Annotated in this window: 59 protein-coding genes and 2 pseudogenes (1 of these 61 only partly in view); 29 read left to right on the top strand and 32 right to left on the bottom strand. The window is 58.7% G+C overall.

All coding sequences use genetic code 11. The annotated features are described in order from the left end of the window. Positions 1-144: the 3' portion of an AAA family ATPase gene (locus tag CJU81_RS07435; RefSeq protein WP_095036094.1), read on the top strand. It extends 1,020 nt beyond the left edge of the window; only the last 144 of its 1,164 coding nucleotides appear in the window; its start codon lies off the left edge, out of view; it ends in the stop codon at positions 142-144. A gap of 51 nt (positions 145-195) precedes the next feature. Here the strand turns inward: CJU81_RS07435 and CJU81_RS07430 are convergent, their stop codons facing one another. From CJU81_RS07430 to CJU81_RS07420, 3 genes are all read right to left on the bottom strand, one after another. Further along, a complete protein-coding gene (locus CJU81_RS07430; protein WP_095027597.1) occupies positions 196-978 on the bottom strand; it encodes a MetQ/NlpA family ABC transporter substrate-binding protein in 783 nt (260 codons plus the stop codon). A gap of 97 nt (positions 979-1,075) precedes the next feature. Then, positions 1,076-2,014: a sigma 54-interacting transcriptional regulator gene (locus tag CJU81_RS07425; protein ID WP_095036093.1), complete on the bottom strand. Its 939-nt coding sequence runs from the start codon at positions 2,012-2,014 to the stop codon at positions 1,076-1,078. A 49-nt stretch (positions 2,015-2,063) separates the two neighbouring features. Then, on the bottom strand, positions 2,064-2,645 hold the full coding sequence (locus tag CJU81_RS07420; protein ID WP_016782642.1) for an alpha/beta hydrolase: 582 nt from the start codon (positions 2,643-2,645) through the stop codon (positions 2,064-2,066). Between the two features lie 120 nt (positions 2,646-2,765). Between CJU81_RS07420 and CJU81_RS07415 the strand changes: the two genes are divergently transcribed. Then, positions 2,766-3,245, top strand: coding sequence for an Mpo1 family 2-hydroxy fatty acid dioxygenase (locus CJU81_RS07415; protein ID WP_095036092.1), 480 nt, complete (start codon positions 2,766-2,768; stop codon positions 3,243-3,245). Between the two features lie 108 nt (positions 3,246-3,353). Here the strand turns inward: CJU81_RS07415 and CJU81_RS07410 are convergent, their stop codons facing one another. Together CJU81_RS07410 and CJU81_RS07405 are read right to left on the bottom strand one after the other, a co-directional pair. Further along, positions 3,354-3,998 carry an HAD family hydrolase gene (locus CJU81_RS07410; protein ID WP_095036091.1) on the bottom strand — a complete coding sequence of 215 codons (645 nt, stop codon included), beginning with the start codon at positions 3,996-3,998 and terminating at the stop codon, positions 3,354-3,356. 23 nt (positions 3,999-4,021) lie between these two features. Continuing rightward, positions 4,022-4,570, bottom strand: coding sequence for a gamma carbonic anhydrase family protein (locus CJU81_RS07405; protein ID WP_095036090.1), 549 nt, complete (start codon positions 4,568-4,570; stop codon positions 4,022-4,024). Positions 4,571-4,672: 102 nt separating this feature from the next. Between CJU81_RS07405 and prlC the strand changes: the two genes are divergently transcribed. Beyond that, positions 4,673-6,724, top strand: coding sequence for an oligopeptidase A (prlC, locus tag CJU81_RS07400; RefSeq protein WP_095036197.1), 2,052 nt, complete (start codon positions 4,673-4,675; stop codon positions 6,722-6,724). Then, positions 6,721-6,999 carry a YheV family putative zinc ribbon protein gene (locus tag CJU81_RS07395; protein WP_095027602.1) on the top strand — a complete coding sequence of 93 codons (279 nt, stop codon included), beginning with the start codon at positions 6,721-6,723 and terminating at the stop codon, positions 6,997-6,999. Before prlC ends, CJU81_RS07395 begins: the two co-directional genes overlap by 4 nt. Before the next feature lie 60 nt (positions 7,000-7,059). Here the strand turns inward: CJU81_RS07395 and CJU81_RS07390 are convergent, their stop codons facing one another. The 5 genes from CJU81_RS07390 to oscA all read right to left on the bottom strand — a co-directional run bounded on the left by CJU81_RS07390 (position 7,060) and on the right by oscA (position 11,100). Next, positions 7,060-8,040, bottom strand: a complete 981-nt coding sequence (locus CJU81_RS07390; protein WP_095036089.1) for a sulfate/molybdate ABC transporter ATP-binding protein — start codon at positions 8,038-8,040, stop codon at positions 7,060-7,062. Positions 8,041-8,043: 3 nt separating this feature from the next. After that, complete coding sequence (gene cysW / locus CJU81_RS07385; RefSeq protein ID WP_095027604.1) at positions 8,044-8,916, bottom strand: sulfate ABC transporter permease subunit CysW; 873 nt, start codon at positions 8,914-8,916, stop codon at positions 8,044-8,046. A 13-nt stretch (positions 8,917-8,929) separates the two neighbouring features. Next, on the bottom strand, positions 8,930-9,748 hold the full coding sequence (cysT, locus tag CJU81_RS07380; protein ID WP_095017851.1) for a sulfate ABC transporter permease subunit CysT: 819 nt from the start codon (positions 9,746-9,748) through the stop codon (positions 8,930-8,932). A gap of 90 nt (positions 9,749-9,838) precedes the next feature. Next, positions 9,839-10,852 carry a sulfate ABC transporter substrate-binding protein gene (locus CJU81_RS07375; protein ID WP_095036088.1) on the bottom strand — a complete coding sequence of 338 codons (1,014 nt, stop codon included), beginning with the start codon at positions 10,850-10,852 and terminating at the stop codon, positions 9,839-9,841. A gap of 65 nt (positions 10,853-10,917) precedes the next feature. Further along, positions 10,918-11,100, bottom strand: coding sequence for a sulfur starvation response protein OscA (gene oscA / locus CJU81_RS07370; protein ID WP_016782652.1), 183 nt, complete (start codon positions 11,098-11,100; stop codon positions 10,918-10,920). Positions 11,101-11,432: 332 nt separating this feature from the next. On the opposite strand from oscA, the gene CJU81_RS07365 reads away from it, so the two are divergent. After that, positions 11,433-11,681, top strand: a complete 249-nt coding sequence (locus CJU81_RS07365) for a TIGR02647 family protein (RefSeq protein ID WP_094999754.1) — start codon at positions 11,433-11,435, stop codon at positions 11,679-11,681. 36 nt (positions 11,682-11,717) lie between these two features. Continuing rightward, positions 11,718-12,959: pseudogene (locus tag CJU81_RS07360) on the top strand (class I adenylate cyclase); the annotation flags it as partial. Positions 12,960-12,982: 23 nt separating this feature from the next. On the opposite strand, the gene rnk reads toward CJU81_RS07360, so the two are convergent. The 3 genes from rnk to cyaY form a co-directional block, all read right to left on the bottom strand. After that, positions 12,983-13,396: a nucleoside diphosphate kinase regulator gene (rnk, locus tag CJU81_RS07355; RefSeq protein ID WP_095036086.1), complete on the bottom strand. Its 414-nt coding sequence runs from the start codon at positions 13,394-13,396 to the stop codon at positions 12,983-12,985. A gap of 170 nt (positions 13,397-13,566) precedes the next feature. Beyond that, positions 13,567-13,779, bottom strand: coding sequence for a DUF1289 domain-containing protein (locus CJU81_RS07350; protein ID WP_176464598.1), 213 nt, complete (start codon positions 13,777-13,779; stop codon positions 13,567-13,569). Next, a complete protein-coding gene (cyaY, locus tag CJU81_RS07345; protein WP_095036085.1) occupies positions 13,776-14,108 on the bottom strand; it encodes an iron donor protein CyaY in 333 nt (110 codons plus the stop codon). The genes CJU81_RS07350 and cyaY overlap by 4 nt, the downstream gene beginning before the upstream one ends. Positions 14,109-14,311: 203 nt before the next feature. On the opposite strand from cyaY, the gene lptM reads away from it, so the two are divergent. Genes lptM through CJU81_RS07315 form a run of 6 tightly spaced genes read left to right on the top strand, consistent with a single transcriptional unit; the run spans position 14,312 to position 18,875 of the window. After that, complete coding sequence (gene lptM / locus CJU81_RS07340) at positions 14,312-14,467, top strand: LPS translocon maturation chaperone LptM (protein ID WP_019828266.1); 156 nt, start codon at positions 14,312-14,314, stop codon at positions 14,465-14,467. A 9-nt stretch (positions 14,468-14,476) separates the two neighbouring features. Then, positions 14,477-15,724 carry a diaminopimelate decarboxylase gene (gene lysA / locus CJU81_RS07335; RefSeq protein WP_095036084.1) on the top strand — a complete coding sequence of 416 codons (1,248 nt, stop codon included), beginning with the start codon at positions 14,477-14,479 and terminating at the stop codon, positions 15,722-15,724. 4 nt (positions 15,725-15,728) lie between these two features. Continuing rightward, positions 15,729-16,559, top strand: coding sequence for a diaminopimelate epimerase (gene dapF / locus CJU81_RS07330; RefSeq protein ID WP_095027610.1), 831 nt, complete (start codon positions 15,729-15,731; stop codon positions 16,557-16,559). Positions 16,560-16,572: 13 nt separating this feature from the next. Then, positions 16,573-17,289, top strand: coding sequence for a DUF484 family protein (locus tag CJU81_RS07325; RefSeq protein ID WP_095027611.1), 717 nt, complete (start codon positions 16,573-16,575; stop codon positions 17,287-17,289). Beyond that, positions 17,290-18,186: a tyrosine recombinase XerC gene (gene xerC / locus CJU81_RS07320; protein WP_095036083.1), complete on the top strand. Its 897-nt coding sequence runs from the start codon at positions 17,290-17,292 to the stop codon at positions 18,184-18,186. Then, entirely contained in the window at positions 18,183-18,875 is a 693-nt protein-coding gene (locus CJU81_RS07315) for an HAD family hydrolase (protein WP_095036082.1), read from the top strand. Before xerC ends, CJU81_RS07315 begins: the two co-directional genes overlap by 4 nt. Before the next feature lie 200 nt (positions 18,876-19,075). Here CJU81_RS07315 and sutA read toward each other — a convergent pair whose 3' ends face one another. The 3 genes from sutA to glnK all read right to left on the bottom strand — a co-directional run bounded on the left by sutA (position 19,076) and on the right by glnK (position 21,594). Next, positions 19,076-19,402: a transcriptional regulator SutA gene (gene sutA, locus CJU81_RS07310; protein WP_095027614.1), complete on the bottom strand. Its 327-nt coding sequence runs from the start codon at positions 19,400-19,402 to the stop codon at positions 19,076-19,078. Between the two features lie 481 nt (positions 19,403-19,883). Beyond that, positions 19,884-21,221 (bottom strand): ammonium transporter, encoded by a 1,338-nt coding sequence (locus CJU81_RS07305; protein ID WP_095036081.1) that lies wholly within the window; start codon positions 21,219-21,221, stop codon positions 19,884-19,886. Between the two features lie 34 nt (positions 21,222-21,255). Further along, positions 21,256-21,594: a P-II family nitrogen regulator gene (gene glnK / locus CJU81_RS07300; RefSeq protein ID WP_002555808.1), complete on the bottom strand. Its 339-nt coding sequence runs from the start codon at positions 21,592-21,594 to the stop codon at positions 21,256-21,258. Positions 21,595-22,010: 416 nt separating this feature from the next. Between glnK and CJU81_RS07295 the strand changes: the two genes are divergently transcribed. Beyond that, positions 22,011-22,271, top strand: a complete 261-nt coding sequence (locus CJU81_RS07295) for an accessory factor UbiK family protein (RefSeq protein ID WP_095036080.1) — start codon at positions 22,011-22,013, stop codon at positions 22,269-22,271. Between the two features lie 46 nt (positions 22,272-22,317). Beyond that, a complete protein-coding gene (locus CJU81_RS07290) occupies positions 22,318-22,746 on the top strand; it encodes a bleomycin resistance protein (protein ID WP_095036079.1) in 429 nt (142 codons plus the stop codon). Position 22,747: 1 nt separating this feature from the next. Here the strand turns inward: CJU81_RS07290 and CJU81_RS07285 are convergent, their stop codons facing one another. Then, positions 22,748-23,053, bottom strand: coding sequence for a HigA family addiction module antitoxin (locus CJU81_RS07285; protein WP_095036078.1), 306 nt, complete (start codon positions 23,051-23,053; stop codon positions 22,748-22,750). 7 nt (positions 23,054-23,060) lie between these two features. Next, positions 23,061-23,339, bottom strand: coding sequence for a type II toxin-antitoxin system RelE/ParE family toxin (locus CJU81_RS07280; protein ID WP_095036077.1), 279 nt, complete (start codon positions 23,337-23,339; stop codon positions 23,061-23,063). 175 nt (positions 23,340-23,514) lie between these two features. On the opposite strand from CJU81_RS07280, the gene CJU81_RS07275 reads away from it, so the two are divergent. Further along, positions 23,515-25,008 (top strand): YifB family Mg chelatase-like AAA ATPase, encoded by a 1,494-nt coding sequence (locus CJU81_RS07275; protein ID WP_095036076.1) that lies wholly within the window; start codon positions 23,515-23,517, stop codon positions 25,006-25,008. Positions 25,009-25,017: 9 nt separating this feature from the next. Here CJU81_RS07275 and CJU81_RS07270 read toward each other — a convergent pair whose 3' ends face one another. Further along, positions 25,018-25,938 (bottom strand): LysR substrate-binding domain-containing protein, encoded by a 921-nt coding sequence (locus CJU81_RS07270; protein WP_095036075.1) that lies wholly within the window; start codon positions 25,936-25,938, stop codon positions 25,018-25,020. A 152-nt stretch (positions 25,939-26,090) separates the two neighbouring features. On the opposite strand from CJU81_RS07270, the gene CJU81_RS07265 reads away from it, so the two are divergent. Further along, positions 26,091-27,497: a NorM family multidrug efflux MATE transporter gene (locus CJU81_RS07265; protein ID WP_095036074.1), complete on the top strand. Its 1,407-nt coding sequence runs from the start codon at positions 26,091-26,093 to the stop codon at positions 27,495-27,497. Between the two features lie 2 nt (positions 27,498-27,499). Here the strand turns inward: CJU81_RS07265 and CJU81_RS07260 are convergent, their stop codons facing one another. After that, complete coding sequence (locus CJU81_RS07260; protein WP_095036073.1) at positions 27,500-29,167, bottom strand: putative bifunctional diguanylate cyclase/phosphodiesterase; 1,668 nt, start codon at positions 29,165-29,167, stop codon at positions 27,500-27,502. A gap of 261 nt (positions 29,168-29,428) precedes the next feature. Here CJU81_RS07260 and rep point away from each other — a divergent pair, with 261 nt between their 5' ends. Together rep and CJU81_RS07250 are read left to right on the top strand one after the other, a co-directional pair. Then, a complete protein-coding gene (gene rep / locus CJU81_RS07255) occupies positions 29,429-31,438 on the top strand; it encodes a DNA helicase Rep (protein ID WP_095027627.1) in 2,010 nt (669 codons plus the stop codon). Positions 31,439-31,494: 56 nt separating this feature from the next. Next, positions 31,495-32,067, top strand: a complete 573-nt coding sequence (locus CJU81_RS07250; protein ID WP_016782674.1) for a xanthine phosphoribosyltransferase — start codon at positions 31,495-31,497, stop codon at positions 32,065-32,067. A 128-nt stretch (positions 32,068-32,195) separates the two neighbouring features. On the opposite strand, the gene CJU81_RS07245 is transcribed toward CJU81_RS07250, so the two are convergent. The 6 genes from CJU81_RS07245 to dadA form a co-directional block, all read right to left on the bottom strand. Continuing rightward, positions 32,196-34,118: an acetyl-CoA hydrolase/transferase C-terminal domain-containing protein gene (locus CJU81_RS07245; RefSeq protein WP_095036072.1), complete on the bottom strand. Its 1,923-nt coding sequence runs from the start codon at positions 34,116-34,118 to the stop codon at positions 32,196-32,198. Between the two features lie 115 nt (positions 34,119-34,233). After that, the gene (locus CJU81_RS07240; RefSeq protein ID WP_029611629.1) at positions 34,234-34,647 is read right to left on the bottom strand and encodes a c-type cytochrome; all 414 of its coding nucleotides are present in this window, start codon (positions 34,645-34,647) and stop codon (positions 34,234-34,236) included. A gap of 180 nt (positions 34,648-34,827) precedes the next feature. Continuing rightward, positions 34,828-35,376, bottom strand: coding sequence for a cupin domain-containing protein (locus CJU81_RS07235; protein WP_016782677.1), 549 nt, complete (start codon positions 35,374-35,376; stop codon positions 34,828-34,830). Positions 35,377-35,501: 125 nt separating this feature from the next. Next, complete coding sequence (gene alr / locus CJU81_RS07230) at positions 35,502-36,575, bottom strand: alanine racemase (protein WP_095036071.1); 1,074 nt, start codon at positions 36,573-36,575, stop codon at positions 35,502-35,504. Between the two features lie 100 nt (positions 36,576-36,675). Next, the gene (locus CJU81_RS07225; protein WP_095036070.1) at positions 36,676-37,029 is read right to left on the bottom strand and encodes a RidA family protein; all 354 of its coding nucleotides are present in this window, start codon (positions 37,027-37,029) and stop codon (positions 36,676-36,678) included. Next, positions 37,001-38,302 carry a D-amino acid dehydrogenase gene (dadA, locus tag CJU81_RS07220; RefSeq protein WP_029611630.1) on the bottom strand — a complete coding sequence of 434 codons (1,302 nt, stop codon included), beginning with the start codon at positions 38,300-38,302 and terminating at the stop codon, positions 37,001-37,003. The genes CJU81_RS07225 and dadA overlap by 29 nt, the downstream gene beginning before the upstream one ends. 156 nt (positions 38,303-38,458) lie before the next feature. Here dadA and CJU81_RS07215 point away from each other — a divergent pair, with 156 nt between their 5' ends. Further along, entirely contained in the window at positions 38,459-38,947 is a 489-nt protein-coding gene (locus CJU81_RS07215) for an Lrp/AsnC ligand binding domain-containing protein (RefSeq protein ID WP_016782681.1), read from the top strand. 49 nt (positions 38,948-38,996) lie between these two features. Here the strand turns inward: CJU81_RS07215 and CJU81_RS07210 are convergent, their stop codons facing one another. Further along, complete coding sequence (locus CJU81_RS07210) at positions 38,997-39,350, bottom strand: YkgJ family cysteine cluster protein (protein WP_048363845.1); 354 nt, start codon at positions 39,348-39,350, stop codon at positions 38,997-38,999. A gap of 147 nt (positions 39,351-39,497) precedes the next feature. Here CJU81_RS07210 and CJU81_RS07205 point away from each other — a divergent pair, with 147 nt between their 5' ends. Further along, entirely contained in the window at positions 39,498-40,799 is a 1,302-nt protein-coding gene (locus tag CJU81_RS07205) for an NAD(P)/FAD-dependent oxidoreductase (protein ID WP_095036069.1), read from the top strand. Between the two features lie 110 nt (positions 40,800-40,909). Here the strand turns inward: CJU81_RS07205 and CJU81_RS07200 are convergent, their stop codons facing one another. Continuing rightward, positions 40,910-41,143 (bottom strand): DUF1127 domain-containing protein, encoded by a 234-nt coding sequence (locus tag CJU81_RS07200; RefSeq protein WP_095036068.1) that lies wholly within the window; start codon positions 41,141-41,143, stop codon positions 40,910-40,912. A 169-nt stretch (positions 41,144-41,312) separates the two neighbouring features. Here CJU81_RS07200 and CJU81_RS07195 point away from each other — a divergent pair, with 169 nt between their 5' ends. Together CJU81_RS07195 and CJU81_RS07190 are read left to right on the top strand one after the other, a co-directional pair. Continuing rightward, a complete protein-coding gene (locus CJU81_RS07195; RefSeq protein ID WP_095036067.1) occupies positions 41,313-42,734 on the top strand; it encodes an aminotransferase-like domain-containing protein in 1,422 nt (473 codons plus the stop codon). Between the two features lie 34 nt (positions 42,735-42,768). Next, a complete protein-coding gene (locus tag CJU81_RS07190) occupies positions 42,769-44,319 on the top strand; it encodes a phospholipase D family protein (RefSeq protein ID WP_095036066.1) in 1,551 nt (516 codons plus the stop codon). Positions 44,320-44,446: 127 nt separating this feature from the next. Here CJU81_RS07190 and CJU81_RS07185 read toward each other — a convergent pair whose 3' ends face one another. Further along, a complete protein-coding gene (locus tag CJU81_RS07185; protein WP_095027635.1) occupies positions 44,447-45,940 on the bottom strand; it encodes an aldehyde dehydrogenase in 1,494 nt (497 codons plus the stop codon). A gap of 169 nt (positions 45,941-46,109) precedes the next feature. Between CJU81_RS07185 and CJU81_RS07180 the strand changes: the two genes are divergently transcribed. Continuing rightward, complete coding sequence (locus tag CJU81_RS07180) at positions 46,110-46,472, top strand: cupin domain-containing protein (protein ID WP_095036065.1); 363 nt, start codon at positions 46,110-46,112, stop codon at positions 46,470-46,472. A gap of 209 nt (positions 46,473-46,681) precedes the next feature. Further along, positions 46,682-46,975 carry an I78 family peptidase inhibitor gene (locus CJU81_RS07175; RefSeq protein ID WP_095036064.1) on the top strand — a complete coding sequence of 98 codons (294 nt, stop codon included), beginning with the start codon at positions 46,682-46,684 and terminating at the stop codon, positions 46,973-46,975. Between the two features lie 70 nt (positions 46,976-47,045). Here CJU81_RS07175 and rpmG read toward each other — a convergent pair whose 3' ends face one another. Continuing rightward, positions 47,046-47,201 carry a 50S ribosomal protein L33 gene (gene rpmG / locus CJU81_RS07170; RefSeq protein WP_003437824.1) on the bottom strand — a complete coding sequence of 52 codons (156 nt, stop codon included), beginning with the start codon at positions 47,199-47,201 and terminating at the stop codon, positions 47,046-47,048. An 11-nt stretch (positions 47,202-47,212) separates the two neighbouring features. Beyond that, positions 47,213-47,446, bottom strand: coding sequence for a 50S ribosomal protein L28 (rpmB, locus tag CJU81_RS07165; RefSeq protein WP_019410280.1), 234 nt, complete (start codon positions 47,444-47,446; stop codon positions 47,213-47,215). Positions 47,447-47,948: 502 nt separating this feature from the next. Here rpmB and CJU81_RS07160 point away from each other — a divergent pair. Continuing rightward, a complete protein-coding gene (locus CJU81_RS07160; protein ID WP_095036063.1) occupies positions 47,949-49,535 on the top strand; it encodes an ABC transporter substrate-binding protein in 1,587 nt (528 codons plus the stop codon). A gap of 3 nt (positions 49,536-49,538) precedes the next feature. Here CJU81_RS07160 and radC read toward each other — a convergent pair whose 3' ends face one another. Continuing rightward, positions 49,539-50,213, bottom strand: a complete 675-nt coding sequence (gene radC, locus CJU81_RS07155) for a RadC family protein (protein ID WP_095036062.1) — start codon at positions 50,211-50,213, stop codon at positions 49,539-49,541. 122 nt (positions 50,214-50,335) lie between these two features. Here radC and coaBC point away from each other — a divergent pair, with 122 nt between their 5' ends. The 4 genes and pseudogenes from coaBC (at position 50,336) to argB (ending at position 54,413) form a co-directional block, all read left to right on the top strand. Continuing rightward, a complete protein-coding gene (coaBC, locus tag CJU81_RS07150) occupies positions 50,336-51,544 on the top strand; it encodes a bifunctional phosphopantothenoylcysteine decarboxylase/phosphopantothenate--cysteine ligase CoaBC (protein ID WP_095036061.1) in 1,209 nt (402 codons plus the stop codon). A gap of 5 nt (positions 51,545-51,549) precedes the next feature. Beyond that, positions 51,550-52,005, top strand: coding sequence for a dUTP diphosphatase (gene dut / locus CJU81_RS07145; RefSeq protein WP_016782694.1), 456 nt, complete (start codon positions 51,550-51,552; stop codon positions 52,003-52,005). 100 nt (positions 52,006-52,105) lie between these two features. Continuing rightward, positions 52,106-53,482, top strand: a pseudogene (locus tag CJU81_RS07140) (phosphomannomutase/phosphoglucomutase); the annotation flags it as partial. Between the two features lie 25 nt (positions 53,483-53,507). Then, a complete protein-coding gene (gene argB, locus CJU81_RS07135; RefSeq protein ID WP_095036059.1) occupies positions 53,508-54,413 on the top strand; it encodes an acetylglutamate kinase in 906 nt (301 codons plus the stop codon). Positions 54,414-54,597 lie beyond the last annotated feature (184 nt).

Here is a 54,597-nt window from a genome sequence, read left to right as displayed (position 1 = left end):
GTATCCCATGCCCGGCGCCTGATCGCCGCCTTGCAACAAGACCCTGAGTGCAACTGCATCGTGCTGGAAAAAAACCTTGGCCAGACTGAAGTGGTAGGCCAACGAATGCTCGATCAGCCCGCCTGGCATTGGCCAGACAAATAAAAACGCCGACGCTGTGCAAGCCGTCGGCGTTTTCAGTGGGTTGGCGCGTTATCAGAACGCTGGCAGCACCGCGCCTTTGTATTTCTGCTCAATAAAGGCTTTTACTTCAGGGCTGGTCAGGGCCTTGGCCAGCTTCTGGATGGCCGGGCTGTCTTTGTTGTCAGGACGGGCTACCAGGAAGTTCACGTATGGCGAATCAGCACCTTCGATGATCAGCGCGTCGGTGGCCGGGTTCAGGCCTGCTTCCAGCGCGTAGTTGGTGTTGATCATGTCCAGGTCAACCTGGTCCAGCACCCGTGGCAGCAGTGCTGACTCAAGCTCTTTGAACTTGAAGTTGTGCGGGTTCTTGGCAATGTCTTTTGGCGTCGACACAGCGTTGGTCGGGTCTTTAAGTTCGATCAGACCGGCCTTTTGCAGCAGGATCAGGGCACGGCCGCTATTGCTGCCTTCGTTCGGGATGGCGATGGTTGCGCCGTCTTTAAGCTCGGACAGGTTTTTGACTTTCTTCGAGTAGCCACCGAACGGTTCAACGTGAACGCCGGTCACGGTCACCAGATTGGTGCCTTTGCCTTTGTTGAAGCTTTCGAGGTAAGGCAGGGTCTGGAAATAGTTGGCGTCCAGGTGTTTTTCGGCCACTTGCACGTTAGGTTGCACGTAGTCGGTGAAGACTTTGATTTCCAGATCCACGCCTTCTTTGGCGAGGGTTGGTTTGATCAGCTCAAGGATTTCAGCGTGAGGCACCGGCGTTGCGGCAACCACCAGTTTTTCGCCAGCCTGGGCCAGGCCTGCAGTCAAAGCAGCCGCCAATGCGGTAAACAACAGAACCTTTTTCATGCGATACCCTTATGTGTGTGACCGTTCGGATGACGGTTTTCCTGGAAGACGAAGCGGACAATACCGAGATTCTTTATTCCCGAACAATAATATTTATTCAGCTTCTTATGCCATTTTGTTCACTTGAGTTTTTTGTGGGAGCGGGCAACAACTGCCTGATTGCCGCCAACTCCTGTACCGTAGCGCCTTTTATAAACAACTCGATCTGGCTCAGGGCGTCAGGCAGGTTCAAGTGCTCGGGCTGGATCTCTTCGCCGGTGCTGACCAGTAACGCAAAATGAATCACGTTCTCCAGTTCGCGGGTATTGCCCGGCCAGCTGTGGCGCTCCAGTACCCGCTGTGCACTGTCGCTGATAAAGGGCACGGGCAGGTTCAGGCGCTGGCTGTAAATGCCTAAAAAGTATTCGGCCAACGACAGGATATCCCCGGGCCTTTCGCGTAGCGCGGGCAAGTCCAGCCGCCCTTCGCTGAGGTAGTGATACAAGCGCTCATGGAATTTGCCTGCGCTCACGGCCTGCGCCAGATCGATGCTGGTGGCCGCCACCAGGCGCACGTCCACCGGGCTCGGTTGATGGGCGCCCACGCGGGTGACTTCGTGGGTTTCCAGAGCCGCCAGCAGCTTGGTCTGGATGGCCCACGGCAAGTCGCCGATTTCGTCCAGATACAGGGTGCCGCCATTGGCCGAACCAAACCACCCGGCGCGGCTGCTGGCCGAGCTGCTGTGGGCACCGGCGGCATAGCCGAACAACTCGGCGTCGGCATAAGTGGGGCTGATGGCACCGCAATTGACTGACACAAACAGCCCGGAACGGTCACTGGCGCGGTGAATATGCCGTGCCAGCAGCTCTTTGCCGCTGCCGGTTTCACCCCGAATCAGCACGGGCAAGGCGCGTGGCGCGAGCAGTTCCAGATCGTTGCGCAACTGGCGCGAGCGGGGGTCGACAAACACCAGCGCTTTGGCGCGAATGCTCAGCGGGCTTTTTTCCGCGTCGGGAAAGGTCAGCAGCGGCTGACCAAAGGTTTCATGCAGGCTCATGGCAGGCTCCCGCCCGCCGCCTGAGGGTGGGCGCGGGCGTTACAGGAATTCACGCGCGACGCAGGGCGCCGTGCTCGATGCGGGTTTGCAGGCGGTATAAAAAGGCGAAGCCTTGCTCCCAGCGCTGGTGTCCAGATTTCACGTTGATATGCCCGGCGCCACTGATGATGCCGATCTCGGCGCCCCATTGACGGGCAAATTCCATCGCCCGTGGCGCGCTGACCGCACCGTCGTTATCCGAGCTGACGATGTGGCTTGGAAAAGGCAATGGCCGGGTCGGGATCGGCGCAAAGTTGCGCAACGCAGGCGCACAGGCCGGGCGCTCGACGTCTGCCGGGGCCACCAGCAGCGCACCGCGTACTTGGCTTAACAGGCTTTCTGGCGCACGCTCGGCCCAATGGGCTACGGTAATGCAACCCAGGCTGTGGGCAATCAGGATCACGGGTGTGCTGTCGGCAGCAATGGCTTCGGCCAGGGCGGCGATCCAGTCCTCGCGGCGTGGCGTCAGCCAGTCAGCCTGCTCCACCCGAGTACTGTTCGGTAAGCTGTTTTGCCAGTGGGTTTGCCAATGATCGTCGGACGAACCTTGCCAGCCCGGCACTATCAAATAGCGAATCGAATCGTTGCCCATGGGTGTGCGCCTCCAGCGGTATGTGTGTTACCGAGTCAGTATAGGGACGGTTTTTAGATTCGCTAAGGAATAAGAAGCTATTTGTTTATAACTAAAAACAATACTTGAGGGTTCTGCACCATGAAAAGCCTGGTCGACCATTTGAGCCAATATGCGGCCTATCACCGTGACCCGCAGAATATCGCCACGCATTTCGTGGGCATCCCGCTGATAGTGATCGCGGTGGCCACGCTGCTATCGCGCCCGCAATGGATGGGCATTTCACCAGCGATACTGGTGATGCTGGCCAGCGCCGTGTTTTATCTGCGCCTTGAGTTGCGTCTGGGGCTGTTGATGACGCTGCTGCTGGCGTTGAGTGTATGGCTGGGGCACACACTGGCGGGGTTGAGCACGGCGGCCTGGCTGGCATGGGGCATTGGGCTGTTTGTGGTGGGCTGGGTGTTCCAGTTTGTGGGGCATTACTTCGAGGGGCGCAAGCCGGCGTTTATCGATGACGTGGCCGGGCTGATCGTGGGGCCGCTGTTTGTGGTGGTGGAGCTGGGGTTTTTGCTGGGCTGGCGCGAGGACTTGCGCCGGGCGATCGAACTGCGCAGAGCATAGGTAGTCGCTGCCGAAGGCTGCGAAGGGGGGCGCAGCCCGCCGTTTCCCTGAGATCCATGCAGATCCCCTCGCAGCCTTCGTACCTCGTCAGCGACTACCCGTCCGGGGTTACTTGAACGCCTGATGCAGCTGCGCCAAAGTCTCAAAGTGGTACTTGGGCGCGAACGAGTTCAGTTCTTCAAAACTTCCGAAACCATACCCCACCGCCGCAGCGTCCATGCCGTTGTCACGCGCACCGATCAGATCGTGCTTGCGGTCACCGATCATCAGGGTGTGTGCCGGGTCCAGCCCTTGCTCGCTGACCAGATGGGCAATCAGCTCAACCTTGTTGGTGCGGGTACCATCCAGCTCGCTACCGTAGATCACCTTGAAGTGCCTGGCGAAATCAAAGTGACGGGCAATTTCACGGGCATAAACATGCGGCTTTGACGTGGCAATAAACAGTTGGCGACCCTGAGCCACCAGCTCTTCGAGCAGCGGCGCCACGCCTTCGAACACTTCGTTCTCGTACAGCCCGGTCACGGCAAAGCGCTCACGGTAAAAGCCCATCGCCTCCCACGCCTTTGCCTCGTCGAAGCCATAACTGGCCATGAACTGTTGCAGCAGCGGCGGACCAATAAAGTGCTCAAGCTTGCTCAGGTCAGGCTCATCAATGCCCATCTTGCTCAGGCCGAACTGGATCGAGCGGGTGATCCCTTCCCGTGGGTCGGTCAGGGTGCCATCAAGGTCGAACAATACGTTCTGGTAATGCATGCAGGGCTCCAAAAAAGGGGGGCTTAAACGGGCTGGTCGTAGCCTTCAGCCAGATGCTGATCTTTAAGTTTTACGTAGTTGCCGGCGCTGTAGGTGAAGAAGGCCTGCTCTTTTTCGCTCAGCTCGCGCACCTGTTTAACCGGGCTGCCCACATACAGGAAGCCGCTGACCAGGCGTTTGCCCGGCGGCACCAGGCTGCCCGCGCCGACGATCACGTCGTCTTCAATCACGGCGCCGTCCATCACGATGCTGCCCATGCCGATCAGGATGCGGCTGCCTACATTACAGCCGTGCAGCATGACTTTGTGGGCGATGGTCACGTCATCGCCGATCAGCAACGGGAACCCATCAGGGTTAAAGGGGCCCGCGTGGGTGATGTGCAGCACGCAACCGTCCTGCACGCTGGTGCGCGCACCAATGCGGATGCGGTGCATATCGCCGCGAATCACGGTCAGTGGCCAGACAGAACTGTCGGCGCCGATCTCGACGTCGCCGATCACCACTGCCGAGCGGTCGACAAAGGCGCGCTCGCCCAAGGTCGGTGTGTGCTGCTGGAATGGACGAATGGACACAAATAGCTTCCTTCTTTAGCCGTAATAGGGCGTTGCAATGCTGCGGTCAGCGTCGATTGTAATTAAGATGGCCCAATGTTTCTTCCAGCCAAGGTGCCAAACGTGAGCGAGAACAACCCTCTTTTGCAGCCCTACGACCTGCCGCCGTTCTCGGCGATCCGTCCTGAGCACGTACAGCCGGCCATCGAGCAGATCCTCGCCGACAACCGCGCCGGCATACAAACCATCCTCAAGGACCAGGGCCAGAACCCTACATGGGCCGGTCTTGTGTTGGCGATGGACGAACTGAACGACCGCCTTGGTGCAGCCTGGAGCCCGGTCAGCCACCTCAATGCCGTGTGCAACAGCGCAGAGCTGCGTGAAGCCTACGAGGCCTGCCTGCCAGCCTTGAGCGCCTACTCCACCGAGATGGGCCAGAACCGCGAACTGTTCCAAGCCTTCGAAGCCCTGGCCCACAGCCCGCAAGTGGCTGATTTCGATCAGGCACAAACAACCATTCTCGAACACTCGCTGCGTGACTTCCGCCTCTCGGGGATCGACCTGCCCGAAGCCGAGCAAAAGCGTTACGCCGAAGTACAAAGCAAGCTTTCCGAACTGGGCAGCAAGTTCTCCAACCAGTTGCTGGACGCTACCCAGGCCTGGACCAAGCACATCACCGACGAGGCCGCGCTGGCGGGCCTGACCGACTCAGCCAAGGCGCAAATGGCCGCCGCTGCACAGGCCAAGGGCTTGGACGGCTGGCTGATCAGCCTGGAGTTCCCGAGCTACTTCCCGGTGATGACCTACGCGCAAGACCGCGCCCTGCGCGAAGAAGTCTACGCCGCCTACTGCACGCGTGCCTCGGACCAGGGCCCGAATGCCGGCAAGTTCGACAACGGCCCGGTGATGGAAGAAATTCTCGACCTGCGCCAGGAGCTGGCCAAGCTGCTGGGTTTTGCCAGCTTCGCCGAGCTGAGCCTGGCCACCAAAATGGCCGAAACGCCGGATCAGGTGCTGACCTTCCTGCGCGATCTGGCCAAGCGCAGCAAGCCGTTCGCTGCCCGTGACCTTGAGCAACTGCAAGCCTACGCCAGCGAGCAAGGCACCCCTGAGCTGAAAAGCTGGGATACAGGCTTCTTTGGCGAAAAACTGCGCGAGCAGCGTTACAGCGTGTCGCAAGAAGCACTGCGCGCCTACTTCCCGATCGACAAGGTGCTGGGCGGCCTGTTCGCCATTGTGCAAAAGCTGTACGGGATCGAAATCGCCGAAATCAAAGGCTTCGACACCTGGCACCCGGATGTTCGCCTGTTCGAGATCAAGGAAAACGGCCAGCACATCGGGCGCTTCTTCTTTGACCTTTATGCCCGCGCCAACAAGCGTGGCGGCGCGTGGATGGACGGCGCCCGTGATCGTCGCCGCACCGCGGCCGGCAAATTGCAGAGCCCGGTGGCCAACCTAGTGTGCAACTTCACTCCGGCCGTTGCGGGCAAGCCTGCACTGCTGACCCACGATGAAGTGACCACCCTGTTCCACGAATTCGGCCACGGTTTGCACCACATGCTGACCGAGATCGAGCACGCGGGCGTGTCGGGCATCAACGGTGTGGCCTGGGATGCGGTCGAGCTGCCGAGCCAGTTCATGGAAAACTGGTGCTGGGAGCCTGAAGGTCTGGCGCTGATTTCCAGCCACTACGAAACCGGCGAAGCACTGCCAAAAGACCTGCTGGATAAAATGCTCGCGGCGAAGAACTTCCAGTCCGGGCTGATGATGGTTCGCCAGTTGGAGTTCTCCCTGTTCGACTTCGAACTGCACGCCACCCATGGTGACGGTCGCAGTGTGGCGCAGGTGCTTGACGGTATCCGCGACGAAGTTTCGGTCATGCGTCCGCCTGCCTACAATCGCTTCCCGAACAGCTTTGCGCATATCTTCGCGGGCGGTTACGCGGCGGGTTACTACAGCTACAAATGGGCGGAAGTGCTGTCGGCCGATGCGTTCTCGCGCTTTGAAGAAGAAGGCGTGTTCAACCCGCACACCGGCAAGGCGTTCCGCCAGGCGATCCTGGCCCGTGGCGGCTCGAAGGCACCGATGGAGCTGTTCAAGGACTTCCGTGGTCGTGAGCCATCGATTGACGCCCTGTTGCGTCACAGCGGCCTGACCGAGGAATCGGCAGCATGAGTGATGCACCTGTGAACGTGACCAAAAAACGCTTTATCGCCGGGGCTGTCTGCCCGGCGTGCAGCGAGCCTGACAAGTTGATGATGTGGAACGAAGACGAAGTGCCGCACCGCGAATGCGTGGCCTGCGGTTATTCGGATACGTTGAATGAACAGGGGTTGTCGGTGCCCAAGGAATTGGGTACACGGGTCAATACGTCAGCACTGAAAAAAGCACCGGATCCCAAGGTGCAGGCGGTGCAGTTTTTTCCGAATCCGAAGCTGAAAAAGCCCTAGAGCAAGAGCCCCTCACCCTGGCCCTCTCCCGGAGGGAGAGGGTTGGGGTGAGGGCGCTTTTCAGGCTTTCTGCCACACCTTCGGCTTGAAGAACAATGTCTCGCCGCGCGCCAGATCGGTCAGGCTGTCGTGGTCCTTGACCACTTCAACTTCGATCAACTCGCTTTGCCCTTCAACTTTCAATGTCACCCGGGTGGTCGCGCCCAATGGGCGGATGTCGCGTACCTGCGCGGCATGGTGGTCTTCGATCTCATGACGCGACAACGACACTTCATGGGGACGGAACAGCACATGCTGGTCTTCGCCGATATGCAGGCGGTTGGAATCCCCGAGGAAGTGGTACACAAAGTCGCTGGCCGGGTTTTCATACACTTCGCCCGGTGAGCCGATCTGCTCGATCACGCCCTTGTTCATCACCACGATACGGTCAGCGACTTCCATCGCTTCTTCCTGGTCGTGGGTCACGAACACGGAGGTCAGGTTGATGTCTTCGTGCAGGCGCGCCAACCAGCGGCGCAGCTCTTTACGCACCTTGGCATCCAGTGCACCGAAAGGCTCGTCGAGCAACAGTACCTTGGGCTCTACCGCCAAGGCACGGGCCAGTGCAATACGCTGACGCTGACCGCCGGAAAGCTGCTCAGGGTAGCGATCCGACAGCCAGTCCAGCTGCACCATGTTCAGCAGTTCGTGGACTTTTTCAGCAATGCGGGTTTCGCTCGGACGTTCTTTTTTCGGCTTCATGCGCAGGCCGAAAGCGACGTTGTCGAACACCGTCATGTGGCGGAACAGGGCGTAATGCTGGAACACAAAACCGACGTTGCGATCACGCACATCGTGCCCCGAGACGTCCTCACCGTGGAACACGATGTTGCCTTCGTCCGGTGTTTCGAGGCCGGCGATGATGCGCAGCAAGGTGGTCTTGCCGCAGCCCGACGGGCCGAGCAGAGCCACCAGCTCGCCGCTGTGGATATCCAGATTGATACTGTTCAGCGCCTTGAAGGCGTTGAAGTTCTTGCTGACATTACGGACTTCGATCGACATGGTTTATTCCTCCGCGGCGCTGGCGCGCAGGCGGTTAATACGGGATTCGCTCCACTGCTTAAGCAGCAGGATGAAGAGCGCCATAATCAGCAACAGGGTCGCCACAGCGAAGGCGGCAACGTGGTTGTATTCGTTGTAGAGGATCTCGACGTGCAACGGCAGGGTGTTGGTCACCCCGCGAATGTGCCCGGAAACCACCGACACCGCACCGAACTCACCCATCGCCCGCGCAGTACACAGCACCACGCCGTAGATCAGGCCCCATTTGATATTGGGTACGGTCACGTGCCAGAACATTTGCCAGCCGTTGGCGCCCAACAGGCGTGCGGCCTCTTCTTCCTGGGTGCCCTGCTCCTGCATCAGCGGGATCAGTTCACGGGCCACAAAGGGCACGGTCACGAAGATGGTGGCCAGCACGATGCCCGGCAACGCGAAGACGATCTGGATATCGTGATCCTGCAGCCACGGGCCGAAGAAACCCTGGGCGCCAAACATCAGCACATAGACCAGACCGGCGATGACCGGCGAGACCGAAAACGGCAGGTCGATCAGGGTGACCAGGATGCTCTTGCCGCGAAAGCTGTATTTGCTCACGCACCAGGCCGCGCTGACACCGAACACCACGTTCAGTGGCACCGAAATCACCACCGCGATAATTGTCAGCTTGAGGGCCGACAGGGCGTCGGGTTCGAGGATGGCGTCAAAAAAAGTACCGACCCCCATTTTCAAGCCCTGAGACACCACGATCAGCAGTGGCAGCAACAGGAACAGGGTGAAAAACAACCAACCGAAGCCGATCAGCAGGCGACGTGACAACGGGCTGCCACGGCGGGCGGCGTTGGCCACGGATGAAGCGCTCTGTGTTGAGCTGGACATGGTCAGGCCTCCTTCACGGTTTTTCGATGCGACGCTGAATCAAATTGATGATCAGCAGCAAAATGAAGGAAACCACCAGCATCATCACGCCAATGGCCGTGGCGCCGGTGTAGTCGTACTGGTCCAGCTTGACCATGATCAGCAGCGGCAGGATTTCGGTTTTAAACGGCATGTTGCCCGCGATAAAAATCACCGAGCCGTATTCGCCCACGCCACGGGCAAAGGCCAGGGCAAAGCCGGTCAACCAGGCGGGCAGCAAGGCCGGCACTAGGATGTAGCGGAACACTTGCAGGGGCTTGGCGCCCAGGCAGGCGGCGGCTTCTTCGATTTCACGGGGAATATCGGCCAGCACCGGCTGCACGGTGCGCACCACGAACGGCAGGGTGACGAAGGTCAGTGCCAGGGTGATGCCCATCGGGGTGTAGGCAATTTTGAAACCCAGGTCGTTGGCGAACTGGCCGATCCAGCCGTTGGGCGCGTAAAGGGCAGTCAGGGCGATACCGGCCACGGCGGTCGGCAGGGCAAACGGCAGGTCGATCATGGCGTCGATGACCTTGCGCCCCGGGAAGGTGTAGCGCACCAGGACCCAGGCCAGCACGGTGCCGATCACACCGTTGATGATGGCCGCCACAAAGGCGGTACCGAAGCTCAGTTGCAGGGCGGCCAGCACCCGGGGGGCGGTGATGATGGCCCAGAACTGGTCCCAGGTCAGTTGAGCGGCATGCACGAACATCGCAGCCAGCGGGATCAGCACAATCAGACTGAGGTACACCAAGGTGTAGCCCAGTGTCAGCCCGAAGCCGGGTATGACGGGGGAGATACGACGAGACATAAGAGTCCTTGGTTAACGCACGAAGCCCGCAACTCAGTCGCGGGCTCTATGTTCTAGCTTTCAGCGAGGCCAAAGGCCGCGCCCCACAGGTTACTGCGCCTGGTAGATCTGGTCGAACACACCACCGTCATTGAAAAATTTCGGCTGCGCAGTTTTCCAGCCACCGAAGTCTTTGTCGATAGTCACAAGCTCCAGTTTCGGAAACTGCTGTGCGTACTTGGCAGCGACTGCTGCGTCACGCGGGCGGTAGAAATTCTTTGCAGCAATTTCCTGGCCGGCCGGGCTGTACAGGTGTTCGAGGTAGGCTTTGGCAATTTCGGTGTTGCCCTTTTTCTCGGCGTTCTTGTCGACTACAGCCACTGGCGGCTCAGCCAGGATCGACAGAGAAGGTACGACGATGTCGAATTTATCGGTGCCGCCGTCTTCCTTGAGTGCCAGGAATGCTTCGTTCTCCCAGGCCAGCAACACGTCACCCTGACCGTTGTTGACGAAGGTAATGGTCGAACCGCGTGCACCGGTGTCCAGTACTGGCACGTGTTTGAACAGGGTTTTTACGTATTCTTTGGCTTTTTCTTCGTCGCCGCCGTTGGCTTTCAGGCCGTAAGCGTAGGCTGCAAGGAAGTTCCAGCGCGCGCCGCCGCTGGTTTTAGGATTCGGGGTAATGACTGATACACCGTCCTTGGTCAGGTCGCCCCAGTCCTTGATGCCTTTAGGGTTGCCCTTGCGCACCAGGAACACGATGGTCGAGGTGTACGGGGTGCTGGCGTCCGGCAGGCGGGTCTGCCAGTTTTCCGGCAGCGAGCCTTTGTTGAGTTTGGCGATTTCGTCGATGTCACCGGCCAGGGCCAGGGTCACGACGTCGGCACGCAGGCCGTCGACCACGCCGCGGGCCTGTTTGCCCGAACCGCCGTGGGATTGCTGGATTTTGACGTTGTCGCCGGGGTGGCTGGCTTTCCAGAAATTGGTGAATTCAGTGTTGTAATCCTGGTACAGCTCGCGGGTTGGATCGTAGGAAACGTTCAACAACTCGTAATCTTTGGCTACAGCGGAGCCAGCAAAAATGGCACTGGCCAGCGCGGCCAAAGCGTAACGGCGTAGGGACATAGGTGAGGCTCCAAAGCATTTTTTAATTTTTATTAAGCGCACTCAGGTGAATGCGCTTGAACGATTCAGGCGTTTTTCTGACTCGGGTTTTGCAGGCGGAATTTTTCTTTGCGTTCGATCTGCACCACTTGCGCGTTATGCACAGTGATCTCCACAGCACCAAAGCGCAGGTCTCGCAGCGCGCTCTGGATTTCCCGCAGGATGGTTGCTTCGTCCTGGCCGTCAACGCTACGCAGAGATGCGCTCATGGTGCTGCTCCTGAAAAATGGGGTGCCGACAGGGTTGCTGGCGTAGGGGCAATAGTAGTGAGGTGCGGATATTCTTAAAAATACTATTTAAGAATGTTTATATAACTGAAAGCTCAAAACGGTCCCGTCGCCTGTAGTCGCTGCCGAGGCACGAAGGCTGCGAGCGCGTAAAAATCAAAAGCTCGCAGCCTTCGTGCCTCGGCAGCGACTACACTCCAACTGCCTTATAACGGCAGGCTGTATTACAAAGGTGGAACTGTTGCTGGACAGACAGCACAAGTGGGATCACCTTAGAGCGGCTGTCGTCTTTTCCTGCATAGTCTGGAGTCTTTATGTCGTTTACCCCTGAGTTGGTTGCCGAACTGGAAGTCCTTGCACTGTTTGACTTGGAAAGTACCCTTGAGGGCCTGAAGATTCATCAACATGCCGCGCCAGAAAAAGTCGCCGCGGCGCAGCGCCTGTTTGAGAAAAAACTGATTGACCAACCGGATGGCGGCTACCTGACAAGCCTGGGACGTGATGCTGCTGAGAGTGTCCAAGTACTGTTGTCGATTCTTGTTGAATCCAAAGAAGTTGCCTGACGCCACGCCCAGCCCTCGGGATCTGCACGATTAATGATTCCGCGGGCACACATATCTCCACCGGCACTGAACGAGGGAACTGAACACCAGTTTCTCCAGAAGCTGCGTGGGCGCTTTTTGAACGTCAATAATGGCCGCCTGGCCCGGGCGGTGGAGGGGCTGGCCCCACGCCAGCAAGCGCTGCTGAACCTGTTGGCGCTGTTATTCCATATCAATCACCCGCTCTTGCCCGGCTATGTGTCGGACTGCACTCCGGCCGGGGTGTCGGGTTATAAACCTGATGCACTTGCCCTCGCCGCTGCCCGTCATCTGATTAACGACTTTTCTTGCAGCATGGGCAGCGTTTGCCAGTCACAACCTATCCACGGGCTTTTTTTGATGGGCAGCCTCGGCACATTGGCCCAAACCGCGCAAAGCGATATGGACGTGTGGGTTTGCCTCGCTCCGGACTTGAGTAATGCTGCAGTGTCGGCCTTGCGCAAAAAATGCCGACGCCTGGAAGCCTGGGCGACCAGTCAGGGCTGTGAGGCACACTTCTTTCTGATCGATGCTCAATTGCGCAACGACGAGGGCGGTGAACCACGGCAGAGGTTGTTGCTCGACGAATTTTACCGCACCGCCATCTGGCTCGCCGGGCGCACACCGATGTGGTGGTGGGTGCCAGTGCAGGAAGAGGCGCGGTACGCTGAGTTCGCCTGCGGGTTATTGACCGCGGGGATGATCGATCGCGACCAAACCATTGATCTTGGCCATCTGGCCCATATCGCCCCCGGCGAATTTTTAGGCGCCGGGCTGTGGCAACTGTTCAAGGGTATTGAATCGCCGTACAAGTCGCTGCTCAAGTTGTTGCTGATTGAGGTGTACGCCAGCGAGCACCCGCAGGTGAACTGTCTGAGCCTGGTCTTCAAACAAAGGGTCTACGACAATCAACTGGACCTTGATGAGATGGACCCCTACGTGGTGGTTTACCGACGTATTGAGCGCTACCTCAAGGGCCGCGGCGAGTTGCAGCGACTGGAGCTGGTTCGCCGCAGCCTGTACCTGAAGGTCGGCCACAAGTTGAGCAATGGCGAGGCAGGCATGCTGTGGCAGCGGCGGTTACTCAAGCACCTGACCCGCGAGTGGGGATGGGATGAGGAGTACCTGGCAATGCTCGACAATCGCTCGCAATGGCCAGCGCAGCAGGTCAGTCATGAGCGTCGGGCCCTGGCCCGGGAGCTAAGCGTCAGCTACCGGTCATTGCGTCAGTTTGCCCGTGACGAACAAGCGCCTGCGCTGTGACATGACTGATCTGGAAGGTCTTAAGCGCTGAAATCGCTTGCTGCTTTTGGCTGGTATTCCACTTCAAGCAGTTCCAGCTTGAGGGTCTTGCCACCCGGAGCAGGCCAGTTGATGTGCTGGCCGACTTGCAGTCCCAGCAACGCACTGCCCACAGGGGCCAGAATCGACACTTTGCCTTCGTCGGCGTTGGCGTCTTTCGGGTATACCAGCGTCAGGTGGTAGTCCTTGCCACTGCTTTCTTCGCGACAATGCACACGGGAGTTCATGGTCACGACGCCTGCAGGCACTTCTTCGTGGCCAACGATGGTTTCGGCGCGATCGAGTTCGGCTTGCAGTGCCTCAATACCAGGAGTCGTTTCTGGCAAGCTGTCGATCAATTGCTCCAGACGCTGTACGTCCAGGCGGGTGAGGATGAGTGGGGTTGGTGTGCTCATGACCTGGCAGACTCCTTTTTTCTGCACGAAAAAGCAAAACCCCGCCGGAAAATGGCGGGGTTTTGACGAACCTCGTTAGTACGAGGCGAACCCGGACACTACCACAGCAGAATAAATACACAAGCCGTGTGGGAATTGCACTGTGGGCCAGGCTAATGATTTTGTGGGGTTCAGATTTGGCGTTGCCGGGCCTGCTCACAAATCACCCGGCGCCGCTGGTCGTCTGCCGAGCGCCACTCGCGAATATCTTCAACGTGGCGAAAACAGCCCAGGCAGACTTTGTGCTCATCCAGCCGGCAGGTGCTGATGCATGGGGACGGCACTGCCGGGCTGACGTTACTGTAAAGCGGTTTTGCGGGTTTAGCAGAAGCGGTCACTGTCAGATCTCTTCAAATTCCAGCTCGGCGCCTGCGTGTTCCAGTGTCAGGCGTTGAACCATTTCGCTGAGCAGCTCGTCGCTTTTATCGCACTTCCACGAACTGCGTTTTTCATCGTAGTCGAAGTGAAAACCACCGCTGGGCGCCGCCAGCCAGAGCTGCAGCACGGGCGCCTGACGGCTAAAGATCAGGGCTTTGCCATTTTCGAACTTGATTGTCAGGATGCCGGCGGAATTCTCTACATCTACATCCAGATCAGAGTCGTCAAAGATGTCTTCCAGATTTTCCTGGGTGGCATCGACCAGATCGTGAAAACGGGCTTCAGTCAAACTCATGGTGGAACCTCGTATTATCTAGTCATGCTCGGAGCTCGCAAGATACGGGCGCTCCAGGCCGATTGCAAACCCCATAACAGCCATCTGCCCGCTACCACTGATCATCCACACAGGACGTAACGCTCGGCCGCTCTGCTGCATAGGCAAGCTGGTGGGTGCTCGGTATACTCGGGCGCAATTAATGCTTTTCAAAGGATTTCGCCATGAAGCGCCTGATCTCTTCTATTGCTGCGCTCGTCGCGGTCGCCTGCCTTGTTTCTGCCTGTGGTCAAAAAGGACCGCTGTATCTTCCCGATGACAGCAAATCCCCTGAAGACCAAGCGAAGTCGTCGCAATCGCAATCGCACAAGCACCAATAAGGGAACACCATGGACGCTTTTAATTACCGGGGCGGCGAACTGTTCGCCGAAGGTGTTGCGCTGACGGCCATTGCCGAGCGTTTTGGTACGCCGACGTATGTTTACTCCCGGGCGCACATCGAGGCGCAATACAATGCTTTCGCCGATGCCCTGAGCGGCATGCCGCATCTGGTGTGCTTCGCCGTCAAGGCCAACTCCAACCTGGGCGTGCTCAATGTCCTGGCCCGTCTTGGCGCCGGTTTCGACATCGTCTCCCGTGGCGAGCTGGAACGTGTGCTGGCCGCTGGCGGTCAAGCTGACAAGATCGTGTTCTCCGGTGTCGGCAAGACCCGTGACGACATGCGTCGCGCTCTCGAAGTGGGCGTGCACTGCTTCAACGTCGAGTCCACCGAAGAGCTTGAGCGTCTGCAGGTCGTGGCCGCCGAAATGGGCGTTCGCGCGCCGATTTCTCTACGCGTCAACCCGGACGTCGATGCGGGCACCCACCCGTACATCTCCACCGGTCTGAAAGAAAACAAGTTCGGCATTGCCATCGCTGACGCCGAGGATGTGTACATCCGCGCCGCCCAGCTGCCTAACCTGGAGGTGGTCGGCGTCGATTGCCATATCGGCTCGCAACTGACCACCCTGGAACCGTTCATCGACGCTCTCGACCGCCTGCTGGCGTTGATCGACCGTCTGAGCGATTGCGGTATCTACCTGCGCCACATCGATCTGGGTGGCGGTCTGGGTGTGCGTTATCGCGATGAAGAACCGCCACTGGCCGGTGATTACATCAAGGCCGTGCGTGAGCGCCTCGACGGGCGTGACCTGGCGCTGGTGTTCGAGCCGGGTCGTTACATCGTGGCCAATGCTGGCGTGCTGCTGACTCAGGTCGAGTACCTCAAGCACACCGAGCACAAGGATTTCGCCATCGTTGATGCGGCGATGAACGACTTGATCCGCCCGGCCCTGTACCAGGCCTGGATGGACGTGACTGCAGTTCGCCCGCGTGACAGCGAAGCTCGCGCCTACGACATCGTCGGCCCGATCTGTGAAACCGGTGATTTCCTGGCCAAAGACCGCCAGTTGGCACTGGCCGAAGGTGATCTGCTAGCCGTGCATTCGGCCGGTGCCTATGGTTTTGTCATGAGCTCGAACTACAACACCCGTGGCCGCGCCGCCGAAGTACTGGTGGATGGCGATCAGGCGTTTGAAGTGCGTCGTCGCGAGACCGTTGCCGAGTTGTTTGCTGGCGAAAGCCTGCTACCGGAGTAAACCCATGTTGCTGCGTTTTACCAAAATGCACGGCCTGGGCAATGATTTCATGGTTCTCGACCTGGTCAGCCAGCACGCGCACATCCTGCCCAAGCATGCCAAGCAATGGGGTGACAGGCACACGGGTGTCGGCTTTGATCAGTTATTGATCGTTGAAGCACCGAGCAACCCGGAGGTGGACTTCCGTTACCGGATCTTCAACTCCGACGGTTCCGAAGTGGAGCAATGCGGTAACGGGGCGCGCTGCTTTGCGCGCTTTGTGCTCGACAAGCGCCTGACCACCAAGCGCCAGATCAAGGTCGAAACCAAGAGCGGCATTATCGAGCTGAACGTGCGCAGCGATGGGCAAATCAGCGTCGACATGGGCCCGCCGCGCCTGGTTCCAGCAGATATCCCGTTCGTGGCCGACGCCCAGGCATTGAGCTATGAAGTGGATGTCGACGGGCAGACCGTCGAGCTGGCCGCCGTGTCAATGGGCAACCCCCATGCGGTGCTGCGTGTTGACGATATCAACGCCGCGCCGGTGCACGAGCTGGGACCAAAAATTGAACACCACCCGCGCTTTCCGGCACGGGTCAATGTCGGTTTTCTCCACGTCATCGATCGCCAGCGCGGGCAACTGCGGGTCTGGGAGCGCGGCGCCGGGGAAACCCAGGCCTGCGGTACCGGGGCTTGCGCCGCCGCCGTGGCTGCGATCAGCCAGGGCTGGATGGATTCACCGCTGATCCTCGATTTGCCGGGTGGCCGTTTGTCCATCGAGTGGGCAGGCCCTGGCCATTCGGTGATCATGACCGGCCCGGCGATGCGTGTTTACGAAGGACAAGTCCGTTTATGAGCGAGCGTAACCGATGACCGACAAGACGCAGTCAGCTGAACCCGACGTATCTGTGGATAACTCAGCCGCCACCACGGTGGCCGATTATCTGCAGGAACACCCGGATTTTTTCGCCCAGCGCGAAGAGCTGCTGCTGTCGCTGCGCATTCCGCATCAGCGTGGCGACACCATATCCTTGGTGGAGCGCCAGCTGGAGCTGTTGCGCGGGCGCAATATCGAGATGCGTCATCGCTTGTCGCAATTGATGGACGTGGCCCGTGACAACGACCGCCTGTTCGAAAAGACCCGTCGCCTGAATCTGGCCTTGATGGATGCCACCAGTCTCGAAGAGCTGGTGATCGCCGTCGAAGACAGCCTGCGCCAGGACTTCCAGGTGCCCTTTGTCAGCCTGGTGCTGTTTGGCGATAACCCGATGCCGGTCGGCCGCTGGGTCAGCAGCGCCGAGGCGCAACGCGCGCTGGGTGGCTTGTTGACTGAAGGCAAGACTGTGAGCGGCAGCTTGCGCGAGCATGAGCTGGACTTCCTGTTTGGCGAAGAACAGCGCAAGCAAATCGGTTCGACGGCCGTAGTCGCGCTTAATCATCTGGGGTTGCACGGTGTGCTGGCGATTGCCAGCCGCGATCCGCAGCACTACAAAAGCTCGGTGGGCACGCTGTTCCTCGGTTATATCGCCGAAGTGCTGGGCCGGGTGTTACCGCGCTTTACCAACGCGCTGCGCTCGGTGCGCTAGATGGAACGGCAACTGGACGCTTACTGCATTCACCTGCGCAGTGAGCGCCAGGTGTCCCCGCATACGCTTGAGGCCTACCGTCGCGACCTGAACAAGGTACTGGCGTTTTGCACCAAGGAATCAATTTCCGGCTGGGCGGCACTGGATATCCAGCGCATGCGCCAACTGGTGTCGCGCCTGCATCAGCAAGGTCAGTCCTCGCGCAGCATTGCGCGCCTGCTGTCAGCAGTACGCGGGCTTTATCATTACCTCAATCGCGAAGGCCTGTGCGACCACGACCCGGCTAACGGCCTGGCCCCGCCCAAAGGTGAGCGGCGCCTGCCCAAGACCCTGGATACCGACCGCGCCCTGCAATTGCTGGAGGGAGGCGTAGAGGATGATTTTTTGGCCCAGCGCGACCAGGCCATACTGGAGCTGTTTTACTCGTCGGGCCTGCGCTTGTCGGAGTTGACCGGGCTTAACCTGGAGCAACTGGACCTGGCAGACGGACTGGTCGAGGTGCTCGGCAAGGGCAGCAAGATCCGCGTGCTGCCCGTCGGCAGGAAGGCCCGTGAGGCGCTCCAGGCCTGGCTGGCAGTACGGGTGCTGGCCAACCCCAAGGACGACGCCGTATTCGTCAGCCAGCGTGGTACGCGCCTTGGGCCCAGGGCAATACAAATACGGGTCAAGGCTGCCGGTGAGCGTGAGCTGGGGCAGAACCTGCACCCGCACATGCTGCGTCATTCATTTGCCAGCCACTTGCTGGAGTCCTCCCAGGACTTGCGTGCGGTGCAAGAGTTGCTCGGGCATGCGGATATCAAAACCACGCAAATCTATACTCATCTGGATTTCCAGCATCTGGCATCGGTCTACGACAGTGCCCACCCACGGGCCAAACGCAGTAAGGACAGTGAATGACGATTGAGCTGATTACCTTCGACCTCGACGACACCCTGTGGGATACCGCCCCGGTGATTGTCAGTGCCGAAGCGGTATTGCGCGACTGGCTAAATGACAACGCACCAAAATTGGGCGTTGTTGAGGTCGGGCATTTCCAGGCGATACGCGAGCGGGTCTTGAGTGAAGAGCCGCAGCTCAAGCACCGTATCAGTGCACTGCGTCGGCGCATTCTGTTTCATGCGCTGCACGGAGTGGGTTATGCCAACGCTGCGGCGCTGGCCGATGATGCCTTTGAAGTGTTTATTGAGGCGCGTCACGCCCTGCAAGTGTTCCCCCAGGCCGAGCCGACCCTGATTACACTGGCGCGGGATTACGCCCTGGGTGTGGTGACTAACGGTAACGCCGATGTGCGAAGAATTGGTTTGGGTCATCACTTCAAGTTTGTGTTGTGTGCTGAAGATATCGGCATTGCCAAGCCTGATGCGCGCCTGTTTCACGAAGCGCTGTTGCGCGGCGGCGTGGCTGCAGGGGCGGCGGTGCATGTGGGCGATCACCCCGGTGACGACATTGCTGGCGCGCAGTTGGCGGGCTTGCGGGCGGTGTGGTTCAACCCTGGCGGCAAACGCTGGGACGGGGACAAGGCCCCGGATGCCGAAATTGGCTGTTTGAGTGAATTGCCGCTGGTGTTGAAACACCTGAACAGGTAGTCGCTGACGAGGTACGAAGGCTGCGATCGGCGGCGCAGCCGTCGTAGATCAGGCGCCGCGGTGTGCCTGGCTAACTGAGCGTACAGGTTTTACGACGGCTGCGCCGCCGATCGCAGCCTTCGTGCCTTGGCAGCGACTACATCAGGCACAAAAAAACCCGCAGCGACGGCGGGTTTTTTCTTCAAGCAAACAACCTGACCTTAGATAGGACGGCTGCCGTACTTGTTGTCAGGCTTCTTGGGTGGGTCTGCCACCACGTTAGCCTCAACTTCCTGCACCTTGCCACCTTTGGACAAAAACTCTTCCATGGCGCGGGCCAGAGCATCACGCTCTTTATTCTTGGCTTCTACGCTCGGCAGGTCGTCGACCGAGACAGCAGCCTTTGATTTGCCCTTGGCCGCAGGGGCCGGCACATCATCACCACCGTCGTCGTCTGCAACGTCTTCGGCGGCCGTTTCCAGGCCCTCCTCGGTATCGTCGTCTTCGCCTACTTCGAGGTCATCATTTTCCAGATCGTCGTCGCTCATGTTCTACCCCATGACATACGTAAAGCAGATTAGTTATAGACCAGCTGTGGCGACTGTCTACCACCGCTGGTGAAAAAGTAGCCTTGGGCAAACCGCGGCTTACGCCTCTTTACCGTTGTGAGGTAAAGAGGGCTTGGCGCACACCACTACAAACATGGCCTGCGCCTGAATAAACACCTTGCCAGGCGCCCGCTGCCAGATATTGCGCAGCACGGATCACGGGCCTTGAAAGCGTCGGGAGATCATCCTCGCCTTCGTCGTACTCGAGCTTTGTGTCTAGCCCTCGGCGCGCATTCTAGCGTGCTGAAGAAAAAAGCAAAGCGGCTAATAGTCGAGTTGTGTCACAAGCACGTGTCACATAAACAAGCGTAGAACTCATTCACCCTTTTAACCTGTAAGGCAAATCATTTCGGCGCCGCGAATATGGCTTTATTACCGACAAAAAAAAACCCGGCACGCCGGGTTTTTTATCAGTGGAACCTTACAGGTTGTAACCACGCTCGTTGTGCTGAGCCAGGTCCAGGCCTACGGCCTCTTCCTCTTCAGCCACACGCAGACCCATCACAGCATCCAGTACCTTGAGGATGATGAAGGTCACAATAGCGGTGTAAACCACAGTGAAGGCCACGCCTTTGAACTGGATCCAGACTTGCGCTGCAATGTCGGTCACGGTGCCGAAGCCGCCCAGTGCCGGGGCTGCAAACACGCCGGTGAGGATTGCGCCGACGATACCGCCGATACCGTGCACACCGAACGCATCCAGCGAGTCATCGTAGCCCAGCTTGCGCTTGAGGCTGGTGGCGCAGAAGAAGCAGATCACGCCAGCCGACAAGCCGATCACCACCGAACCCATCGGGCCAACAGTGCCCGCAGCCGGAGTGATTGCCACCAGGCCTGCTACCACGCCCGAGGCGATGCCCAGTGCGCTTGGCTTGCCGTGGGTGATCCATTCGGCAAACATCCAGCCCAGGGCTGCGGCTGCGGTGGCGATTTGAGTCACCAGCATAGCCATGCCGGCAGTGCCGTTGGCAGCAGCAGCGGAGCCTGCGTTAAAACCGAACCAGCCGATCCACAGCATGGCCGCGCCCACCAGGGTATAACCCAGGTTGTGTGGGGCCATCGGGGTGCTTGGGTAGCCTTTACGCTTGCCGAGCACGATGCATGCTACCAGGCCTGCGATACCGGCGTTGATATGCACCACGGTGCCGCCCGCGAAGTCGAGTACGCCCCAGTCCCACAACAGGCCGCCGTTGCCGCTCCACACCATGTGCGCAATCGGCGCATACACCAGGGTGAACCACACGCCCATGAAGATCAGCATGGCCGAGAACTTCATGCGCTCGGCGAATGCGCCGACGATCAGTGCCGGGGTGATGATGGCGAAGGTCATCTGGAAGGTGATGAACACGGCTTCCGGGAACAGCGCGGTGGATGAGGTCAGGCTTTCAGGCGTGACACCGGCCAGGAAGGCTTTGCCGAACCCGCCGATAAACGAATTGAAGTTGGTGACGCCTTGCTCCATGCCCGTGGTGTCGAACGTGATGCTGTAGCCATAGATGACCCACAGGATGCTGATCAGACCGGTAATGGCGAAGCACTGCATCATCACGGAAAGAATGTTTTTGGAGCGCACCATGCCGCCGTAGAACAGCGCCAGGCCGGGAATGGTCATAAACAGCACCAGGGCTGTAGCAGTCAGCATCCAGGCGGTGTCGCCGGAGTTGAGGACTGGAGCAGCCGCTCCGTCTGCCGCCATGGCCAGGCCAGGCATTACGACAGACAGCAGGGCTCCGAGCCCTGCGAATTTACGCAGAGTCATAGTGTTTTCTCCTGGGGCGTTGGGTTTTGGCGGCTTAGATTGCGTCGGTATCGGTTTCGCCGGTACGGATGCGAATAGCCTGTTCCAGATTGACCACGAAAATCTTGCCGTCACCAATCTTGCCGGTGTTGGCAGCCTTGGTTATCGCCTCGATAACCCGATCAAGATCCTTGTCGTCAATGGCGACATCAATCTTCACCTTTGGCAGAAAATCGACCACGTATTCCGCGCCGCGATACAGCTCGGTATGGCCCTTCTGCCGGCCGAAGCCTTTGACCTCAGTAACGGTAATGCCTTGTACGCCGATCTCAGACAGCGACTCGCGCACGTCATCCAACTTGAACGGCTTGATAATGGCGGTGACTAGCTTCATGAAACTTCTCCCGAATTGGTGGACTTGCCCCAGGAAAACAAACCCGGCTCAAGTCTAAGCGCAGTGTCTGGCTTTGTAACGCATCGTCAGCCTTCTTCAGGCTGTACAACGTGTGTAAATCGCTGGTGACGAAAACACTCCCTGAACCACCTGCCGCACTGCCTTCGTCACAGCTACTGCATCAGTGCATGAGTCATGTTGGTCTTAGCAGAAACCTTGCCATGTCTGGAAAAATCAATAATTACAGCGATTTAGAGGACGTTGATGGCTTTTTGCCTGATTTCTCGGAGTATTTGTGCCCGAAAATGGTGCGCAACTTGCTGGAGTGGTGCGCGAAAAATGTGCAGAAAGCCCCCGGCAATGGGCCCCGACACCCCGTGATACACTCGCCACCATCAGTTTTAAGGACCTTATCCATGCTCGCGCCCAAAGATTTTCTCGATGCCCTTGGCGGCCACGCTTCCCGCTTGCTCAGTGGCGAAACCGCGCTACCGCGCAATGAAATCGAAAGCCAGTTCAAAGCCTTGCTGCAAAGCGGTTTCAGCAAGCTTGATCTGGTAAGCCGTGAAGAGTTCGACAGCCAGATGGTGGTTTTGGCCCGCACCCGTGCTCGCCTCGAAAGCCTGGAGGCCAAAGTGGCCGAAATGGAAGCAAGGCTTTTGCCGCCGAGCGAATAACGCTCAAAGGCGGTGCATGCGCCTGTCTTAACAAGGATGTTTTTATATGCTGGTGATGAACCCGCTGGTGCCCGAGATGATCGTCTCGGACCTTTCGCGCAGTTTGTACTTTTACTGTGAAGTGCTTGGTTTCAGAGTCGAATACCAACGGCCCGAGGATCTGTTTGCATTTTTGTCGTTTCATGGCAGCCAGCTGATGCTGGAGCAGGACGACCTCGAAGAGTCCTCCTGGCGAGTCGGGCCGCTGGAGCAGCCGTTTGGTCGCGGCATGAACCTGTCGATCAAATGCCCGGATGCCCGGGGGCTGATCGAGCGCCTGGAGGCCGCAGGCCATACCCTGCGCAAACCCCTGGAAGAACGCTGGTACCGCAGCAACGACGTGCTGTTTGGCGAGCGCAACTTTTTGGTGCTCGACCCCGATGGCTACTTGTTACGCTTTGCCGAGGATCTGGGGACCAAAGCGCTGGGGGAGTGATTCAGGCGCAGTGGTGAATCGGCTGCACCTGTTCGCGAATCGCTGCACCACGGTCGGTTTCTGCCTTGCGCAGGTCGTAAGTGGTTTGCAGGTTCAACCAGAACTCTGGAGTGGTCGCCAGGCAAATAGACAGGCGCAGTGCCATATCTGCACTCACGCCACGGCGCTGCAGTACGATATCGTTGACCGTTGGCGTAGACACCCGCAGTGCCCTGGCCAAAGCAGCGGATGAGAGGCTCAGGGGCTCAAGGTATTCTTCCTTGAGAATTTCACCCGGATGAACCGGGCGCATGCCGTTCTTGATCATCATGACCTCAATGGTAATCGACGATTTCTACTGCTTCAGGACCTTTTGTCCCCCAGATAAAGCAGATTCGCCATTGTGCGTTGATACGGATGCTGTGCTGGCCTTTGCGTGCTCCGCCGAGCGCCTCAAGGCGGTTGCCAGGGGGTGACGCCAAATCTGTCAGCACGCTTGCAGCGTCCAGCATGGTTAATTTTCGTTCAATGACATTGAGAATGTCTGACCATAAGCGAGTCTTGCCGCTTCGATACAGACTTTCAGTCTTCTCGCACTTGAAGCTCACCATCATGATTAATGGATAACGTTATTAGTTAATAATAGGGGATTTGGGGATTTCTGCAACCGCACTCTGGCAGCTCGTACGCAGCGTTCCCATACCCATTCACATCCCGTATCCATTCCATGCCTATCCCCGGCTTCTAATTCAAGCACCATGGTTTTTTTGCGAACTCAAGGAATGAGTCATGGCTCTGGCGATTGTTTACAGCCGCGCTCAGGTGGGCGTCGAGGCACCTGCCGTTACAGTGGAGGCACATCTGGCCAATGGGCTACCGGCGTTGACACTGGTCGGCTTGCCCGAAACCGCAGTCAAGGAAAGTAAAGACCGGGTACGCAGCGCAATCATCAACTCCACGCTGGATTTCCCGGCCCGGCGTATCACCCTCAACCTCGCGCCCGCCGACCTGCCCAAGGACGGCGGGCGCTTTGATGTGGCCATTGCCCTGGGCATTTTGGCGGCCAGCGGGCAACTGCCGGCTGTGGCGCTGGAACACGTGGAGTGCCTGGGCGAACTGGCGCTATCGGGCGCTATCCGGCCAGTGCAGGGCATATTGCCAGCGGCCCTGGCAGCAAGGGCCGCAGGTCGGGCGCTGGTAGTGCCGCAGGCCAATGCCGAGGAAGCCTGCCTGGCCTGCGGGCTGACGGTGATTGCAGCTGAGCACTTGTTGCAGCTGGTGGCCCATTTCGCAGGTCGGGAGGTGATTGAGCCCTACATCCCCAGCGGCTTGCTGCATATAAGTAAACCCTATCCCGACCTGAGCGATGTCCAGGGCCAGCTTTCGGCCAAACGGGCACTGCTGGTCGCCGCTGCTGGCAGTCACAACGTGCTGTTTACCGGACCGCCTGGCACTGGCAAAACCTTGCTGGCCAGCCGCCTGCCCGGCTTGTTGCCACCCCTCAATGAACAAGAGGCGCTGGAAGTTGCCGCCATTCAGTCGGTGGCCAGCCATGTGCCGTTGAACAACTGGCCTCAGCGACCCTTTCGCCAGCCCCATCATTCGGCCTCGGGCCCGGCGCTGGTGGGCGGCGGTTCCAAGCCCAGGCCCGGTGAAATCACCCTGGCCCATCACGGCGTGTTGTTTCTGGATGAGCTCCCCGAGTTCGATCGCAAGGTTCTGGAAGTCTTGCGAGAGCCCATGGAGAGCGGCTTTATCGTGATTGCCCGGGCGAAAGATCGCATGCGTTTTCCGGCGCGTTTCCAGTTGGTCGCGGCGATGAACCCCTGCCCCTGTGGATATCTTGGCGAACCCACAGGCCGCTGCCGCTGTACCCCGGAGCAAATTCAGCGCTATCGCAACAAACTTTCCGGCCCGTTGCTCGATCGCATTGACCTGCACCTGACCGTGGCCCGCGAAACCACCTCCCTCAACCCGCCGCTTGCCTCAGGTGACACCACGGCCAATGCCGCCGGGCTTGTGGCCGTGGCACGTGAGCGCCAGCTGCAACGTCAGGGCTGCGCCAATGCCTTTCTCGATCTGCCCGGAGTGCGGGCCCAGTGCCGCTTGAGTGATGTGGATAACAGCTGGCTGGAGGCGGCTTGCGAGCGCATGACCTTGTCACTGCGAGCGGCACATCGACTGTTGAAAGTGGCAAGGACTCTGGCGGACCTGGAACAGGTGCAAAACATAGAGCGCAAGCATCTCGCGGAGGCGTTGCAGTATCGGCCGGTCAGTGGCTGATAAAGGCGGTCAGTGCAACTGTTCAACGGTTGGCAGCACCATTGCAGCGACTTCATGTTGCAAAAAGTCGCTGAGCCGGCGCAAACGCTCGCCCCCGGGGCGGGTCTTGGGCCAAACCAGATAGTAATTGTCGCCGCTGGCCACTGCGGTCGGGAAGGGCAAACTCAGGCGCCCCTGGGCAACGTCTTCGGCCACCATCAGCAAATCACCCATGGAAATGCCGTAACCCCGGGCGGCGGCAATCATGCCCAGCTCCAGGGTGTCGAAGACTTGCCCGCCCTTGAGTGACACTTGCCCGCCCAAGCCCATGCAGTCAAGCCAGCGGCGCCAATCGCGGCGGTCGGGCGTGGGGTGCAGCAACTCAGTAGTAGCCAGGCGCGTGACGTCCCAGGGTTTGTCGTCCTGAATGGCGGGCGCGCCGACCGGGATCAGCATCTCCGCAAACAACAGCGTCGCCTCCCAGTCAGGCGGAAAGTGGCCGTTGCTCAACAGCACGGCACAGTCAAACGGCTCGTGATTGAAATCCACATGGTCGATGTCCATCCAGGCACTGGTCAGTTGTACCTCGTTGCCGCTCTGCAAGTGGCGAAAGCGGCTCAGGCGGGCCAGTAACCAGCGCATGGTCAGGGTCGAGGGGGCTTTCATGCGCAAGATGTCATCTTCGGCGCGTAAGGTGGTGCAGGCGCGCTCCAGGGCGGCAAAACCTTCGCGCACTCCCGGCAGCAGCAGACGCGCAGCTTCGGTGAGTTGCAGGCTGCGCCCGCTGCGTTGAAACAACCGGCAGGCAAAATGCGCCTCAAGAGTTTTGATATGTCGGCTCACGGCGCTCTGGGTAATCGACAGTTCTTCGCCCGCCCGGGTGAATGAGCTATGGCGAGCTGCAGCTTCAAAGGCGCGCAGGGCATAAAGCGGAGGAAGGCTACGAGCCATTACGAATATTCCTATGGACCAACAGGTGAAGGCACAAAAACCAAGCCCAAGCATGAGTTTAAGTCATGCCAATGATCGTTTTTATCCCTTTGCTTAAAACACTCAACGCGCCGAGAATCAAGCCTTTCAATGCACCTATAGAAATTTCTACAATGATCAAACAGCATCCTGCACGTATCGAACTCTCGGCCATTATGCGGTTGGCCGGGCCGCTGATCGCCTCGCAGTTGGCTCACATGCTGATGGTGCTCACCGATACGCTGATGATGGCGCGCCTGAGCCCCGAGGCTCTGGCGGGCGGAAGCCTGGGGGCAGCCAGCTACTCGTTCGTGTCGATTTTCTGCATTGGCGTCATCGCTGCCGTGGGCACGCTGGTGTCGATTCGCCAGGGCGCAGGGGATATTGAAGGTGCGACCCGCCTGACACAGGCCGGGCTGTGGCTCGCCTGGGCGCTGGCATTGGGCGGCGCGGTGATGCTGTGGAATATCAAACCGCTGTTACTGCTGTTTGGCCAAACGCCCACCAACGTTGAGGCGGCTGGCCAGTTTCTGCTGCTGCTACCGTTTGCCCTGCCCGGCTATATGACTTTTATGGCCCTGCGCGGTTTCACCAGTGCAATGGGCCGGGCCACGCCGGTAATGGTGATCAGCCTGATCGGTACCGTGGCCAACTTTGTGCTCAATTACGCGCTGATTACCGGCATGTTCGGCCTGCCAAAACTGGGCTTGATGGGTATTGGCCTGGTGACCGCGATTGTGGCGACCTGCATGGCCCTGGGCCTGGCCTGGCATATTCATCGGCATCCGGCCTACAACGCGTACCCGATCAGCAAGGGCCTGTCGAAGATCAATCTGACTTACCTGCGGGAACTGTGGCGGCTCGGCCTGCCGATTGGCGGGACCTATGCCGTGGAAGTGGGTTTGTTTGCCTTCGCGGCACTGTGCATGGGCACCATGGGCAGCACGCAACTGGCGGCGCACCAGATCGCGCTGCAAATCGTATCGGTGGCGTTTATGGTGCCAGCGGGCATGTCATATGCCATCACCATGCGTATTGGTCAGCACTACGGCGGCGGCGACTTGCAGCGGGCGCGGCTGGCCGGCCGAGTAGGGATTGGCTGTGGCGCGGTGATCATGCTGGGGTTTTCCGCCGTGTTCTGGTTTATCCCGAGCCAGTTGATCGGCCTGTTCCTGGATTACAACGATCCGGCTTTCCGCCCGGTATTTGAACTGGCGGTGAGCCTGTTGGCCGTGGCGGCCTGGTTTGAGCTGTTTGATGGCGCGCAGACCATCGCCATGGGCGCCATTCGCGGGCTCAAGGATGCCAAGACTACCTTTCTGGTAGGGCTGTTCTGTTACTGGGTGATAGGTGCGCCAATGGCCTGGCTGCTGGCGTTCACGATCGGTTGGGGCCCGACTGGCGTGTGGTGGGGCCTGGCGCTGGGTCTGGCCTGCGCGTCGATCAGCCTGACCCTGGCTTTCGAGTGGAAGGTGCGGCGCATGCTCAAGCAGGAGCGCAAGGCGGCAAAAGTGGCAGCTGCTACAGAATTTTGCCTTTAGCTTTAGAGCGCAATTGGCACCTGCTGCCCGGCCCCGAATGTCAGGTAGTCCACCAGTTCTGCCAGCGGCAGCGGCTTGCTGATGAAATAGCCCTGCACCTGATCGCAGCCAAAATCACGCAAAAGAGCAAGCTGTTCCGGGGTTTCGACGCCTTCGGCCACCACTTCCAGTTTCAGGTTGTGGGCCAGGTTGATCATGGCGTGTACCAGTTTGCGGTTCTCTTCGCGGCTTTCCATGCCACCCACAAAGCTTTTGTCGATCTTGAGCAGCGTAATCGGCAGGCTGTTGAGGTGCACAAACGATGAAAAACCCGTACCGAAATCATCCAGTGAAAAACGTACGCCGAGCCGGCCCAGGGCATCCATGGTCTGTTTGACCAGATCACTGCGCCGCATCACGGCAGTCTCGGTCAGCTCGAACTCCAGCCACTGCGCTTCAACACCGCGCTCGCTGATCAGGCGGCTGAGGGTCGAAAGCAGCTGGCTGTCCTGAAACTGGCGAAACGACAGGTTGACCGCCATATGCAAAGGCTCAAGCCCGCGTTCGCGCAGCGCCTGCATATCCCGCAGTGCCCGGGAGATCACCCAGTATCCCAGCGGCACAATCAGACCGCTTTGCTCGGCCAAAGGCACGAACTCACTGGGGGCCAACAGACCGCGCTCGGCATGGCGCCAGCGCACCAGCGCTTCCAGCCCGACGATATGCCCCGTGGCCAGATCCAGACGCGGTTGGTAATGCAACTCCAGCTCGTCGCGACGCAGAGCACGGCGCAGCTCGCTTTCGAGATCGGCCAGGCTGCGGGCATTGCGATTGATGCGTTCGTTGAATACGTGGAAGGTGCAGCCCTGGATGCTTTTGGCCTGCTGCATGGCAATGTGTGCGTGCCACATCAGGGGGTCGGCCCCGGCGTTGGCACGTGCATGGGCGATGCCCAGGCTGCAGCCGATCAGCAGACTTTCGCCGTCGACCCAATAGGGCTCGGCCATCACCTCGGTGATGCGCTCGGCCATCCATTCAGCCCGTTCGGGCGCCCGATGGGTATTGATCAGCAGGGCGAATTCGTCGCTGCCCAGCCGTGCCAGCTGGTCGCCAGCTTCAAGCTGGCTTTTGAGGCGCGCCACCACTTGCAGGATCAGGCGGTCACCTGCCTGATGGCCCAGTGCGTCGTTGGCGTGCCGAAAGTTGTCCAGGTCCAGATGGCCCAGGGCAATGCCGCGGCCGTCATTTTCGGCCAGACGCACGGCCAGCAGGGTCTGAAAACCTTGCCGGTTGGCAATGCCGGTCAGCGGGTCTTGTTCGGCAAGGCGCTGCAACGTTTGCTCCAGCAGGCCGCGTTCGCGCACATGGCGCAGGCAGCGGCGCAAGACATCGCTTGTCAGGCTGGCGCCGACCAGCCAGTCGCTGACGCCCGCAGGGGTGCTCGCAGGTTCGCTGTCGAGCAGCAAAACCGTGGGCAAGCGGCAGCGGCCCGCTGAGGGCTGCAGGGCCGGGGTAGTCAGGAGCAGCGCATTTCGATCGTTTTCGAACAGATGGCTGACAGACTCCCAGCTCGGCGCGTCTATCAACGCGACCGCACTTCCCATTGGCGCCAGACACTCGCGCAACAACGCTGCCCAAGATGGCTCTTCGGCCAATAGCAGCAAACGCAAGGGTTCGACAGGCGTAGACAAGCTAGCTCCCTAGACTCTGCAAAAATTCGGGCGGTGGGCATTATGACGTGCCGGCAACCAATGGCAATGACACTGGTTATCAAATACTTGTTTGCTGCATTAACCCTACGGTAGCTGTAAATACTCTCTGCATCCTGCGCGAAAGTAACAAAAGCGGCAAATTTAGATGATGAGACATGTCACACCGTCGCACAGAGGCAGCAATATTCGCTCAGCCTGTTAAAATGCCCGCCCTTTTTACAAACGACCCCTGATCTCGTCATGTCCCGACTCAATCCCCGGCAGCAAGAAGCCGTGAGCTACGTCGGCGGCCCTCTATTGGTGCTCGCCGGCGCAGGCTCCGGCAAAACCAGCGTGATTACCCGCAAAATCGCGCACCTGATCCAGAACTGTGGCATCCGTGCCCAGTACATCGTCGCCATGACTTTCACCAACAAAGCCGCCCGCGAAATGAAAGAGCGTGTCGGTACCCTGCTTAAAAAGGGTGAAGGCCGCGGCTTGACGGTGTGCACGTTCCACAACCTGGGCCTCAACATCATCCGCAAGGAGCACGCGCGGCTGGGCTACAAGCCGGGCTTCTCGATCTTTGACGAGGCTGACGTCAAGGCGCTGATGACCGACATCATGCAAAAGGAATATTCGGGCGACGACGGGGTCGACGAAATCAAGAACATGATCGGTTCGTGGAAAAACGACCTGATCCTGCCGCCCCAGGCACTGGAAAACGCACGCAACCCCAAGGAACAGACGGCAGCCATCGTCTATACCCATTACCAGCGCACGCTCAAAGCCTACAACGCGGTGGACTTTGACGACCTGATCCTGCTGCCGGTGAAGCTGTTCGAAGAACACGCCGACATTCTGGAAAAATGGCAGAACAAGGTGCGCTACCTGTTGGTGGACGAGTATCAGGACACCAACGCCAGCCAGTACCTGCTGGTCAAATACCTGATCGGCAAGCGCAACCAGTTCACTGTGGTAGGTGACGATGACCAGTCGATCTACGCCTGGCGCGGCGCGCGGCCGGAAAACCTGATGCTGCTCAAGGACGATTATCCGTCCTTGAAAGTCGTGATGCTGGAGCAAAACTATCGCTCCACCAGCCGCATCCTGCGCTGCGCCAATATCCTGATCGCCAACAACCCCCACGAGTTCGAGAAGCAACTGTGGAGCGAGATGGGCCACGGCGATGAAGTGCGGGTGATTCGCTGCCGCAACGAAGACGCCGAAGCCGAGCGCGTTGCCGTCGAAATCCTCACCTTGCACCTGCGCACCGACCGGCCTTACAGCGACTTTGCGATTCTGTATCGCGGTAACTACCAGGCCAAATTGATCGAATTGAAGCTGCAGCACCATCAGATCCCGTACCGTTTGTCGGGCGGTAACAGCTTCTTCGGGCGTCAGGAAGTCAAAGACCTGATGGCCTACTTCCGCCTGATCGTGAACCCGGATGACGACAACGCCTTCCTGCGCGTGATCAACGTCCCGCGTCGCGAGATCGGTTCGACTACCCTGGAAAAGCTCGGCAACTACGCTACCGAGCGCAAAATCTCGATGTATGCCGCCACCGATGAAATCGGCCTGGGCGAGCATCTGGATGCCCGTTTTACCGATCGTCTGGTGCGCTTCAAACGTTTCATGGACCGCGTGCGCGAACACTGCTCGGGCGAAGACCCGATAGCAGCGCTGCGCAGCATGATCATGGACATTGACTACGAAAACTGGCTGCGCACCAACAGTTCCAGCGACAAGGCGGCGGACTACCGCATGTCCAACGTCTGGTTTTTGGTCGAGGCGTTGAAAAACACCCTCGAAAAAGACGAAGACGGCGCCATGACCATCGAGGAAGCCATCGGCAAGCTGGTACTGCGCGACATGCTTGAGCGTCAGCAGGAAGAGGAAGACGGTGCCGAAGGCGTGCAGATGATGACCTTGCACGCCTCCAAAGGCCTGGAATTCCCCTATGTGTTCATCATGGGTATGGAAGAAGAGATCCTGCCGCACCGCTCCAGCATTGAAGCAGACACCATTGAAGAAGAACGCCGTCTGGCCTACGTGGGCATTACCCGTGCCCGTGAGACGTTGGCGTTCACCTTTGCCGCCAAGCGCAAGCAGTACGGCGAGATCATTGATTGTGCGCCAAGCCGCTTCCTCGATGAGTTGCCACCGGACGATCTGGCCTGGGAAGGCAACGACGATACCCCTACCGAAGTTAAAGCGGTTCGCGGAAATACGGCATTGGCCGATATACGCGCCATGCTAAAACGCTAAAATCGACTATTTTTCACTCTACCTTCAGCGCATAAGCGCTATTTGAGGACGTTACGTTGGAAGCACTGCACAAGAAAATTCGCGAAGAAGGCATCGTGCTTTCCGATCAGGTTTTGAAGGTCGATGCCTTTTTGAACCATCAGATCGACCCTCAGCTGATGAAAGAAATCGGCGATGAGTTCGCGCGTTTGTTCAAGGATTCGGGCATCACCAAGATCGTCACTATCGAAGCATCGGGCATCGCCCCTGCCGTGATGACTGGCTTGAACTTGGGTGTACCTGTGATTTTTGCGCGTAAGCACCAGTCCCTGACCCTGACAGAAAACCTGCTGTCGGCCACGGTGTATTCGTTCACCAAGCAGACCGAAAGCACCGTTGCGATCTCCCCGCGTCACCTGCAAAGCAGCGACCGCGTTCTGGTGATTGATGACTTCCTGGCCAACGGCAAGGCTTCGCAAGCGCTGATCTCGATCATCAAGCAAGCTGGCGCGACCGTGGCCGGTTTGGGCATCGTGATCGAGAAGTCGTTCCAGGGCGGCCGTGCCGAACTGGATGCCCAGGGCTACCGCGTTGAATCCCTGGCCCGGGTTAAATCCCTGGCGGGCGGTAAAGTGACCTTTATCGAGTAATACCTCGACCACCCTGACCGGGCTTGCTCAGCCCCCGTAGTCGCTGCCGAAGGCTGCGAGCTTTTTAATGGGGCTTACCAAGATCAAAAGCTCGCAGCCTTCGGCAGCGACTACGGCCAGTGTCGGGTTTAGCGCCTCGTTGCCTGCAGCGCTGCCAGCAGCAAACGCTGGTACAGCTCATCGCGCAACCCGTCGGGTTTTGCGAGCTGCATACGCTCAAGGTGTTCGGGGAAGGCCTGCGGCGACGGCGCGTCCAGCGTGGCCTTGCCCAGCTGGTAAATCTGCGTGAGCTTGAATTTGCTCTTTAGCCAATTCAACGCTCGCAGCAGGTCTTGTTCCTGTGCGCTGAAATCACTGCCCAGCGGGTACTCCGGGAACAAGTGCGGGTGCCTGGCAGCTATCCCCTGCAAGCGTTCCGGGCTGTTGTCGGCAAAGCGCGGGTCGAGGCAGAAATCCTTGGGCAACTTGCCCATCAACTGCGCCTGCGTCGTCAGCTCGGTCTGAAAGCGTGAATCGGTGATGTTGAGCAGCGCTTCGATGACCTTGCTGTCGGTTTTGCCGCGCAAATCGGCAATCCCGTATTCAGTGACCACAATGTCGCGCAAATGACGCGGGATCGTGCAGTGGCCGTACTCCCAGACAATATTGGAACTCACGTCGCCACCTGACTCACGCCAGCTGCGCAGCATGATCACCGAGCGGGCGTCATGCAGGGCATGGCCTTGGGCAACAAAGTTGTACTGCCCGCCTACCCCGCTAAGCACCCGGCCGTCTTCAAGCTGGTCGGCCACAGCAGCACCGAGCAAGGTGGCGGTGAAAGCGCTGTTGACGAAGCGCGCATCGCGCCGTTGCAGACGCTTCAACTCTTCCTGGCCGTACAGCTCGTTGATATAGCTGATGGCAGTCATGTTGAATTCGCGCAGTTGGCTGTGGGGCAGCTCCCGTAGCCGCTGGTAAAACTCGCGCGGGCCAAGAATAAAGCCACCGTGAATGCAGATGCCGTCATGTTGCAGGCTTTCATCCAGGGTGCCGGCATTGGCCCGGGCCTGGCGCTCAACATCCGGGTAGACCTTGCGCCGTACAATCCCGGCATCTGCCAGCACCATCAACCCGTGAACAAACATCTCGCTGCAACCATACAGGCCCAGGGCAAATGGCTCTAAGCCGCCTTGCTGCTCGATCAGCGTGCGCCAAGGGCTGATATCGATAGCGTCGAGCAGGGCGCGATAGCCCTCATTGTCGCCCTGGCGTGCGAGCAATGCTGAACTCAGGGCATCGCCCATCGAGCCAATGCCGATCTGCAAGGTGCCGCCGTCACGTATCAGGGTGCTGGCATGCAAACCAATCATGTGGTCTTGCAGGTTGACCGGCATGCTGGGGGTGGAAAACAATGTCGTGTGGTCAACTTCGTCGATTAGCAGGTCAAAATCGTCGATACTCAATTCCGAGTCGCCGGGCATATAAGGCAGGTCTTCATGTACCTGGCCGAGCATCAAAATGGTCTCTCCCGCTGCTCGCCGTTTGGCGATCATGGGCAACAAATCGAGGGTGATGTCGGGGTTACAACTCAGGCTCAAACGACTTGGGTCCTGAGGATTTCGGGCTACCAGCTGGGCGATCAGATTCAGGCCGCTGGCATTGATGTCACGGGCCGCGTGGCTGTAATTGCTGCTGACATAATCCTGTTGGGCCGCCGGGCTATTGAGCAAACTGCCCGGCTGCATAAAGAATTGCTCAACGTGGATGTTGGCAGGCATGCGGCTGTGCTGCAGGTCGCCAAGGTAATCCAGCTCGATGTAATCGCCAAATACCCGCTCGACAAAAGGCTCCAGAAACAGCCGTTGCAACCCGTCGCCAAGCGGCGGGCGGCCCAGGCTCAGGGCGGTATAGACCGTCAGTTGGCGCTCGGGCAACAGCTTGATCCGCTGATACAGTGCATTGACGAAGCGGTTGGCTTTGCCCAGGCCCAGCGGCAGGCCAAGGTGAATATGTATCGGTAACCGCGCCAGCACATCATCGACTGCGCGCTCGATCGAACAGGACTGCACCATCTGATCCTCCTTATCCAGTCTTGAATATAGACGTGATAGCGGACAGGGCGCGGGCGGGGTCAAATTTCAGGCACAAAAAAGCCGCCCATCAGCGGCTTTTTCAGAGAAGGTCGGCTTATTTCAAACCGGACATTTTCTCGATCGCACCTTTTAGCTCTTCATCGGTACAGGTCATGCAAGTGCCTTTTGGCGGCATGGCATTGATACCGGTGATGGCCTTGGCCAGGATGCCATCAAGGCCGCCCTGGTGATCGGCGCGCTCTTTCCAGGCTGCGGTATCACCGATTTTCGGTGCGCCCAACAAGCCGGTGCCGTGGCAAGCACTGCAGTGCTTGGCAATAATGTCGTCGGGGGTCATGCCACCACCACCGCCTACAGAAGCGGTCACTTCCATCCCTTTGCATTCCTGCCCTTGAACACAGACTTTACCCACTGGCTCAAGACGTTTTGCGATGTCATCGTTCGTTGTTGCCTGAGCGTTGACTGCCCATAGGGCCACTACTGCTGCTGGTACGGCCAGCATTTTCATAATTAGGTTCACGCGTTCACCCTCAATGGTGGCTAGTCACGCCCACAACCACGGTTTCGCGGGCGGCAAAAGTATAACGGTTAGCCCGCCTCTCTGAAACAACCCTAAAGACAAAGGGGGAATAGAGCTGGCGAAATGCATCTACGGGTGCCTCTGCAAGCAGGCAGGGCGCCTCTGTTCTTAGAAGTTCGCCGGGGTGGCTGCGCTGATTAGTCGCGCCGCGACGTCGAACGGATTGCGAAAACGGTGCGGCTTGGAGCTTTCGAAATAGTAGCTGTCTCCGGCTTCCAGCACGAAGGTCTCAAGGCCCACGGTTAACTCTAGGCGACCTTCCACCAAAATCCCGGTTTCTTCGCCTTCATGGGTCAGCATTTCATCGCCGGTATCGGCGCCCGGGGGATAAATCTCGTTGAGAAATGCAATGGCCCGGCTCGGATGCGCCTTGCCGACCAGTTTCATGGTCACGGCACCGTCGGAAATGTCGATCAGCTCATTGGCTTTGTAGACAATTTGAGTTGGGTTTTCTTGAAGAATCTCTTCGGAAAAAAACTCGACCATGGACATGGGGATGCCACTCAGCACTTTTCGCAGGGAGCTTATGGACGGGCTCACGCTGTTCTTTTCGATCATCGAAATGGTGCTGTTGGTGACGCCCGCGCGCTTGGCGAGTTCACGCTGCGACAGGCCTTTGAGTTTGCGGATGGATTGCAGTCGTTCACCGACGTCCAATGCGGGAGCCTCCTGGGGCAGATTCAAGTCGAGAAGCCGCTATCATGGCGATAGCGTTCAGTATTTACAACACTTCGACTTCAAACCCGGGTGCCCATTTGCCCCCGCACATTGGATACAACCTGTCAGCTACCGGAATAGAGGCGTGGCACGCGTTTGAGGTTGCAGAAAATCTGGTAAGGAATGGTATCTGCTGCGCTTGCCACTTCGCAGGCGAGAATGTTTTTGCCCCATAACTCGACCGTCGAACCCAGGCCGGCTTGCGGCACATCGGTGAGGTCGATGCACAGCATGTCCATCGATACCCGGCCCAGCAGTTGGCTGCGCACACCGTCCACCAGCACCGGGGTGCCGGTGGGTGCCTGGCGCGGGTAGCCGTCGGCATAACCCATGGCCACCACGCCAATGCGCATCGGCTTCTGGGTAATGAATTTGGCACCGTAGCCCACCGGCTCACCGGCGGGCAGTTCGCGCACGCAGATGACTTTTGACTCCAGGGTCATCACCGGCTGCAGGCGTGATGCAGTGGCCTGCGGTTCTTCAAATGGCGAGGCGCCATACAGCATCAGGCCCGGGCGGACCCAGTCACTTGGCACGCGTGGCCAGCCGAGTACGGCCGGCGAGTTACGCAAGCTGATTTCGGCGGTCAAGTCGGCGCGAGCACCCAGGAACACCGCGACTTGCTCTACGCTGCGGGTGCAATCGAGCTCATCGGCGCGGGCAAAATGGCTCATCAGCACGATTTTCGCCACATTGGCACTGGCCTGCAGGCGCTGGTAAGCGGCCTTGTAATCATTGGGGTGCAAACCGACGCGGTGCATGCCGCTGTCCAGTTTCAGCCATACGTGGATCGGTTTGGCGAGTCGGGCCTGCTCGATCGCATCGAGCTGCCACAGCGAATGCACCACGCACCAAAAGTCATGTTTGACGATCAGCGGCAGTTCATCGGCTTCAAAAAAACCTTCGAGCAGCAGAATGGGTGCGCCAATACCGGCAGCACGCAACTCCAGTGCTTCTTCTATGCAGGCAACGGCAAAGCCGTCGGCCTCGGCTTCAAGGGCCTGGGCGCAGCGAACCGCACCATGGCCGTAAGCATCGGCCTTGATCACAGCGAGGGCTTTGGCCCCCGTGACTTCACGGGCCAGTTGGTAATTGTGGCGCAGGGCTTGGAGGTCGATCAGGGCACGGGCTGGGCGCATGGCGGCGGGCTTCTAACGGCAGTTGAATAAAAAAACGGTGCATACCCGCAGCGTGAACCGCGTGCTGCACCGTAAGAGGGACTTTTACGTGATCAAAATACTAGAGCAGTGCTGCCACAACAGACAATTCGACCAGAATTTCAGGGTCGCACAGCTTGGCCTCGACGGTCGCGCGGGCTGGCGCTACACCCTTGGGCAGCCACTGGTCCCACACGCTGTTCATGCCGGCAAAGTCGGCATCGATGTCTTTGAGGTAGATGGTGACCGACAGGATGCGGCTTTTGTCGCTACCTGCCAGATCCAGCAAGTGCTCGATATTGGCCAGTGTTTCACGGGTTTGTTGCTCGACCCCGGCGTTCATGTCGTCGCCGACTTGCCCGGACAGGTAGACAGTGCCGTTATGGGCAACGATCTGGCTCATGCGTTCATTGGTGAGCTGGCGCTGGATTGCCATGTTTTGCAGTCTCCTGGTGGTTACCGTAGCGGGAAATATCAAGGCCTTCGGCGCTGATTTGCGGGGTCTTTTTGGCCATTACGTCCGCAAGGAAACGACCGGAACCGCAGGCCATGGTCCAACCGAGTGTGCCATGACCGGTGTTCAGGAACAGGTTTTTAAACGGGGTCGCGCCAACAATCGGCGTACCGTCCGGGGTGGTTGGACGCAGGCCGGTCCAGAAGCTGGCCTGGCTCAGATCACCGCCCTGAGGGTAAAGGTCGTTAACGATCATCTCCAGGGTTTCGCGTCGACGCGGGTTCAGCGACAGGTCAAAACCGGCGATTTCAGCCATACCGCCAACGCGGATGCGATTGTCGAAACGGGTGATCGCGACTTTGTAGGTCTCGTCGAGAATGGTCGAAGTCGGGGCCATGTCCGAGTTGGTAATCGGGATGGTCAGCGAATAGCCCTTGAGCGGGTAAACCGGAGCCTTGATGCCCAGCGGCTTGAGCATCTGTGGCGAGTAGCTGCCCAGTGCCAGTACATAACGGTCGGCGGTTTCGAGTTTGCCGTCGATCATCACGCCATTGATGCGATCGCCTGCGTAGTCCAGACGCTGGATATCCTGGCCGAAGCGGAACTCTACACCCAGGTTCTTGGCCATTTCAGCCAAGCGGGTGGTAAACATCTGACAATCGCCAGTCTGGTCATTCGGCAGGCGCAGAGCGCCGGCCAGAATGTCGGTCACGCTGGCCAGTGCGGGTTCAACCCGGGCAATACCGGCACGGTCGAGCAGTTCGAACGGTACGCCGGACTCTTTCAGGACCGCGATGTCCTTGGCGGCGCCGTCGAGCTGGGCCTGGGTACGGAACAGTTGCGTGGTGCCGAGGTTGCGGGCCTCGTAGGCAATGCCGGTTTCGGCACGCAGCTCGTCGAGGCAGTCACGGCTGTACTCGGACAGACGCACCATGCGCTCTTTGTTCACGGCATAGCGGCTGGCGGTGCAGTTGCGCAGCATCTGTGCCATCCACAGGTACTGGTCAATGCTGGTCGTGGCCTTGATGGCCAGAGGCGCGTGGCGTTCGAGCAACCACTTGATGGCTTTGAGCGGCACGCCCGGTGCGGCCCACGGCGAAGCGTAGCCCGGGGACACCTGGCCGGCGTTGGCAAAGCTGGTTTCCATTGCAACGGCTGGCTGACGGTCTACGACGACCACATCGAAACCGGCTCGGGCCAGATAATAGGCGCTGGCAGTACCAATAACGCCGCCACCCAATACCATAACTCGCATATTTATATCCCTCATCGCGGCCAGCCGCAGACGTTTATTGTTCAAAGCGAAGATGAGCGCAGTATATGAAGCATTGAGCAGTGGTATTCACTGTATAAGCAGCTATATTTGGCGACAATTCTCGGTCATAACCCTTTTCACGGAGGAGAATCTCCTATGCGAACAAATCATCAAACAAAGCGTGAACTGGACAAGATTGATCGCAACATTTTGCGCATCCTCCAGGTCGATGGCCGCATCTCGTTTACCGAGCTGGGGGAGAAGGTCGGGCTGTCGACCACACCCTGTACCGAGCGGGTGCGCAGGCTGGAACGTGAAGGGATCATCATGGGCTACAACGCCCGGCTCAACCCGCAGCATTTGCAGGGCAGCCTGCTGGTGTTTGTGGAAATCAGCCTCGACTACAAGTCAGGCGATACCTTCGATGAATTCCGACGCGCCGTGTTGAAGTTGCCTCACGTGCTGGAGTGCCATTTGGTATCGGGGGATTTCGACTATCTGGTGAAGGCGCGGATCAGCGAGATGGCTTCGTACCGCAAGCTGCTGGGCGATATCCTGCTCAAGCTGCCCCATGTGCGCGAATCCAAGAGCTATATCGTGATGGAAGAAGTCAAAGAGAGCCTGAATCTGCCGATTGCGGATTGACGGTTTTCCCTCACCCTAACCCTCTCCCAAAGGGAGAGGGGCTCTTGATCTAGACCAGCACCTGCCGCGTACTGGCGATGTATTCATGCACCAGTTTCTCTGCGCTGGGGTGAATCAGCTCTACCGGGCGTCGGCCATTGGGGCACGGCAAGGTGGGCGTTGTACCAAATAGGCGACAGATCAGTGGCCGCTCTTCATACACCGTGCAGCCATTGGGCCCCAGATGCACACAGTTCAGTTCGTCCATTGCCGCTTCTTGCTCGGCTGCGGTCTTGCGCGGCAGGCGGGCCATTTCTTCGGATGAGGTGGTCACAGGCCCGCAGCAATCATGGCAACCCGGCACGCATTCGAACGAGGGGATTTGCTGCCTGAGAAAGCGGATCTTGTGACTGTTGCAGCTCATCCAGAACGTACCGATTTTGAAAAGGCCGCAGAGTCTGCCTGAAAACCCCTGCACTAGACAGGGCCATTCGGCTGTTCTTGCCCCGCGGGAATGGCACGGCTTATGCTCCGTCAAATTTTCCAAACATCAATAATCAGGATTACGCACATGAACGCCCCTGTTCAGCGCAGCCAGCACACCGCTTCTTATTACGCCGCCAGCAGCCTGCCGCAGCCCGATCACCCGGTGTTGCAGGGCGAGTTGGTGGCTGATGTGTGTGTCGTGGGCGGTGGCTTTTCCGGGCTGAACACGGCGCTGGAGCTGGCCGAGCGCGGCATGAGCGTGGTCTTGCTGGAAGCGCACAAGATTGGTTGGGGCGCCAGCGGTCGCAATGGCGGCCAATTGATTCGCGGTGTCGGTCATGGCCTTGAGCAGTTTGAGGGGATCATTGGCAAGGACGGTGTACGGCAAATGAAGCTGATGGGGCTGGAAGCGGTGGAAATCGTGCGCCAGCGCGTCGAGCGTTTCAATATCGCTTGTGACCTGACCTGGGGCTATTGCGACCTGGCCAACAAGCCCCGTGATCTTGAAGGTTTCGCCGAAGAAGCCCAGGAGCTGCGCGATCTGGGCTATCGCCATGAAACTCGCCTGTTGCAGGCCAGTGAAATACACAGCGTGGTGGGTTCTGATCGTTATGTCGGCGGCTTTGTCGACATGGGCTCGGGGCATTTGCATCCGTTGAATCTGGCGCTGGGCGAAGCGGCCGCCGCTGCACAGCTGGGTGTAAAGCTGTTCGAAAACTCCGCAGTGACCCGCATCGATTATGGCCCTGAGGTTCGGGTGCACACAGCCCAAGGCACGGTGCGGGCCAAAAGCCTGGTGCTGGGTTGCAACGCCTACCTGAAGGACCTCAACCCGCAGCTCAGCGGCAAAGTACTGCCTGCGGGCAGCTATATTATTGCCACCGAGCCGTTGAGCGAGGCTCAGGCTCACGCGTTGCTGCCGCAAAATATGGCCGTGTGCGATCAGCGTGTAGCCCTGGATTACTACCGTCTCTCGGCGGATCGGCGCTTGCTGTTTGGAGGTGCTTGTCATTATTCGGGTCGTGACCCGCAGGATATTGCGGCGTACATGCGTCCGAAAATGCTGGAGGTTTTCCCGCACCTCAAAGACGTAAAAATCGATTACCAGTGGGGCGGCATGATCGGCATCGGTGCCAACCGTTTGCCACAGATTGGCCGCCTGAAAGAGCAACCCAATGTGTATTACGCCCAGGCGTATTCAGGCCACGGGGTTAACGCGACCCACCTGGCGGGCAAGTTGCTGGCCGAAGCCATCAGTGGCCAGCATAGCGATGGCTTTGACCTGTTCGCCAAAGTCCCGCATATCACCTTCCCCGGCGGCAAATACCTGCGCTCACCGTTGCTGGCGCTAGGGATGCTGTGGCACCGGCTAAAAGAGCTGCGTTAAGGCAGAATCTGTAGTCGCTGCCGCAGGCTGCGAAGGGTTGCAAAGCAACCCGTTTCCCTCGAAGCCTGTGCAAATCCAATCGTAGCCTGCGGCAGCGACTACAGGTTTGGTCACTGCCGCCAAAACGGCTTGCAGCCTTCACGCTGGGCCATTTCGCGAGTCAAACCCACATCACGCAGCTGTTGTTCGTCCAGGTTCAGTAGCACGCGGCGGCTACGGGCCCGGTGGCAAAACAGGCCCCACAACCCAAGGCCGGTCGGGGTGCTGGTGACTTCACGGGTTTCATGCTCGGCCAGTAATTGTTGGCTGTGCAGCGTCAGGCGCACATCGCTTAAACCATTCATCAGACAGCTCCTTTTGACTCGATCACCATGAGTCAGCATGATGGCCTTGCGCTCAAAACCATGACAGATTCAGCAAAGTCCTTTTACGTGCATACAGATAGGGCTTTTAAGACGCTGAATCCTTGGTTTTCACACTATCTGTACTGGTCAACCCTTCGGGAGCTCCGCCATGACCCTTTACGTGAACCTCGCCGACCTGCTCGGCACACGCATCGAGCAGGGCTTCTATCGCCCTGGCGACCGTTTGCCTTCGGTGCGGGCGTTAAGTGCCGAGCATGGTGTGAGCCTGAGCACGGTGCAGCAGGCGTACCGCTTGCTGGAGGACAACGGTCTGGCGTCGCCACGGCCCAAGTCCGGGTACTTTGTGCCGATGGAGCGTGAGCTGCCTGCCCTGCCGGGCATGGGTAAACCTGCCCAGCGACCGGTGGAAATATCACAATGGGAACAGGTGCTGGAGCTGGTGCGCTCAGTCCCGCAAAAGGACGTGATCCAGTTGGGGCGCGGCATGCCGGACGTCACCACACCGACCATCAAGCCGCTGTTGCGCAGCCTGGCGCAGATCAGCCGGCGTCTGGATTTGCCAGGGTTGTATTACGACAACGTCTACGGTGTGCTGGGCCTGCGCGAGCAGGTGGCGCGACTGTTGCTCGATTCGGGCTGCCAGCTGACAGCTGAAGATCTGGTGATCACCACCGGCTGCCATGAGGCGTTGTCATGCAGTATTCGAGCAGTATGCGAACCGGGCGATATCGTGGCGGTCGACTCGCCGAGCTTTCATGGCGCCATGCAAACCCTCAAGGGCCTGGGCATGAAAGCGCTGGAGATCCCCACCGATCCGCTGACGGGCATTAGCCTCGAAGCCCTGGAACTGGCGCTGGAGCAGTGGCCGATCAAGGCCATCCAGCTCACCCCCAGTTGCAATAACCCGCTGGGCTATATCATGCCCGAGGCCCGCAAGCGGGCACTGGTGACCTTGGCCCAGCGCTTTGATGTGGCGATTATCGAAGACGATGTGTATGGCGAATTGGCCTACACCTACCCTCGACCGCGAACCATCAAGTCTTTCGACGATGATGGTCGTGTCCTGCTGTGTAGTTCATTCTCCAAGACCCTGGCCCCCGGCTTGCGCGTGGGCTGGGTTGCGCCGGGGCGTTATCTGGAGCGGGTGCTGCACATGAAATACATCAGCACCGGCTCTAGCGCACCGCAGCCGCAACTGGCGGTTGCAGACTTTTTACGTAACGGTCATTTTGAGCCACACCTGCGCAAGATGCGCAGCCAGTATCAGCGCAATCGAGACCTGATGCTGGGCTGGATCAGTCGTTACTTTCCACCCGGCACCCGCGCCAGCCGGCCCCAGGGCAGCTTTATGCTGTGGCTTGAGCTGCCGGAAGGGTTTGACAGCCTGCGCCTCAACCGGGTGTTGCTGGATCAGGGCGTACAGATTGCAGTGGGCAGTATTTTTTCGGCCTCGGGCAAGTACCGTAACTGCTTGCGCATGAACTACGCTGCAAAGCCAACACCGCAGATTGAAGACGCGGTGCGCAAGGTCGGGATAGCGGCCGGCAAGCTGTTGGCAGACACTGTTTAACCCTCACGTTAAGTCTGGCCCGAGGCTCTACCCGTTGAAATCACTTTGTGTGCTGTTTTTGGCTGTATGGCTGGGAGGCTGTGCCACGTTGGACGTACCCCGTGAACCCACCCAGGCGTTGCCCGCAACCGACTCTTCCTTTGGCCGCTCAATCAAGGCCCAGGCCGCGCCGTATCAGGGCCGCTCTGGGTTTCGCCTGCTGCCCAACAGCGGCGAAGCGTTCAGGGCCCGGGCGGAGCTGATCCGCAACGCGCAAACCAGCCTCGACCTGCAGTACTACATCGTCCACGACGGGCTGAGTACGCGCATGTTGATCGACGAGCTGCTCAAGGCGGCAGATCGCGGGGTGCGGGTACGCATCCTGCTCGATGACACGGCCAGTGATGGCCTGGACGATGTGCTGGCAACCCTTGCGGCCCATCCCAATATCCAGATCCGCCTGTTCAACCCGCTGCAACTGGGGCGCAGCACGGGTGTGACCCGGGCAATGGGGCGGCTGTTCAACCTTTCGCGCCAGCACCGGCGCATGCACAACAAGCTCTGGCTGGCCGATAACAGTGTGGCGATCGTGGGCGGGCGCAATTTGGGCGACGAGTATTTCGATGCCAAGCCGGAGCTGAATTTCACCGATATCGATCTGCTCAGTGTCGGCCCGGTTGCAGAACAATTGGGTCACAGCTTCGACCAATACTGGAACAGCGCACTGAGCCAGCCGATTGGCGATTTTGTCTCCTTGAGACTGTCCGAGCACGAGCTGGGCAAGGCGCGCAAACAACTGGAGGACTCGCTCAAGCGTGCGCAGCAACGCAACCCGGCGCTGTATCAGGAGCTGGCCTCATACGAAACCCGCCCGCAGCTCGACGTGTGGCGCAAGGAACTGATCTGGGCCTGGAATCAGGCGCTGTGGGATGCACCCAGCAAGGTGCTGGCCCGTGACGAACCTGACCCGCACTTGCTGCTGACCACGCAGCTGGCGCCGGAGCTGGCGGGCGTGAACCAGGAGCTGATTCTGGTTTCAGCCTACTTTGTACCGGGTGAAACCGGGCTGCTGTACCTCACGGGCCGCGCTGATGCCGGGGTTGATGTACGTTTATTGACCAACTCGCTGGAGGCCACGGACGTACCCGTGGTGCATGGCGGCTATGCACCGTATCGCAAGGCGCTGCTGGAGCATGGGGTCAAGCTCTTTGAGCTGCGGCGCCAGCCGGGCAGTAGCGGCGGCAGCGGCCCGCACTGGTTCAAGCCGGGGATGAGTTCGGATTCAAGCCTGCACAGCAAGGCGATGATTTTCGATCAACAAAAATCCTTTATCGGCTCATTCAATTTCGACCCGCGCTCAGGCTTGTGGAATACCGAGGTCGGGGTGCTGGTGGACAGCCCTGAACTGGCCGCCGAGGCCCGCAAACTGGCCCTGCAGGGCATGGCTCCGGCCTTGAGTTACGAACCCACCCTTGAGCAGGGCAAGATTGTCTGGGTCACTGAAGACAACGGCCAGCTGCACACTCTGCACCATGAGCCGGGTAACTGGTGGCGCCGGCTCAATGCCTGGTTCAGCAAGAGTGTGGGGCTGGAGAAAATGCTCTAAGGGCGGCTGCCCTCACCCCAACCCTCTCCCTCCGGGAGAGGGTCAGGGTGAGGGCGCTACTTGTGTGGTGTAAAAACCATTGCGGGAGCGAGCCTGCCCGCTCCCACAGGGTGTTGCGTTTACGCTGTTACAGCTTGATCCAGGTGGACTTCAGCTCGGTGTACTTGTCGAACGCGTGCAGCGACTTGTCACGGCCGTTGCCTGACTGCTTGAAACCACCAAACGGCGCGGTCATGTCACCGCCATCGTATTGGTTGACCCATACGCTGCCGGCGCGCAGGGCCTTGGCGGTCAGGTGAGCCTTGGAGATATCCGCAGTCCAGACTGCTGCCGCCAGGCCGTATGGCGTGTCGTTGGCAATCTTGATGGCCTCTTCGGCGCTGTCGAAGGTGATCACCGACAGTACCGGGCCGAAGATTTCTTCCTGGGCGATTTTCATCGCGTTGCTGACGCCGTCGAAAATGGTCGGTTCAACGTAGGTGCCGCCGGTTTCTTGCAGAATTTGATTGCCGCCTGCTACCAGTTTTGCGCCTTCACTGTGGCCAGACTTGATGTACGACAGCACGGTGTTCATTTGCTGGGTATCCACCAGCGCACCCACGGTAGTTTCCGGGTCCAGCGGGTTACCTGGCTTCCAGCCCTTGAGGGCGTCGATCACCAGCGGCAGGAATTTGTCTTTGATCGAGCGCTCCACCAGCAGGCGCGAACCGGCGGTGCAGACTTCGCCCTGGTTGAAGGCAATGGCGCTGGCTGCCGCTTCGGCAGCCGCTTGCAAGTCCGGGGCATCAGCGAAAACGATGTTCGGGCTTTTGCCGCCAGCTTCAAGCCAGATGCGCTTCATGTTGGATTCGCCCGCGTAGATCATCAACTGCTTGGCGATTTTGGTCGAACCGGTAAACACCAGCGTATCGACATCCATATGCAGAGCCAGGGCCTTGCCGACGGTGTGGCCGTAGCCTGGCAGCACGTTGAATACGCCTGCAGGAATACCGGCTTCAACGGCCAGCGCTGCGATACGGATGGCTGTCAGAGGGGACTTTTCGGACGGCTTGAGGATAACCGAGTTACCGGTCGACAGCGCCGGGCCCAGTTTCCAACAGGCCATCATCAGCGGGAAGTTCCACGGCACGATAGCGGCGACAACGCCCACCGGCTCGCGGGTAACCAGACCCAACTGGTCGTGCGGGGTAGCTGCGACTTCATCGTAGATCTTGTCGATGGCTTCGCCGCTCCAGCTCAGTGCGCCGGCAGCACCAGGTACGTCGATGTTCAGGGAGTCACTGATCGGTTTGCCCATGTCCAGGGTTTCAAGCAGGGCCAGCTCTTCGGCATTTTGCTTGAGCAGGCCAGCAAAGCGAATCATTGCCGCCTTACGCTTGGCCGGAGCCAGGCGCGACCAGACGCCAGACTCGAAAGTCTTGCGGGCCACGTCTACGGCGCGTTGGGCATCAGCGCTATCGCAGCTGGCAACCTTGCCCAGCAAGCGGCCATCGACCGGGCTCAGACACTCGAACGTTTCATTGGAGACCGCATCGGTGTATTCGCCATTGATGTAGGCGCGACCTTCGATTTTCAGCTGTTGGGCCCGTTGTTCCCAGTCAGCACGCGTCAGGGTGGTCATTCGAGTGTCCTCCTCTTATTGAAATGGAAGCGCCACCCTAAACCAGTGGCCCTGGAACTTTCAATATATTTGACACAGGTGTCGTAAACACCATGGCTTGTGCGTTTTAATAAACATAGACTTCAATTTTTCTGACAACACACGCCGCAATTTCGGGGGGATAACAAAGATGAGCATCGCTAGCGTAGTCGACTTCAACACTGCCAATACCCAAGCTGAACGTTTTAGCCCGGCCCCGGAAAAGGTGCTCAAAGGCAGCCCTGAACAAGTTATCCACAACCACTACGACAGCCCCTGTGGGCAAATGAACGCCGGAGTGTGGGAAGGCGCGGTTGGCCAGTGGACAGTCAATTACACCGAGCACGAATACTGTGAGATCGTGCAGGGCGTTTCCGTTTTGCGTGACCATGAAGGTAACGCCAAGACCCTGCGCGCCGGTGATCGCTTTGTCATCCCGGCGGGCTTCAAAGGGACGTGGGAAGTGCTCGAGCCATGTCGGAAGATTTACGTAGTGTTTGAGAAAAAGGCCTGAGACAACTGATCCAGAGCCATCAAAAGCCCTGCCATTGTTTGATGGCAGGGCTTTTTTATTTGTACCCTCCAGCTCAGCGGGTACAAATCCAGAAATACGTCGCCACAGCCCTTCGCGTCAACATGAGCCAGTCTTGGGAGAACGCCGGGCACTTAAGGAATGAGCTGGCCCGTAGCGTTACTTCATTTATCTGAAAACAGGGAAGGTCCATGTCCAGTCTGAATGTTTTGAAAAGTCTGTTGTTGGCGACCAGTGTCACACTGGGTTTTTGCTCCATGCCCGCAATGGCGGAGGAAGACGGCAAGTGCAAAGCGGTCACGATCAATTTTCTGGTTGCGCCTGAAGCGACGCCTGCCTTGCTGGAGATGCTGCGCCGGGAGTCCGGAGCGACAGAGATTCGCGTTGAGGTACCCGGCAAGGGCTATACCAAGGAATACAACGCCGATCGTCTACGCGTGATGGTCGACGAAAACAACCTGATGCAGAGCTATATGTGCGGCTAAGGCTGAAAAACACGCACAAAAAAGGCCCGTATCGTGAGATATGGGCCTTTTTCGTAAGAAGAAAAACCAATTACTTGATTTTGGCTTCTTTGTAGATCACGTGCTTGCGAACCCGCGGATCGAATTTTTTGATTTCGATTTTGTCCGGAGTGGTGCGCTTGTTCTTATCAGTGGTGTAGAAATGGCCTGTACCAGCGCTCGACACCAAACGGATCAATTCACGCATGATTAGCTCCCTTAGATCTTGCCAGCACGGCGGATTTCGGCCAGCACGACAGTGATGCCACGCTTGTCGATGATACGCATGCCTTTAGCAGATACGCGCAGACGTACGAAACGTTTCTCTTCTTCAACCCAGAAGCGGTGATGCTGCAGGTTCGGCAGGAAACGACGACGGGTTTTGTTATTTGCGTGGGAAATGTTATTCCCAGTCACCGGACCCTTACCGGTAACTTGACAGACTCTCGACATGCCTCAGCCCTCTAAAACCACATGCCCAACCCGGCATGGGTTGGCCGCTTAATCTCTCAGTCATGGCGCCAGGCGCCGCGTTTCTTTAAGGGTCTTACCGGCTACACCTACAAACGCAGGAACCGGGCCCCTAGAAAAGAGCGCTGCTTTATACCAGAAAGACTAAAGAGCAACAACAAGCAGTGTGATTTGGTGTAATTAATGAAGTCGCCATTTTAACGCCAATCCGCGCCGCGTCTATGCCTTGTGGCGTTTTACCGCTCGTCGCGGGGTGAAAAATTTCAGGCGAAGTTTGTACCTGTAGTCGCTGCGCAAGGCTGCGAAAAAGCCCGCACTGACTCGGGAAAACGGGTCGCTTCGCAACCCTTCGCAGCCTTCGGCAGCGACTACGGGGCTTCAAACACTATTAAAAAGTAGTCATTTGGCTATCAGAACACTAGGGTAAGACTTTTCCAGACTGCACTTGCAGATGGGCCTCATCGACTTGTACAGGAAACAGATCATGCGCCTCGCTGCCGTCCCTTTTTTGCTCACCTTTTGCCTGAGCCCGCTGGTACAGGCGGCCACCTTGAGCGTTTGCACCGAGGCCAGCCCTGAAGGGTTCGACGTTGTGCAGTACAACTCACTCAGCACCACCAATGCTTCGGCAGACGTGCTGATGAACCGTCTAGTGGACTTTGACGCCAAAGCCGCAAAGCTGGTGCCTTCGCTGGCGCAAAGCTGGTCAGTGTCCCCTGACGGTCTTGTATACGACTTCAAGCTGCGACCCGGGGTCAAGTTTCACAACACGGCCTATTTCACTCCAAGCCGTGAATTGAATGCCGATGACGTGCGTTTCAGCTTCGAGCGCATGCTTGACCCCGCCAACCCGTGGCACAAAGTGGCGCAAAGCGGCTTTCCACATGCGCAATCTTTGCAGTTGCCCGAGCTGATCAAAAAAATCGAAAGCCCGGACCCGTTGACTGTGCGCTTCACCCTCAGCCGGCCTGATTCGACCTTTCTGCCGGCGTTGAGCATGGGCTTTGCGTCGATCTACTCGGCCGAGTATGCCGACAAGCTGATGAAAGCAGGCACGCCGGAGCTGATGAACAGTCAGCCGATCGGTACCGGACCTTTCGTATTCAACCGCTTCCAGAAAGACGCGGTAGTACGCTACAAGGCCAACCCGGACTACTTTGCCGGCAAGCCTGCGGTGGATGGGCTGATTTTTGCCATCACCCCGGACGCCAACGTGCGGCTGCAGAAATTGCGGCGCAATGAATGCCAGATTGCCCTCTCGCCCAAGCCGCTGGACGTGGCAGCTGCCGCCAAGGATCCGGCATTGGCCGTAACGCAAACGCCGGCCTTCATGACCGCGTTTGTGGCCATCAATAGCCAGCATCCGCCACTGGATAAACCCGAAGTTCGTCAGGCCATCAATCTGGCTTTCGACAAGGACACCTATCTCAAGGCCGTGTTTGAAAATGGCGCCCAGGCGGCCAACGGCATTTACCCGGCAACCACCTGGAGTTATGCCAAGGACTTGCCGGGGTATGCCCACGATCCGCAAAAAGCCCGTGAGTTGTTGGCCAAGGCAGGGCTGAAAGACGGCTTCAAAACCACGATCTGGACGCGCCCGACAGGCAGCGTGCTTAACCCCAACCCGAGCCTGGGTGCGCAGTTGCTGCAAGCTGACCTCGCCAAGGTGGGCGTCCAGGCCGATATCCGGGTGATTGAGTGGGGTGAGTTGATCCGTCGCGCCAAGGCTGGCGAGCATGACCTGCTGTTTATGGGCTGGGCAGGCGATAACGGCGACCCTGACAACTTCCTCACGCCGCAGTTTTCCTGTGCGGCAGTCAAGTCCGGGACCAACTTTGCGCGCTATTGCGACAAGACCCTGGACGGCTTGATCAGCCAGGGCAAAACCCTGACCGATCAGGACAAACGCAGCGCGCTGTATCAAAAGGCCCAAGCGCAGATCCAGCAGCAAGCGCTGTGGCTGCCGCTGGCCCATCCAACGGCCTACGCACTGACCCGTAAAGACGTACAGGGATATCAGGTGAGTCCGTTTGGGCGTCAGGACTTTTCAACCGTCAGCGTTAAGCCCTGAGCCTTACATCCAGCCGCGTTCGACCATCGAAAGCGGCTGGCCGTCGCCGACTATAAAGTGATCCAGAACCCGTACCTCGATCAGGTCCAGCGCCTTGACCAGGCGCTGAGTCAGTGTGCGGTCAGCCTGGCTGGGTTCGCTGATGCCGGAGGGATGGTTGTGGCAGAAAATCACTGCTGCGGCATTATGCGCCAGGGCGCGCTTGACCACTTGGCGCGGATAAACGCTGGCACTGTCTATTGAGCCCCTGAATAGCACCTCAAAGGCCAGCATGCGGTGCCGGGTGTCCAGAAACAGGCAGCCGAACACTTCGTGCGGCTCATGACGCAGCAAGGCCTTGAAATAGTCGCTAACAGCTTGCGGGCTCTCTAGCGCGCTTTCGCGGCGCAAGCGCTCGGCCAAATGGCGACGGCTCATTTCCAGTACGGCCTGCAACTGGCTGAACTTGGCCGGGCCCAACCCGAGCTGGCGACAGAATGCACGCAGGTCAGCTTCGAGCAAGGCCCGCAGACTGCCAAATTCGCTGAGCAGATGGCGCGCCAGATCCACCGCGCTTTTGCCCGAAACCCCGGTGCGCAAGAAGATTGCCAGCAGTTCGGCGTCGGAAAGACTGCCTGGTCCGTGTTGCAAAAGCTTCTCCCGCGGACGCTCTGCCGCAGGCCAATCTCGAATGCTCATAACACCTCCTTGTGAGTGGGCGCCGCTGTTCCCTGGCAGGCGCTGTGTTATCTTAGCCCATCATTTTTGCGCAGCATTTGGCCATTTTCTGCGCAGTCATCATCGAACTAAAAGGCAGGCCTATGCAGCGGCTGTATCGAAAACGCATTGTTTTGGGCGTCGGCGGCGGCATCGCGGCTTACAAGAGTGCAGAGCTGGTTCGCCGTCTACTGGACCAAGGCGCGGAAGTACGGGTTGTCATGACCCGCGGTGGCAGTGAGTTCATCACACCCCTGACCATGCAGGCGCTGTCCGGGCACCCCGTTCATCTGGATTTGCTCGACCCTGCCGCAGAAGCGGCCATGGGGCATATCGAGCTGGCCAAGTGGGCTGATCTGGTGCTGATTGCTCCTGCAACCGCCGACCTGATTGCACGCCTGGCCCAGGGCCTGGCCAATGACCTGCTGACCACCCTGGTGCTGGCTACAGATGCAACGGTTGCCATCGCTCCGGCGATGAACCAGGCCATGTGGCGCGATCCGGCCACCCAGGCCAATACCCGGCTGCTCGAAAGCCGCGGCCTGCGCGTGTTTGGCCCGGCCTCCGGAAGCCAGGCCTGTGGCGACGTGGGCTTTGGCCGCATGCTCGAAGCGGATGATCTGGTGAGCTGCGCCGCCGAGTGTTTCCAGCGTCAGCTGCTGACCGGCAAGCACGTGCTGATTACGGCGGGGCCGACCCAGGAAAACATCGACCCGGTGCGTTACATCACCAACCACAGTTCCGGGAAAATGGGCTTCGCCCTGGCTGAAGCGGCGGTAGAAGCCGGTGCCCGGGTGACCCTGATCACCGGCCCGGTGCACTTGCCGACCCCGGATCGCGTAACCCGCATCGACGTGGTCAGTGCCCGTGACATGCTTGCAGCCTGTGAGGCAGCGATTCCCTGTGACGTGTTTATCGCGTCCGCTGCTGTCGCGGATTACCGCCCGGAAGTCGTTGCCCCGCAAAAACTCAAGAAAGACCCTACCAAGGGTGACGGTCTGCTGCTGCAGATGGTGCGCAATCCAGACATTCTGGCCACTATCGCTTCACGCCCTGATCGCCCTTTTAGTGTCGGTTTTGCTGCAGAAACCGAGCACCTGCTCGATTACGCTGCGCGCAAACTCAAAGACAAAAACCTCGACCTGATTGTCGCCAACGATGTGGCCAACCCCAGCATAGGCTTCAACAGTGAAGAGAACGCCTGCAGCGTGATTGATCGCGAACTGCACGCCACCGTATTTGCCCAGACCAGCAAAGGCAAGATTGCTCGCCAGCTGGTCACTTTTATCGCCGAACGTCTGAACCAGGTTTAACACGTATGCACGCTTTGCAAGCCAAGATCCTCGACCCACGCATTGGTAACGAATTCCCGCTGCCGCAGTACGCCACCCCAGGCTCCGCCGGCCTGGACCTGCGCGCCATGCTTAAAGAAGACACCGTTCTGGAGCCGGGCCAAACCCTGCTGATCCCTACCGGCCTGTCGGTGTACATCGGCGACCCGGGCCTTGCCGCCCTGATCCTGCCGCGCTCGGGCCTGGGCCACAAACACGGAATCGTGCTGGGGAACCTGGTTGGCCTGATCGACTCTGATTACCAGGGCGAGCTGATGGTGTCGTGCTGGAACCGTGGCCAGACCGCCTTCAACATCACCATCGGTGAGCGTATCGCTCAGCTGGTGCTGGTGCCAGTGGTCCAGGCGCACTTTGAACTGGTCGAAGAATTCGACGAAAGCCAGCGTGGCGCTGGCGGTTTTGGCCACTCCGGCAAGCTCTGATTTTGCAGTACAAGGCCAGGCGTCCTGCCTGGTCTTCCACGCATCCCCGAACCCCTCTTAACATGGAGTCCCCCCTACAATGAGTAGCCCAGCTTCGGTCGCACCGAAATTCCCTGACAGCATTTTTCGCGCCTACGATATTCGTGGCGTGGTGCCGGAAACCTTGACGGCTGAAACCGCGTACTGGATAGGTCGTGCCATTGGCGCCGAGAGCCTGGCCAAGGGTGAGCCTCATGTGTCGGTGGGTCGGGATGGGCGTTTGTCGGGCCCTGAGCTGGTCGAGCGCCTGATCCAGGGTGTAGCCGATAGCGGTTGCCAGGTCAGTGATGTGGGGCTGGTGCCTACACCCGCGCTGTATTACGCGGCAAACGTGTTGGCGGGCAAGTCGGGGGTGATGCTCACAGGCAGCCATAACCCGTCGAACTACAACGGTTTTAAAATCGTGATCGCGGGCGATACGCTGGCCAACGAACAAATTCAGGCATTGCATACTCGCCTGAAAACCAACGACCTGACCTGGGGCGAAGGCAGCATCGAGCGCGTGGATATCCTGTCGCGCTACGCCGATGTGATTACCCGTGACATCAAGCTGGCCAAGCCCTTGAAGGTAGTGGTCGACTGCGGCAACGGCGCTGCAGGTGTGATTGCACCGCAACTTATCGAAGCGCTGGGTTGTGAAGTGATCCCGTTGTTCTGTGAGGTGGACGGCAACTTCCCCAACCATCACCCGGACCCGGGCAAGCCGGAAAACCTTGTGGACCTGATTGCCAAGGTCAAGCAGACCAATGCAGATGTAGGACTGGCCTTTGATGGTGATGGCGATCGCGTGGGCGTGGTGACCAATACAGGGACCATGGTGTTCCCGGATCGCTTGCTGATGCTGTTTGCCCAGGATGTACTGGAGCGAAACCCGGCTGCCGAGATCATTTTCGATGTGAAGTGCACACGCCGCCTGGCGCCCTGGATCGAAGCCTGTGGTGGCCGCCCACTGATGTGGAAAACCGGTCACTCCCTGATCAAGAAAAAGATGAAGGAAACCGGCGCCCTGCTGGCTGGCGAAATGAGCGGGCATATCTTTTTCAAAGAACGCTGGTTCGGCTTTGATGACGGCATCTACAGTGCTGCACGCCTTCTGGAGATCCTCAGCAAGCGCCAGGAAACAGCTGAAGAGCTGTTTGAGACCTTCCCAAACGATATTTCCACACCTGAAATCAATATCGATGTGACGGACGAGAGCAAATTCAGCATCATTGAGGCTCTGCACGATGCTCAATGGGGCGAAGCCGCCGAGCTGACGTCCATTGATGGTGTGCGGGTGGACTACCCTCATGGCTGGGGCCTGGTTCGCGCCTCCAACACCACCCCGGTGCTGGTGCTGCGATTTGAGGCCGAAACTGAGGCCGAACTGCAACGCATCAAGGATGTCTTTCACGCTCAATTGAAGCGTGTAGCACCTGATCTCCAACTACCGTTTTGATCGACTTGTTCTACCGGAGCCCTGAATGACCCTCGAACGTGATGCCGCCTCCAACGTCGCCAAGGTTTTGTCCGAAGCGCTGCCCTACATTCGCCGTTACGTCGGCAAGACGCTGGTGATCAAGTACGGCGGCAACGCTATGGAGAACGATGATCTGAAAACCGGCTTTGCCCGTGACATCGTGCTGATGAAGGCCGTGGGTATCAACCCGGTCGTGGTCCACGGTGGCGGCCCGCAAATCGGGGATCTGCTCAAGCGTTTGTCCATCGAGAGTCATTTTATCGACGGGATGCGCGTGACCGACTCGCAAACCATGGATGTGGTGGAAATGGTGCTGGGCGGCCATGTGAACAAGGAAATCGTCAACCTGATCAACCGCCACGGCGGCAGTGCCATCGGCCTGACCGGTAAGGACGCGACACTGATTCGCGCCAAGAAGATGGTCGTGACCCGTCAGACGCCGGAAATGACCAAACCGGAAATCATCGATTTCGGTCATGTGGGCGAGGTGATCGACATCAACACCGACCTGCTGCACATGCTGACAAAAGGTGATTTTATTCCGGTTATCGCACCGATCGGTGTAGGCGCCAATGGTGAGTCCTACAACATCAACGCCGATCTGGTAGCCGGCAAGGTAGCCGAAGCCCTCAAGGCCGAGAAGCTGATGCTGCTGACCAATATCGCAGGCTTGATGGACAAGGAAGGCAAGGTATTGACCGGCCTGACCACCGCTCAGGTCGATGACCTGATTGCCGACGGCACCATCTATGGCGGCATGCTGCCAAAAATCCGCTGCGCCCTCGAAGCTGTGCAAGGCGGCGTGACCACGGCGCATATCGTTGACGGTCGCGTACCGAATGCTGTGTTGCTGGAGATCTTCACCGATACGGGTGTGGGTACGCTGATTACCAACAGCAAACCGCTGTAAGCAAAACTGAAAAAGCCCCGCCCGGCGATTGCCGGGCGGGGCTTTTTTATGGGCGGGTGTCCCGTCCTGAATAAGGTTTACACCTTCTGACCTATTTTCAGGAGGAATCAATGGATACGGGCAAAAGGCGCAGTCAGCGTGACTACACACTAGCTTTTAAATTATCAGTCGTAGACCAAGTCGA

The organism is Pseudomonas fragi, from assembly GCF_002269505.1.
GTDB lineage: Bacteria > Pseudomonadota > Gammaproteobacteria > Pseudomonadales > Pseudomonadaceae > Aquipseudomonas > Aquipseudomonas fragi_D.
This window is presented reverse-complemented; position numbering and strand designations above follow the sequence as displayed.

What these genes read in the sequence shown, in the direction of transcription:
- CJU81_RS07430 (WP_095027597.1), bottom strand. Translation starts at nt 978, where the DNA reads ATGAAAAAGGTTCTGTTGTTTACCGCATTGGCGGCTGCTTTGACTGCA.
- CJU81_RS07425 (WP_095036093.1), bottom strand. Translation starts at nt 2,014, where the DNA reads ATGAGCCTGCATGAAACCTTTGGTCAGCCGCTGCTGACCTTTCCCGAC.
- CJU81_RS07420 (WP_016782642.1), bottom strand. Translation starts at nt 2,645, where the DNA reads ATGGGCAACGATTCGATTCGCTATTTGATAGTGCCGGGCTGGCAAGGT.
- CJU81_RS07415 (WP_095036092.1), top strand. Translation starts at nt 2,766, where the DNA reads ATGAAAAGCCTGGTCGACCATTTGAGCCAATATGCGGCCTATCACCGT.
- CJU81_RS07410 (WP_095036091.1), bottom strand. Translation starts at nt 3,998, where the DNA reads ATGCATTACCAGAACGTATTGTTCGACCTTGATGGCACCCTGACCGAC.
- CJU81_RS07395 (WP_095027602.1), top strand. Translation starts at nt 6,721, where the DNA reads ATGAGTGATGCACCTGTGAACGTGACCAAAAAACGCTTTATCGCCGGG.
- CJU81_RS07390 (WP_095036089.1), bottom strand. Translation starts at nt 8,040, where the DNA reads ATGTCGATCGAAGTCCGTAATGTCAGCAAGAACTTCAACGCCTTCAAG.
- cysW (WP_095027604.1), bottom strand. Translation starts at nt 8,916, where the DNA reads ATGTCCAGCTCAACACAGAGCGCTTCATCCGTGGCCAACGCCGCCCGC.
- cysT (WP_095017851.1), bottom strand. Translation starts at nt 9,748, where the DNA reads ATGTCTCGTCGTATCTCCCCCGTCATACCCGGCTTCGGGCTGACACTG.
- CJU81_RS07375 (WP_095036088.1), bottom strand. Translation starts at nt 10,852, where the DNA reads ATGTCCCTACGCCGTTACGCTTTGGCCGCGCTGGCCAGTGCCATTTTT.
- oscA (WP_016782652.1), bottom strand. Translation starts at nt 11,100, where the DNA reads ATGAGCGCATCTCTGCGTAGCGTTGACGGCCAGGACGAAGCAACCATC.
- CJU81_RS07365 (WP_094999754.1), top strand. Translation starts at nt 11,433, where the DNA reads ATGTCGTTTACCCCTGAGTTGGTTGCCGAACTGGAAGTCCTTGCACTG.
- rnk (WP_095036086.1), bottom strand. Translation starts at nt 13,396, where the DNA reads ATGAGCACACCAACCCCACTCATCCTCACCCGCCTGGACGTACAGCGT.
- cyaY (WP_095036085.1), bottom strand. Translation starts at nt 14,108, where the DNA reads ATGAGTTTGACTGAAGCCCGTTTTCACGATCTGGTCGATGCCACCCAG.
- lptM (WP_019828266.1), top strand. Translation starts at nt 14,312, where the DNA reads ATGAAGCGCCTGATCTCTTCTATTGCTGCGCTCGTCGCGGTCGCCTGC.
- lysA (WP_095036084.1), top strand. Translation starts at nt 14,477, where the DNA reads ATGGACGCTTTTAATTACCGGGGCGGCGAACTGTTCGCCGAAGGTGTT.
- dapF (WP_095027610.1), top strand. Translation starts at nt 15,729, where the DNA reads ATGTTGCTGCGTTTTACCAAAATGCACGGCCTGGGCAATGATTTCATG.
- CJU81_RS07325 (WP_095027611.1), top strand. Translation starts at nt 16,573, where the DNA reads ATGACCGACAAGACGCAGTCAGCTGAACCCGACGTATCTGTGGATAAC.
- xerC (WP_095036083.1), top strand. Translation starts at nt 17,290, where the DNA reads ATGGAACGGCAACTGGACGCTTACTGCATTCACCTGCGCAGTGAGCGC.
- CJU81_RS07315 (WP_095036082.1), top strand. Translation starts at nt 18,183, where the DNA reads ATGACGATTGAGCTGATTACCTTCGACCTCGACGACACCCTGTGGGAT.
- sutA (WP_095027614.1), bottom strand. Translation starts at nt 19,402, where the DNA reads ATGAGCGACGACGATCTGGAAAATGATGACCTCGAAGTAGGCGAAGAC.
- CJU81_RS07305 (WP_095036081.1), bottom strand. Translation starts at nt 21,221, where the DNA reads ATGACTCTGCGTAAATTCGCAGGGCTCGGAGCCCTGCTGTCTGTCGTA.
- glnK (WP_002555808.1), bottom strand. Translation starts at nt 21,594, where the DNA reads ATGAAGCTAGTCACCGCCATTATCAAGCCGTTCAAGTTGGATGACGTG.
- CJU81_RS07295 (WP_095036080.1), top strand. Translation starts at nt 22,011, where the DNA reads ATGCTCGCGCCCAAAGATTTTCTCGATGCCCTTGGCGGCCACGCTTCC.
- CJU81_RS07290 (WP_095036079.1), top strand. Translation starts at nt 22,318, where the DNA reads ATGCTGGTGATGAACCCGCTGGTGCCCGAGATGATCGTCTCGGACCTT.
- CJU81_RS07285 (WP_095036078.1), bottom strand. Translation starts at nt 23,053, where the DNA reads ATGATCAAGAACGGCATGCGCCCGGTTCATCCGGGTGAAATTCTCAAG.
- CJU81_RS07280 (WP_095036077.1), bottom strand. Translation starts at nt 23,339, where the DNA reads ATGATGGTGAGCTTCAAGTGCGAGAAGACTGAAAGTCTGTATCGAAGC.
- CJU81_RS07275 (WP_095036076.1), top strand. Translation starts at nt 23,515, where the DNA reads ATGGCTCTGGCGATTGTTTACAGCCGCGCTCAGGTGGGCGTCGAGGCA.
- CJU81_RS07270 (WP_095036075.1), bottom strand. Translation starts at nt 25,938, where the DNA reads ATGGCTCGTAGCCTTCCTCCGCTTTATGCCCTGCGCGCCTTTGAAGCT.
- CJU81_RS07265 (WP_095036074.1), top strand. Translation starts at nt 26,091, where the DNA reads ATGATCAAACAGCATCCTGCACGTATCGAACTCTCGGCCATTATGCGG.
- rep (WP_095027627.1), top strand. Translation starts at nt 29,429, where the DNA reads ATGTCCCGACTCAATCCCCGGCAGCAAGAAGCCGTGAGCTACGTCGGC.
- CJU81_RS07245 (WP_095036072.1), bottom strand. Translation starts at nt 34,118, where the DNA reads ATGGTGCAGTCCTGTTCGATCGAGCGCGCAGTCGATGATGTGCTGGCG.
- CJU81_RS07240 (WP_029611629.1), bottom strand. Translation starts at nt 34,647, where the DNA reads ATGAAAATGCTGGCCGTACCAGCAGCAGTAGTGGCCCTATGGGCAGTC.
- alr (WP_095036071.1), bottom strand. Translation starts at nt 36,575, where the DNA reads ATGCGCCCAGCCCGTGCCCTGATCGACCTCCAAGCCCTGCGCCACAAT.
- CJU81_RS07225 (WP_095036070.1), bottom strand. Translation starts at nt 37,029, where the DNA reads ATGGCAATCCAGCGCCAGCTCACCAATGAACGCATGAGCCAGATCGTT.
- dadA (WP_029611630.1), bottom strand. Translation starts at nt 38,302, where the DNA reads ATGCGAGTTATGGTATTGGGTGGCGGCGTTATTGGTACTGCCAGCGCC.
- CJU81_RS07215 (WP_016782681.1), top strand. Translation starts at nt 38,459, where the DNA reads ATGCGAACAAATCATCAAACAAAGCGTGAACTGGACAAGATTGATCGC.
- CJU81_RS07210 (WP_048363845.1), bottom strand. Translation starts at nt 39,350, where the DNA reads ATGAGCTGCAACAGTCACAAGATCCGCTTTCTCAGGCAGCAAATCCCC.
- CJU81_RS07205 (WP_095036069.1), top strand. Translation starts at nt 39,498, where the DNA reads ATGAACGCCCCTGTTCAGCGCAGCCAGCACACCGCTTCTTATTACGCC.
- CJU81_RS07200 (WP_095036068.1), bottom strand. Translation starts at nt 41,143, where the DNA reads ATGAATGGTTTAAGCGATGTGCGCCTGACGCTGCACAGCCAACAATTA.
- CJU81_RS07195 (WP_095036067.1), top strand. Translation starts at nt 41,313, where the DNA reads ATGACCCTTTACGTGAACCTCGCCGACCTGCTCGGCACACGCATCGAG.
- CJU81_RS07185 (WP_095027635.1), bottom strand. Translation starts at nt 45,940, where the DNA reads ATGACCACCCTGACGCGTGCTGACTGGGAACAACGGGCCCAACAGCTG.
- CJU81_RS07180 (WP_095036065.1), top strand. Translation starts at nt 46,110, where the DNA reads ATGAGCATCGCTAGCGTAGTCGACTTCAACACTGCCAATACCCAAGCT.
- CJU81_RS07175 (WP_095036064.1), top strand. Translation starts at nt 46,682, where the DNA reads ATGTCCAGTCTGAATGTTTTGAAAAGTCTGTTGTTGGCGACCAGTGTC.
- rpmG (WP_003437824.1), bottom strand. Translation starts at nt 47,201, where the DNA reads ATGCGTGAATTGATCCGTTTGGTGTCGAGCGCTGGTACAGGCCATTTC.
- rpmB (WP_019410280.1), bottom strand. Translation starts at nt 47,446, where the DNA reads ATGTCGAGAGTCTGTCAAGTTACCGGTAAGGGTCCGGTGACTGGGAAT.
- CJU81_RS07160 (WP_095036063.1), top strand. Translation starts at nt 47,949, where the DNA reads ATGCGCCTCGCTGCCGTCCCTTTTTTGCTCACCTTTTGCCTGAGCCCG.
- radC (WP_095036062.1), bottom strand. Translation starts at nt 50,213, where the DNA reads ATGAGCATTCGAGATTGGCCTGCGGCAGAGCGTCCGCGGGAGAAGCTT.
- coaBC (WP_095036061.1), top strand. Translation starts at nt 50,336, where the DNA reads ATGCAGCGGCTGTATCGAAAACGCATTGTTTTGGGCGTCGGCGGCGGC.
- dut (WP_016782694.1), top strand. Translation starts at nt 51,550, where the DNA reads ATGCACGCTTTGCAAGCCAAGATCCTCGACCCACGCATTGGTAACGAA.
- argB (WP_095036059.1), top strand. Translation starts at nt 53,508, where the DNA reads ATGACCCTCGAACGTGATGCCGCCTCCAACGTCGCCAAGGTTTTGTCC.